We start from the raw sequence: 57,671 nt of genomic DNA, 5'->3' as shown, positions 1-57,671 counted from the left end.
GCGCGGCGAAACGGCGCCGCAGCTGCTGAGCGGCGCGACGGGGCCCGACCAGGTGTCGCCGCCGCGCAGCGACGAGCCGCTGGCCCCGGTCCTGGACGCCAAGAAGAGCGAATCGGTGGCCCAGATCGTGCCGCCGGCAGCGCAGCAACCGGCGCCGCCCGTCGTGGTGGCGCCGCCGCCGGTGGTCGACGTCGATACCCCGCCGGCCAATCCGCGCGCCCTGCAGTGGGGCCGCTGGGCGCCGCTGCTGGGCGAGCAGGCGACCGCCGGCCTCGTGGGCCCGGCCGGCGCCGAACGTATCCTGGGCGGTAATTTCGTGCTGTTCCGCACCGCGGGCGACGCCTACGTCGCGCCCGAGCGCGGCAGCGTGAGCTTCTCGCTGAAAGATGGGCAGGCCTACATCACCAACGACGACCCGGCCAAGGCGACGGTCGCGGGCGCGATGCAGAACGGCCAGCTGAACGTCGACTTCGGCGCGCGCAGCTTCACGACGACCTTCGACCTGGTCGGCGGCGACTCGACCTATAAACTGTACGCGCAGGGCGACGTCGCTTCGAATGGGCGCATCGGCAACAACCCGGGGCTGCGACCGGTTGCCAACAACATGAGCGTGGACGGCTTCCTCAGCAATGCCAACGGCGGCAGCGCCGGCTATATCTTCCATTCACGCCTGGACGATGCACGAACCGCTAACGGCGTCACCTATTGGACGCACTGACGCGCCTGAAATGCATATATATATAAATGGATGAGCAAACAAAAACCCCGGATTTCCGGGGTTTTTGTTTTGGAGCCAATGCCAATTCTCACGAATTGTTACCGATTGTAAGAAATGCGGGGCGGCAGCAGGCATGGTTCCATACATTGCATCGCCCGTCGATGCCGGGCGAGCGGGGCAAAACTCTCTCTTTGTCACTGGGGAATTATCTCGGTTGCATGTTTTATCACGGCTTGCGTTTATTGTTTGACTTGTTAATAATAATCGGCCAATTTGAATTGATGGCAGATACAAGTTAGTGACAAAAAATCTTGGGTTTTGTGATGCCCATCACATTAACGTCACTATTCGCTCTGTCATCATTCGGACCGTTGGATTGCAGGGACATCCGAATCTGCAAATAACCTCGATTGAATTTCTTTAGGAGCTTTAGATGGGTGTTTATACCGAAGCAGTACAGCAGCTGTACGTTGCTTACTTTAACCGTCCGGCCGATGTCGCTGGCCTGACCTACTGGGAAGGCGTTGTTGCGAATGCCAACGGCAGCACCGCTGCTGTGTCGGCTGCTTTCGCTGGTTCGGCTGAGTACAAAGCTGCTTACGCCAACATGGACGCTTACCACGTCGTCGCCCAGGTGTACCAGAACCTGTTCGGCCACGCGCCGGACCTGCCGGGTCTGAACTTCTGGGGCCAGGCTCTGCTCGCCGGCCAGATGACCGTCGACAACGTCGTGACCGAGATCGCCAAGGGCGCGCTGGACACCGACCTGACCGCCTACAACAACAAGGTTGCCGCTGCAACCGCGTTCACCGCAGCCCTGGACACCCCGGCTGAAGTGCTGGGTTACGACGGCGACGCCGCCAACGCAGCCGCCAAGACCTTCATCAGCAGCGTGACCGACGACGCTTCGCTGGCAGCCGCCATCGCGCCGGCCGCCCTGAACGCCACCGTGTCGGGCATCGTCGACGTCCACAACGTCGGCCAGACGTTCACCCTGACCATTGGCCAGGACATCATCGTCGGTACGGCTGGCAATGACACCATCAATGCCACGCACATCACGCCGTCCACGGGCGCGCTCAACGCGTCGAACCTGACTTCGCTCGACAGCATTGATGGCGGCGCAGGCAAAGACGTCCTGAACCTGGACCTGACGGGCGGCTACAACAGCATCGTCGGCGCAACTATCAAGAACGTCGAAATCATCAACGTGACTGGCGCTAGCTCGGCTGTCGATGCTTCGGTCTTCCAAGGCGCGACCAACGTCAATTTCGATGCCACCAGCACCCCGACCGTGACCGGTCTGGGCGCTGCAACGACCGTCGGCTTCACCGGCACTACCGGTGATATCAACGTCGGTGCATTGGGCGCAGCAGCAAGTATTGCTCTGACCAATGTCGCTGAAACGGCGGCTCTGAACGTCGGCGGCACGAATCTGAACTCGGTCACCGTGTCCGGTACCCGTGCCGACAGCGACAGCAGCGGTTCCGTGGCTGCCCAGGCTCTGAATGTCACCGTCGGCAAGGATGTCCAGTCGCTGACCCTGAACACCAACCAGAAGAGTGTCCTGACCGTCGCTCAGAGCGCTGGTTCGACGAAGGCCTTCACGACCATCAACGCATCGGCTTCGACCGGCGGCGTGACCATCGACGGCACCAGCAACACCAGCCTGGCCAACGTCACCACCGGCACCGGTAACGACATGATCACCCTTGCCGCACTGACCTCGGCAGCCACCAGCTCGGCCGCTGCAGTCAACGCGACCGTGACGGCTGGCGACGGCAACGACACGATCGTCGTCAACAGCACCGGCGACGGCATGACCACGGTCGACGCCGGCGCAGGCAACGACAAGATCACCGTGTCGGCCACCACCGGTCCGGTTACGGTCCTGGGCGGCGCCGGCAACGACACCGTTGTCGTCAACAAGGTCCTGGCAACCAGCGACGTCATCAACGGCGGCGACGGTACCGACACCATCTCGTTCGCTGGCGCAGGCGCTCGCACCGCCGACGACTACATCGTGTTCAACAAGCTGGTCACCAACTTCGAAACCATCAGCTTCTCGACCGCCGAAACCGGTCTGGACGCTTCGAAGCTGGCCGCTACCTACACCGGTATCGACCTGGCATCGGGCAGCATCATCACCGGCGTGGGCACCCAGGCAATCACCGCCCACGGTGATGTCGACCTGACCGCTGCTGGCTACGTCGCTACCAAGACTTACGCCGGCACCCTGGGCGTGACCGAGTCCGATACTGGCGCCGTCGTCGTCAAGGCCGACGTGCTGAACCTGGCTGTCAAGGCCGCCGCTGCTGGCGACGTGACCGCGACCCTGTCGGGCGACGTGCGCACTGCAAACGTCACGCTGACCAACACCGTGGACAGCGCAAGCAACACGACCGCTGACCGCGTGGCTCACTTCGTCCTCGACAACACGTCGACCGACACCGCGCTGGCTACCCTGACCCTGAGCGGTTCGGGCGATGCAAACGTGACCAACGCCGGCGGCAAGCTGGTGACCGTGGACGCGTCGGGCCTGAACGGCACGTCGGCTGTGGCTGCCAACAACGGCGCGGCTCTGAGCGGCCTGACCTACACGTCGTCGAACACCTCGGCCGAAACCATCAAGCTGGGTGCCGCTGTCGACACCATCACGCTGAACGCTTCGACCTACGGCTCGATGGACACCGTGACCGGCCTGAAGCTGGTCGCGAACAGCGCCGCCGATGCTCTGACCTCGGCTTCCGACCACCTCACCGTGGGCGCAATCGACGGCGCAGTGGCCAAGTTCACCACGACCCAGACCGACATCGATCTGGCACTGAAGGACGCAGCTGCTTCGAGCAAGGGCGACAACCTGGTGTTCCAACTGGGCGGCGACACCTACGTCTTCCACGACGCAGGCACCCCGGGCCAGATCGACGCGGCTGACACCGTCGTCAAGATCACCGGCGCCGTGGATCTGGACACCCTGATCCTGGCCCTGGGCCACAACGTCTAAGTCGTCATCGCTACCTGACGCCGCGGCGCCTCCTCCGGGAGAAACCGCGGCGGCTGGAAGCACAAGCCAGGTTCGTCCTGGCTTTTCATTTCGTACCGGTCGGCGCTTCGCCAAACGATGTTTCTGCAGTGCTGTCGAATGCGGGCCATGCCTGCTGAGTTTCAGCGCAAATGGAATGCGCATGGCGGCACGTCCGGTAGCGAGAGTAAAAGGCATGCCCACGGCATGCCTTTTTGTTTATGCGCCACGCCGGCAGGCGGCCGAACTGCCGGCCCGGACTGGCCTTTGCGCACCGTTCCTTGCGCGCCTGCCTCCACCTGATGACGTCCTGTCCGGTGCCGCGGTGAGTGCCCCCGATGTTGCTCGCCCACGTCGTTCAACGTGCGAGCAGCGCGTATTCATTAAAGTTTGGTTACGAAAATGTGATGTACGTCACATTATTCAGCAGTTTTGCGCGATAATGTGTCGCCCGCTCAGCTTAATTACTCTCAAGCATGAAGCGTGACCCTGGCGCGATCGCGCCGCATTCCCGGTGCTCCCAAACAAATGAAAAGCAAACTCTTTGACAAGAAAAACGAAATCGGACAGGTCCTGCTCATGTTCAAGAGCACGTTCTGGACGGTGGGGACGTTCAGCGCCATCAGCAACCTCCTGATGCTCGTGCCGTCCTTGTACATGCTGCAGGTCTACGACCGCGTGCTGCAGAGCCGCAACGAGATCACGCTGCTGATGCTGACCCTGCTGATGCTGGGCGCGTATCTGATCGTCGCCGGCCTGGAGTTGACCCGTTCCTTTGTCCTCGTGCGCGTCGGCGCCAAGCTCGACATGCAACTGAACAAGCGCGTCTATTCGGCAGCGTTCGAGCAGAACCTCAAGAGCGCCGGCGGCAACGCGGGCCAGGCCCTGACCGACCTGACCACGCTGCGCCAGTTCTTGACCGGCAATGCGCTGTTCGCGTTCTTCGATGCGCCGTGGTTTCCGATCTACCTGATCGTCATCTTCCTGTTCGAACCGGAACTGGGCCTGTTCGCGCTCGGCGGCACCATCGTGCTGATCATCCTGGCCGTCATCAACGACCGCGTCACGCGCCAGCCGCTGAAGGACGCCAACACCATGGCGATCGCGTCGTCGGCCCTGGCGACCAACAACCTGCGCAACGCCGAGGTGATCGAATCGATGGGCATGCTGCCCAACCTGATGCAGCGCTGGTACAAGATGCACGGCAAGTTCCTGCACCTGCAGGCGGAGGCCAGCGAGGCCGCCGGCAAGATTTCCGCCGTTACCAAGTTCGTGCAGCTGGCGCAGCAGTCGCTGGTGCTGGGCTTCGGCGCGCTGCTGGTGCTCGAGAACAAGATCACGGCCGGCATGATGATCGCCGCGTCGATCCTCGTCGGCCGCGCCCTGCAGCCGGTGCAGCAGCTGATCGGCGTGTGGAAGTCCTGGGGCAGCGTGCGCAGCGCCTACGAGCGCCTGACCACCTTGCTGGAAACGAATCCCGCACGCGAAGCGGGCATGCCGCTGCCGAAGCCGCAGGGCGCGCTGTCGGTCGAAGGCGTCACCGCCGCGCCGCCGGGCTCCCGGAATGCCGTCGTGCGCGGCCTGAGCTTCGCGATCGCGCCGGGCGACGTGCTGGGCGTGATCGGCCCGAGCGGCTCCGGCAAGTCGACGCTGGCGCGCCTGCTGGTCGGCGTGTGGCCGGCACTCGGCGGCAAGGTGCGCCTGGACGGCGCCGACATCTATGCCTGGAACAAGGGCGAGCTGGGGCCGCACATCGGCTACCTGCCGCAGGACATCGAACTGTTCGGCGGTACCGTCAGCGAAAACATCGCCCGCTTCGGCGACATGGATCCCGAGAAGGTCGTGCAGGCGGCCAAGCGCGCCGGCGTGCACGACATGATCCTGCACATGCCGGACGGCTACGACACCCGCCTGGGCGACGGCGGCGCCGGCCTGTCCGGCGGCCAGAAGCAGCGCCTGGGCCTGGCGCGCGCCATGTACGGCGACCCGGCCCTGATCGTGCTCGACGAACCGAATTCGAACCTCGACGACATCGGCGAACAAGCCCTCGTGGTGGCGGTCCAGGACCTGCGCCAGCGCGGCAAGACCATCGTCCTGATCACGCACCGCACCAGCATCATCGGCGCGACGAACAAGCTGCTGTTGCTGCGCGACGGCGCCGCACAGATGTTCGGCCCGACGAGCGACGTGCTGGCGGCGCTGCAGCAGCAGGCCCAGGCCGCGCAGCAGGCTGCACAGCAGGCCGCGGCGCGCCAGCAGGCTCCGGCACAACAACAGGCACAGGCCGCCGGCCAGGCGACCGCGGCCCAGGAAGGGAAGTAAATGAAACTCATTGAGAACAAGTCAAAAGCGGCGGAAGTCATCGCGCACGACGTGACGCCGCTCGAAGTGAATACCGATGCACGTCCGTACAGCCGGCTCGGCTGGCTGATCGTGCTGCTCGGCGTCGGCGGCTTCCTGTTGTGGGCGCTGACGGCGCCGCTCGACAAGGGCGTGCCGCTGTCCGGCACCGTGGCCAAGGAGTCGAACCGCAAGGCCGTGCAGTACCAGCAGGGCGGCACGATCCAGGAAATCCTCGTGAAGGATGGCGACGTCGTCAAGGCCGGCCAGACCGTCGTGCGCATGAATCCGGTCGTCGCGAAGTCGGCCTTCGAGATCACCGACAGCCAGTACCTGACCTCGCGCGCCACCGAGGCGCGCCTGGAAGCGGAGCGCGACGGCCGCAAGACGATCGCCTTCCCGCCCGACCTCGAACAGCGCAGGAGCGACCCGCGCGTGGCCGAGCTGATGACCCTGCAGAGCCAGCTGCTGGCGTCGCGCACCAGCTCCCTGCAGAGCGAGCTGTCCGGCATGGACGAGAGCATCGCCGGCCTGAAGGTGCAGATCAAGGGCCTGGAAGAGTCGCGCGACAGCAAGAAGGAGCAGATCAAGCTGCTGAAGGAGCAACTGGACGGCATGCGCGACCTCGCCAAGGAAGGCTATGTGGCGCGCAACCGCATGCTGGAACTGGAGCGCACCTATGCCCAGCTGCAGGGCGCGATCTCGGAAGACATCGGCAACATCGGGCGCGCGCGCAGCCAGGTGATCGAGCTCACGCTGCGCAAGTCGCAACGCACGCAGGACTACCAGAAGGAAGTGCGCACCCAGCTCGCCGATACCCAGAAGGAAGCCGAAGCCCTGGGCGCGCGCCTGGAAGCGCAGAAGTATGACCTGGCCAACGTCGAGGTCAAGGCGCCGGTGGCCGGCACCGTGGTCGGCCTGGCCGTGTTCACCAACGGCGGCGTCGTCAACCCGGGCTTCAAGATGATGGACATCGTGCCGTCCGGCGACCCGCTGATCATCGAAGGCCAGCTGCCGGTCAACCTGGTCGACAAGGTGCATGACGGCCTGAAGGTCGAGTTGATCTTTGCCGCCTTCAATACCAACCGCACGCCGCATATCGAGGGCGAGGTGGAAACCGTATCGGCCGACCGCAGCGTCGACGAACGCACCGGCACGCCGTACTACAAGGTGCGCGTGAAGGTGACGCCGGCCGGCCAGAAGATGATCGCGGCCCACAAGCTGAACATCATCCCCGGCATGCCGGTGGAACTGTTCGTCAACACTGGCGAGCGCACGATGATGAACTACCTGCTCAAGCCGGTGTTCGATCGCGCCAAGTCGTCGATGTCGGAGGACTGATCCGCGATGGCGAAAGTGTCGATGAAAAAGAAGGCGCTGGCGCTGGCCCTGCTGCTGGCCGGCGTCGGCGGCAACGCCGCGGCGATCAGCCTGCAGCAGGCCTACGAGGCCGCGCTGAAGAACGATCCGCAGTACCGGATGAATTTTTACGAGAACGAATCGGCCAAGGAAAACCGCATTCTCGGGCGCTCGAACCTGCTGCCGCAGGTGTCGGCCAGTTATTCGGCCAGCCGGAATATCGCGGACCTCGAAGTCATCTCGAGCAATCCGAAACTCGGGAACGAGTTGACGCATCCGCGCTACATCAGCCGCTCGTCGGCGGTGCAGGTGCGCCAGCCGATCCTCAACCTGGACGGCTGGATGCGCTACCGCCAGGGCAAGGTCCAGACCGAGCAGGGGGCCAAACAGTTCGAGTCCGACACCGCCCAGGTGATCCTGCGCGTGGTCGGCGCGTACTCGGACGCGTTGTTTGCCGAGGACCAGGTCGCGCTCTCGAAAGTGCAGCGCGACATGTATCTGGAGCAGATGAAGGTCAACCGGCGCCTGTTCGAAAAAGGCGAGGGCACCAAGACCGACATGCTGGAAACCCAGGCACGCCTGGACCTGGCCGAGGCCCAGCTGGTCGAGGCGCAGGATAATGCGACGGCGATGCGCGACACGCTGGCGGGCGTGATCGGCATGGACCCGGGCACGCTGGATCCGCTCGGCGCCGATTTCCACTTCCAGGACAGGGCGCCGAAGTCGTTCGAGGACTTGCGCGCGGCGGCACTCGCGCACAATCCGCAACTGGCGGCGGCACGCCTGGCCGTCGAGAACGCGCGCCTGGAAATCCAGCGCGACAAGGCCGGGCATGCGCCGCGCGTCGACCTGATCGCCGCCTACAGCAAGGATGACGCGGCATCCCTGACCACCTACAACCAGAACACGGTCAACCGCACGATCGGCGTGCAGGTGAACATCCCGATCTACCAGGGCGGGGCGATCAATGCGACGACGCGCCAGGCGGCGGCCAGCTGGAACCGTGCCCAGGCCGACTTCGACAACCGCACCAATCAGGTGATGGTGGAACTGCGCAAGGCGTACGACCTCGTCCAGAACAGCACCGCCAAGATCAACGCGCTGGAGAAGGCCGTCGCCTCCGGCCGGGAGCTCATGAAGGCCACCGAGCAAAGCATCAAGGGCGGCGTGCGCATCAACCTCGACCTGCTGAACGCGCAGCAGCAGCTGTACACGAGTCAGCGCGACCTGGCGCAGGCGCGCTATATGTACCTGCTCGGCCTGCTTCGCATGCGCGCGGCCGCCGGCACGCTGGACGCAGGCGCCGTACGCGAAGTTGCCGCTTACTTCCACTGAGCGTCCATCCGGCGGCGGCGCCACGCGCGGCGCCGCCGGCTCCTTTCCACACGACTTCTCCGCGATTATTTTCATCATGCAAATTGCACTTAGTTAACAATTTGCCTGATTGCAGTGAGTAACCACTTCTTTTAAGAAATAGTATCCATGCGGAATCCGCATGCGCACTGCTGGGTTGCTGGCGCCATTTATATTCTAGCTATTGTAGTATTTCCTCACATTTCGACATGGAGGTAATAATGGCAACCACGAACACAACGACCGTCGAGCAGTTGTATATTGCATATTTCAGCCGCCCGGCGGACCCCAACGGTCTGACCTATTGGGACAATGTGCTGGCGACCGATCCCAACGGGGTGCAGCAGATTTCCGCGGCCTTTGCCGGCTCGCAGGAGTACAGGGACACGTATGCCGGCCTGGACAACCAGGGCGTCGTGCAGGCCGTGTACCAGAACCTGTTCGGGCGTGTCGGCGAGCAGGCCGGCGTCGATTACTGGACGAATGCGCTGAACAACCACACGATCACCGTCGACAATGCCGTGACCGCCATCGCCGCGGGTGCCCAGAACAACGACAAGCTGGTCTACAACGGCCGCGTGGCCGTCGCCACGGCGTTCACCGAACACGTCGACCAGCCCGCCGAAATCGCGGCCTATTCGGGCACGGCGGCGAACCTCAAGGCCAAGGCCTTCATCGGCACGATCGTCGATTTGGCGAGCTCGGCCAATGCCATCAATCCTGGCGTGATCGACGCCCAGATCGCCGACATCGTGGGCACCCCGACCGGCACCGACGTACCGCACCACCTGGCCTGATCAACGTTGTGCCCGACGTTTCATATCGCATTCGCGATTGGGACAGGCGTGAACGGGGCTGGCGGGCGCGGCCGCTGCGGCGCCCACGGCCTCCTCGATGCAGCGCAGGAAGGAGATGACGATGGCCGAGCTGAGCACCCAGGTGCAGGACTTGTATGTCGCGTATTTCGGCCGCCCGGCCGATTATTTCGGACTGCAGTACTGGACAAAAATGGCGGCCACGCCCAGCGGGTTCGCCGGGATGGTCCAGGCGTTCGCCACCTCCGCGGAATACCAGGGCATGGTGAGCGGCATGGACAACCGCGCGCTCGTCGACACCGTGTACGAGCACCTGTTCGGCCGCGCGGCGGAGACGGCCGGCGTCGATTACTGGGCCGGCCTGCTGGACAGCAAGGTGATTTCCATCGCCGACGTCGTGACGTCGGTCGCGAGCGGCGCCCAGGGCCTCGACAACGTCGTCTTCCAGGACAAGGTCCAGACGGCGGAAATCTTTACGGACCACGTCGACCAGGCCAACGAGCGCCTGGCCTACACGGGCGCGAACGCGAACACGCTGGCCCACGATTACCTGGCCGCGATCAAGGACGAAGCCTCGGCGGCGTACGCCCTCGACCCGGCCAATATCGATGCGCTGATCGCGAAGATCAGCACCGTGATCTACACGGCAGGCATGGAAGAACCGGTGCACCTCGTCGGGGTGCAGCCGGGTTGACGACGGGGCGGCGGGCTCAGGCGCCCGCTTCGTTCGCCATCGTGCTGCCGCCCGTCTTGCCGCCCGCGCAGTGCGGGCACGATTGCCCGACCACATACTCCGGCGCCAGCTGCTGGCGTGGCGTCACGACGGCACGGCAAGCGAAGCATTGTACGGTTTCCGTCGGTTCCAGCTTGGGGTTGAGGGCGGTACGGTAGTCGAACACGAAGCAGTCGCCCGTGTAGTGGTCGCCGCCCACTTCCTCGAAATATTTCAGGATGCCGCCGTCGAGCTGGTAGACGCGGTCGTAGCCGATGTTCTGCATGTGGATCGCCGCTTTTTCGCAGCGGATGCCGCCGGTGCAAAAGGTCACGACGGTCTTGCCCCGGAGCTCGTCCTTGTGTTTCTCGACGACTTCCGGAAATTCGCTGAACTTGTCGATGCGGTAGTCGAGCGTGTTGTCGAACGTGCCGACGTCCACCTCGAACGCGTTGCGGGTTTCCATCATGACGACCGGGACGCCGTCGTCGTCATGGCCCTGGTCGAGCCAGCGCTTGAGCGTCTTCGGCGCCACGGATGGCGCGCGGCCCAGTTCCGGCTTGATCAGCGGCATGCGCATCGTGATGATTTCCTTCTTGATGCGGACCAGCATGCGGCGGTGCGATTGCTCGGCCGACACGCTTTCCTTCCACTCCAGGTCGGCCAGGCGGGCGTCGCTGCGCACCCAGGCGAGGTACTGGTCGATCGCCTCGCGCGGGCCGGACACGAACATGTTGATGCCTTCCGGCGTCAGCAGGACAGTACCCTTGAGGGCCAGTTCGGTGCACAGCGCCTGGTATTGCAGGCGCATCTCTTCGAGGTTGTCGAGGCTGACGAACTTGTAGGCGGCGATATTGACGTGCATGATCGTTAAAGCGGAGGAGCGTGAAATGAAGCCTTCTATTATATGCTAGAAAATGCGGGCAGCTGAGCCCAGCAGACGACGTCGCATTCGCGGCAATTGGCATTACAATGCTTTTCTTTCATGCAAGCCTTCCGGCCTTCCCATGCAATCGCTGAACCTGCAATACAACCCGCGCATCGACCAGTTGCGCTGGCTGGCCGCCACCATCGTTTTTTTATTTCATTTCCACCTGGAGTACCGCGTCCTGGGCGGGGCGCCGCTGGCGAGCAACTGGGCGGCCCTGATCACGGAAGGGCATACGGGCGTGGGGCTGTTCTTCACGCTGTCGGGTTTTTTGTTCATGCAGATCGCGCTGGCGCAAAAGACCATCGTCTACCGCGATTTCGTGCGCAACCGCGTGCTGCGCATTTTTCCCCTGTTCCTGACGATCTTCCTCGTCGCGACGTCGATCGGGCGCGATAATTTCCAGCCGCAGGACCTGCTGTACCTGTTCGCCACCAACCTCGGCCATGCGCCGACGTCGGGCACGGTGGTCACGGGCGCTGCCTGGACCATTTCCCTCGAATTCCTGTTCTACCTCGTCTTCCCGTTCCTGGCCCGCTTTGCGCTGGAGCGGGGCAAGCGCTACGTGCTCCAGCTGCTGGTGCTGATGGCGTTCTTCAAGCTCGCCGCCTATACCGTCAACGACAACAGCACGCTGATGTATTTCTGCACGTTCGTCGGCCGCTTCGACCAGTTCCTGATCGGCATGCTCGCTGCGATGTTGTACCAGCAATACCAGCCCACGCTGCAGCGCCACGCGCCGTGGCTGCTCGTGGCCGCGGCCGCGCTCGTCGTGTGGGACACCGCCACCATGCACCGCCTGGCGCCGTTCGGCGCGACGCCGAAATCGTCGTTCTGGATCTTCTGGTCGATGGCGGAGTCCGCCGGCTGGGCCTTCTTCATCGTCGCCTGGGTGGGATTCCGGCCGCGCCTGCCGGACGTCGTCGAGCGCGTGCTGTGCCACGGCGGCAAGGTCAGCTTTTCCTTCTATCTGCTGCACATGGGGCTGCTGCACCTGCTGGCCCAGCGCGTCGGCCTCGTGCACCCGACCGGCCGCGGCTGGCTCGACGCCGCCCTCATGGTGGCCGTCAGCTATGGCGCGACGTGGACGCTGGCGACCCTCAGCTACAACAGCATCGAGGAGCCGTTCCTGCGCATGCGCCGCCGCTACGGTGCCGACCGGCCGGTGCAGGCGGGCGTGGCCGTGCAATGATGGATTGATCACGCGGCCGCATCTTGTCAAGAGCGCCACCGTGCCTGGATGCAACCATCCCGTCCGGCCGTCCGAGGTAAAATGACAGGATGACTTCCCCGATCTTCACCCACCTCCGCGTCCATACCGAATACTCGATCGTCGACGGCCTCGTCCGCATCGACGACCTCGTGGCCGCCGCCGCCCGCGACCAGCAGCCGGCGGTGGGTGTCACCGACCTGGCCAACGCATTTTGCCTCGTGCGTTTTTACAAGGCGGCGCGCGGCAAGGGCATCAAGCCGATCGTCGGGGTCGACGCCTGGATCACGAACGACGAGAACCGCGAGAAGCCGTTCCGCCTGCTGATCCTGGCCAAGAACAAGACCGGCTACCTGCAGATCTGCGAATTGCTGTCCAAGGCGTGGCTCACCAACCAGTACAAGGGCCGGGCCGAGATCCGCGTCGAGTGGCTGGAAGCGCTGGCGACGAGCGTGTCCACGCTGGAGCCGGACGTGCCGCAGTCGAACGCCCTGATCGTGCTGTCGGGCGCGCAGTTCGGCGACATCGGCCACGCCATCGACAACGGCGACCTGGACAAGGCGGAAGCGTGCGCGCGGCGCTGGGCGCAGATCTTCCCGGGCCACTTCTACGTCGAGATCCAGCGCGCCGGCCAGCCGAACCAGGAACAGCAGGTACGTCACTCGGTGGCGCTGGCGAACCGGCTCGGGCTGCCCGTCGTCGCGACGCATCCGGTGCAGTTCATCAGCAAGGACGAATTCATCGCGCACGAGGCGCGCGTCTGTATCGCCGAGGGCGAGATGCTGGCCAACGCCAAGCGCGTGCGCCGCTTCAACGAAGGCATGTGCTTCAAGTCGCAGGCCGAGATGGCCGAGCTGTTCAAGGACTTGCCGGGCGCCCTGGCCAACTCGGTGGAGATCGCCAAGCGCTGCAACGTGACGCTCACGCTCGGCAAGCCGCAGCTGCCGAACTTCCCGACGCCGGGCATGACCATCGACGAATTCCTCATCGCCGAAACGAAGAAGGGCCTGGAAGAGCGCCTCGTCGAGCTGTACCCGAACGAGGAACAGCGCGAGAAAGAGCGGCCGCGCTACGAGGCGCGCCTCGAGTTCGAGAACAACACCATCATCAAGATGAAGTTCCCGGGCTACTTCCTCATCGTGGCGGAGTTCATCCAGTGGGGCAAGAACAACGGCGTGCCGATCGGCCCGGGCCGCGGTTCCGGCGCGGGTTCGCTGGTGGCGTACGCGCTCAAGATCACCGACCTCGATCCGCTCAAGTACAACCTGCTGTTCGAACGTTTCCTGAACCCGGAACGCGTCTCGATGCCCGACTTCGACATCGACTTCTGCCAGGAAAAGCGCGAACTGGTGATCCAGCACGTGAAGGACCTGTACGGCCGCGACGCCGTGTCGCAGATCGCCACGTTCGGTACGATGGCGGCGAAGGGCGCGATCCGCGACGTGGGCCGCGTGCTCGATTTCGGGTACAACTTCTGCGACGGCATCTCCAAGCTGATCCCGTTCAAGCCGGGCAAGCAGGTGTCGATCGCCGAGGCGATCGAGGAAGAACCGATGCTGAAGGAGCGCCTCGAGAACGAGGAAGAGGTGAAGCAGCTGATCGAGCTCGCGCAGCAGGTCGAAGGCATCACCCGCAACATCGGCATGCACGCGGGCGGCGTCTTGATCGCCCCCGGCAAGCTGACCGACTTCTGCCCGCTGTACACGCAGGGCGGCGACGCCGGCGTCGTGTCGCAGTACGACAAGGACGACGTCGAGGCGGCCGGCCTGGTGAAGTTCGACTTCCTGGGCCTGACCACGCTGACGATCCTCGACCGCGCCGTCAACTACATCCGCGGGCTCGACCCGGCCGACAAGGATTTCGACCTGGCCAGGCTGCCGCTGACGGACCGGCCGACCTATAAACTGCTGACGGATGCGAAGACCGTCGCCGTGTTCCAGCTCGAAAGCCGCGGCATGCAGGGCATGCTGAAAGATGCGCGTCCCGACCGCTTCGAGGACATCATCGCGCTCGTGGCGCTGTACCGTCCGGGCCCGATGGACCTGATCCCCGACTTCTGCAAGCGCAAGCACGGCGAAAAGTTCGACTACCCGGACCCGCGCACGGAGTCCATCCTGTCCGAGACCTACGGCATCATGGTCTACCAGGAGCAGGTGATGCAGATGGCGCAGATCGTCGGCGGCTACTCGCTGGGCGGCGCGGACATGCTGCGCCGTGCGATGGGCAAGAAGAAGGCCGAGGAAATGGCCGAGCACCGCGCGATCTTCCGCGCCGGCGCCGCGAAGGACGGCCTGTCGACCGAAAAGGCCGACGAGATCTTCGACCTGATGGAGAAGTTCGCGGGCTACGGCTTCAACAAGTCGCACGCGGCCGCGTACGCGCTGCTGTCGTATCACACGGCGTACCTCAAGGTCCACCACACCGCCGCGTTCATGGCAGCCAACATGTCGCTGGCGATGGAAGACACGGACAAGATCAAGATCCTCGTCGAGGACTCGATCGACATGTGCGGCCTGACGATCCTGCCGCCGGACGTCAACGAATCGCAGTTCCGCTTCACGCCGGAAGGCCCGCCGCCGTCCGTCACGGGCAAGCAGGTGAAAAACATCCGCTACGGCCTGGGCGGCGTGAAGGGCGCGGGCCAGGGTGCGATCGAGGCGATCATCGCGGCGCGCGAGGAAGGCGGCCGGTTCAAGGACCTGTTCGACTTCTGCAAGCGCGTCGACCGCAAGCAGATCAACCGCCGCACGATCGAATCGCTGATCCGCGCCGGCGCGATGGATTGCTTCGGCACCGACCGCGCCGTGCTGCTCGCGTCGGTCGCCTTCGCGATGGAAGCGGCGGGGCAGGCCGCCGCCGCCGCCAACCAGGTCAGCCTGTTCGGCGGCGACGATTCCGACCTCGTCGCGCCGCCGGAATACGTGAAGGCGACGCCCTGGACCGACCGCCAGAAGCTGGCCGAGGAAAAGACCGCGCTGGGCTACTACCTGTCGGGCCACATGTTCGACTCGTACGCGCAGGAAGTGCGCCGCTTCGCCAAGACCAAGCTGAAAGACCTGGAGCCGTCGCGCGATCCGCGCATGCTGTGCGGCGTGATCACGGGCGTGCGCACGCAGCTCACGCAGCGCGGCAAGATCCTGATCGTGTCGCTGGACGACAAGTCGGGCGTCGTCGAGGTCACGATCTACAGCGAGCTGTTCGAGGCCAACAAGAACATCTTCCGCGAGGACGAATTCCTGCTCGTCGTCGGCAAGGTGTCGGAAGACCGCTTCAACGGCGGCCTGCGCATCACGGCCGAAAAGGCGTTCGACATCGCGACGGCGCGCATCCAGTATGGCCACAAGCTGGAGATGGACGTGGCGTGCACCATCGCGCCGGCCAAGCTGGCCGAGATCCTGCAGCCGTACCGCCACGAGAACGGCCTGCCGGTCAGCCTGCGCGTGACGCCGCAGGGCATCCCGTGCATCCTGCAGCTGGGCGACGCGTGGCGCGTGGCGCCGTCGGACGAACTGAAATACGCGCTCGAGCTGCACCTCGGTGCGAAAGAGGTCGCGGTCGAATATTGATCGGCGGGGATGCGATTGGTGGGCACGGGGTGCCCACCCTACGCAATCGGACGGCCTTTGCCATTTTGGAAACCGGCAGCGTCAGCCGTTATTTGTAGGGTGGGCGGCCCCCGCCCACCATTGCGAACCGATCGCGCCGCCTGTTACTTCCTGAGGACGACGATCCCCGCCTGGTGCTTGGAGAACAGCACCGTGCACGCGCCCACGAGCGCGCGCATGCCGGGGATGCGCATCACCTTGCCGAGCAGGCCGCGCAGCTCGCGCCGGTACAGCGCGATGTACAGATACTGGGCGTGCGGGTGCACGGAAAAGCCCGTGAAGCCGGCCTTCTTCGCGCCGCGGATGATTTTCGCCGGATGCATGTCGCGTTCCGTGACGCCGAATTCCTGCATGACGGCGGCCGAGCGTTTTTCGTGGCCCCGTCCCGGCTCCGACGTGATGCAGATGCCGCCCGGCTTCAGGGCCCGGTATGCGCTCCTCAACGCGCCGACTTCGTCGACCGCATGGTGCAGGCAATCGAAGAACACGACCACGTCGAATTCGTTCTCGAACGCCAGCGACTCGTAGTCGCCCACGACGAAGTCGAGATGTTCCAGGCCGTTGTCGTGCTTGAGCCGGCGCGCCGCGTCGATGGCTTCCGGCACCAGGTCCTGCCCGATCACGTGGTAGCCCTTCTTCGCGAACAGCACGCTGGTCCAGCCGGTCCCGCAGCCCATGTCCAGCAGGCGGCCCCCGTCGGGCATCAGGCCCATCATGGCGCCGAGTTCCATCAGGTACATGCCGCACTGGCTGTCCGACCACGGTTTGTGCGCGGCGTGCCGCATGCCGTCCGCGCCGATGTTCTTGAAATAGTCGTACTCGCCTTGCGTCGCCATGTGCCCGTACCGAATTCAGCAAAAACGGTATTCTAATGGATGAACTCGTGCAGCAATGCGCACAAGACAAGACTATTTGTTGAGCGGGCGCCGGCCGGCGCCCGCTACGCCGCCGTGTTCGCGTGCTCGCGCAAGCCGATCGTTGCCTGCGTAACCTTGTTCGCGGCGCGTTCCAGGACGACTTGCCGGTTGCTCGTCTCCTGGTCGCGCCGGGCCTCGCGGTGCCACAGGTGGAACACTTCGGTGGCGAAGGCGCCGTCCTTGCGCATCACGCCGGCGTGGAACAGGCGCACGACGAGGTCGGAATCCTCGTGGCCCCAGCCCGTGAAACTCTCGTCGAAGCCGTTCACCCGTTCCAGGTCGCCGCGCCACACGGCCAGGTTGCAGCTCTTGATGCGGCGCCAGGAAAACTTGCGCGACGTGCGTCCCAGGTCGGGCCAGCGCAGCCCCAGCGGCTGCAGGGTCTTGTTCAGGTCGCCGCGCAGCCGCCAGCGCAGGCGTGTGAGCGGGGACGTGGCGGCGACATCGATCCCGTCGTCCAGCACCCGGCGTGTCAGCGTCTCGGACATCAGGATGCGGCTGCCCGACACGAGCCAGCCGGGCCGGGCCAGAGCGCGGTGGCGGGCGATGAAATCGCGCTGCGGGACGCAGTCGCCGTCCAGGAAGATGATGTAGTCACCGGTGGCGGCGAGAATGCCGCGATTGCGTGCCATGGCGGCGCGAAACCCCACGTCGGGTTGCCAGACGTGGCGTAGAAGCACCGGTGAAGCGGCTGCCAGCCGTTCGACGCAGGCACGCGTGTTGGCAGTCGAGCCATCATCAGCGATAATGATTTCGAAATTCTTGTCGTTCTGCATGAAACATGCCCGCACCACCGCCTCCAGCGCGTCTGGCCGGTTATAGGTGGTGATCACGACGGAGATTGTCAGAGCGTGACGCATAAGGTCCGTTGTACACTGCTGTATTCAGGGGCAAGAGTATCCCACAAGAACATCAATGAACAGTAATCCGACGAATACGAGGGAGCCGATGCGGGTCTGGATCGGCGCCCTGGCCTTCCTGTTACCCTTTTCGAGCCTCGTCACCTCGTTCGGCGTGAGTCTTGCAAGTTTCCTCTTCCTGGTCAGCGCCTTGATATTGTTCAAACCGTGCCGTGATGCGCTCGTGCGCCACTGGCCGGAGGTGCGCTGGGTCGTGCTAGCCTTTCTGCTGCATCTCCTGTTCGTGCTGGCCTGCGCGCTGCTGCGCGGCGAAAAGATGAGTGTGGTGGAAAAACCGGTGCGCATGCTCCTGTCCCTGACCGTGCTGGCCGCCGTGGTGGCGAGCCGCGCGCCGCGGCGCGCGCTGTGGTGGGGCGCGAGCGCGGGGGCGGTGGCGGCGCTGCCGTTCATCGCCTGGCAGCGCTTCGCCCTGCACATCGAGCGCCCGGGGGGCTTCATCAATTCGATCACGTTCGGCGATCTCGCCATGCTGCTGGCGCTGCTGGCGCTGGCCGGCGCGATCGATATGCGCGACCGCCCGCGCGATGCGCTGCTGGCCGGCGCCGGGGCGCTGGCGGGCTTCGCCGCGTCCGTGCTGACCGGCACCCGCGGCGGGTGGGCGGCGCTGGTGCTGGCGGCGCTCGTGCTGGGGCGCCATGCGGGCCGGATCGACAGCCGGCGCGGGCGTGCGCTGCTGGCGGCCGGCGTGGCCGTGCTGGCCGCGGCCTGGTTCATGCCGGCGCTGGGCGTGCAGGAACGCTTCGCCGAAGGCGTCCACGACGCCCGCACCTGGTACGAGGGCGGCACCGTGTGGACGAATGTGGGGACCCGGCTGGAATTGTGGAAGGGCGCCGTCATGCTGATCCGCGAACACCCGTTGTTCGGCATGGATTTCGATGCGTGCCGCGCACGCCTGGCCGAGTATGCACAGGCCGGCCGGCTCGATCCGATGGTGCTCGAGCTGCCGCACCTGCATAATGACGGGTTGCAGGCCCTGGCGACGGGCGGCGCGGTCGGCTTCGTCATCTGGGCCGCCACCCTGGCCGCGCCCCTGCGGTTTTTCCTGCGCCGCCTGGGGCGGGCGACGGAAGCGCGCGCACCGCAGTTCGCGGTCGCGCTGGGCGGGGCGCTGGTGGTGCTCGGCTATGTCGGTTTCGGGCTGACGGAAGTGATTTTCTGGTCTATGAAGGGCAGTCTGTTCTATGCGCTCATGGTGTTTCTGCTCATGGGCTTCTGCCTGAACGCGAAAGAAAAAATTGGATAACAGCGTCATCATCAAGCGCCTGTGGGCGATCCTGAAACCGTATCGCGGGCGCGCCTTCCTGTCGCTGCTCGCGATGGCGTTGACGGCCGCCACCCAGCCGTTGCTGGGCAAGGCCTTGCAGTTGCTGATGGACATGGGCTTCAAGAACAAGGTGCCGTTCAGCCTGTGGTGGATCCCCGGCGTGCTCGTGTCAATCTTCGTCCTGCGCGGCATCGGCACGTTCGCCACCGCCTACTACAACAACTGGGTGCTCTCGCGCGTGCTGAACGACTTGCGCGCCCAGGCCTTCGCACGGCTGCTGCGCCTGCCGGTCGCGCGCTTCCACGAAGAGTCGACGGGCAAGGTGATCAACACCGTCGTCGGCGACGTGCGCCAGGTCGTGGACATGATCCAGTCCGTGTTCATCTCGTTCGTGCGCGACGTGCTGGTCGTCATCGGCCTGCTCGGCTCGCTGCTGTGGCTGAACTGGAAGCTGACCCTCGTCGCGATCGTCGTCGTGCCGCTGACGGCCGTGATCGTGCGGACGACGAGCCGCCGCCTGCGCCACCTGAACCGCGAAAACCAGCGCGTGACGGCCGAGATGACCCAGGTCGTCGAGGAAGCGGCGCGCGGCCACCAGGTGATCCGCGTGTTCTCCGGTGAGCGCTACGAAAACCGCAGGTTCTTCCTGCGCAGCGAGGCGCTGCGCGGCTTTTCGCAACGCATGACGGTGGCGTTCGCCGCCACGACGCCCGTGACGCAGATCGCCACGTCGCTGGCGCTGTCGCTCGTCGTCGTGCTGGCGCTGCGGGCCGACATGACGGTCGGCGAATTCACCCAGTTCGTTACGCTGATGCTGATGCTCCTGACGCCGCTGAAGGCGCTGGCCGAGGTGAACGGCCCGATGCAGCGCGGGATCGCCGCGGCCGAGACCGTGTTCGAACTGATCGACGCGCCCGTCGAGCACGATCCGGGCACGCGCACCCTCGCGCGCGCGCAGGGCCACGTGCGCTTCGAGCACGTGACGTTCCGCTACCCAAACGCGCATGCGCCCGCGCTGGACGACGTGTCGCTGGACGTGAAGCCGGGCCAGACCGTCGCGCTGGTCGGCATGTCCGGCGGCGGCAAGTCGACGTTCGTGAACCTCGTCACGCGCTTCTACGAGCCGGAATCCGGCCGCGTCCTGCTGGACGGCATCCCGTACCAGGACATCGAATTGTCGTCGCTGCGCGCCCAGCTGGCGCTCGTGAGCCAGAACGTCGTGCTGTTCGACGACACGCTGCGCGCCAACGTCGCGTACGGCGCCGAGCACGTCGACGAGGCGCGCCTGCACGCGGCCATCCACGCCGCGCACCTGGGCGACGTCGTCGCGCGCCTGCCGGAAGGCGTCGACACGATGATCGGCGAGAACGGCATGCGCCTGTCGGGCGGGCAGCGCCAGCGCGTTGCCATCGCCCGCGCCATCTACAAGGATGCGCCGATCCTGATCCTGGACGAGGCCACGTCGGCGCTCGACAACGAATCGGAACGCGCCGTGCAGGCTGCCCTCGACACGCTGATGGCGGGCCGCACCACGTTCGTGATCGCGCACCGCCTGTCGACCATCGAGGGCGCCGACCTGATCGTCGTGATGGAACACGGCCGCATCGTCGAGCAGGGCACGCACGACCAGCTGCTGGCGCAGGGCGGCATGTACGCCAACCTGTACCGCCTGCAGTTCTCCGCCCTGGTGGAAGAAACATGACCGGGAAGAGCAACGAGCGGGCGCGGACCCTGGTCATCTCGCCGAACTGGATCGGCGACGCCGTGATGGCCCAGCCCCTGCTGCGCCTGCTCAAGCAGGCCCACCCGGAGCGCGCCATCGACGTGCTGGCGCCGCCGCAGGTGGTGCCCGTGTGGCGCCGCATCCAGGAAGCGGACGATATCCTGGTGACGCCGTTCCGCCATCGCGCCCTGCAGCTGGGCGAACGCTGGCGCTACGCGCGCCTGCTCAAGGAGCGCGGCTACAGCGACGCCTACGTGCTGCCCAACACGCTGAAATACGCGCTGATCCCGTGGCTGGCGCGCATTCCGCGCCGCGTGGGCTACAAGGGCGAGATGCGCTACGGGATGGTCAACGTCATGCACCACGACGAGAAGCCGCCGCGCTCGATGGTGCCGTTCTACGCGGCCCTCGCGCGCGAGCCCGAGCTGCCGCTGCCGGGCAAGCTGGCGCGCCCGTTCCTCGTCGTCGGCGGGGAAGAGACGGAGCAGGTCGGGAAACGCCTCGACGTCGATCTCACGCGCCCCATCGTCGCGTTCGCGCCGGGCGCGGAATTCGGCATCGCCAAGCGTTGGCCGCCCGCGCATTACGGCGCGCTGGCGGCCCGGGTCGTGGACGCCGTGCCGGGCGTGCAGGTCGTGCTGCTCGGCTCCCCGAACGACCGCGAGACGTGCGCCCAGGTGCAGCAGCATGCCGGCGCGGCCGGTTCGGCGGTGCTGAACCTGGCCGGCAAGACGTCGCTCGACGACGCCATCGCCCTGCTGGCGCAGGCCGGCGCCGTCGTCTCCAACGATTCCGGCCTGCTGCACATCGCGTCGGCGCTGAACCGTCCGGTGGTGGCCTTGTACGGTTCGACCGATCCGGACTACGCGCCGCCGCTGTCGGAAGTGGCGCGCACGGTGTCGCTGCGCCTCGAATGCTCGCCGTGCCGCAAGCGCGAGTGCCCGCTCGGGCATCACGATTGCATGAACAAGATGGGTGTGGAGCGGGTGTGGAGCGAGTTGGTGCCGATCCTGGTGCCGGTCCGCGACAACCGTAGGGTGGGCACTTCCGTGCCCACGCGGTGATACGCGACATTGAATAATTCGCGTCCGCGCCGGCGGACGTTGAACGCGTGGGCACGGGGTGCCTACGCCGACCGCGCCCACCCTACCGGGCTCGTAACCCTTCGCACACGTCGTCAGCGAGCCGGCTCACGAGCTCATGCCGCTTGCGTGCCTCCGAGCGCTTCTTCGACGGGATGCTCTCCAGGTCCGGCGCCGCCACCGGCGCGCAGTCGAGTTCCCAGTCGCCGTCGGGCCGCTTGCGCGCACCAAGTTCGTCCCACAGCTGGTCGTAGTCCGCCAGCACGCGGCCGTGGCGGATTGCCTTGTAGATCACGCGGTTGCGGTTCGAGACCATCACCATGCGCTCGCACCCGTAGGCGTGGCCCAGCTGGCGCACGACGATCGCCATCAGTTGCTTGGGCCGGATGCCGTGCAGTTCGCGCGTGGCCGTGCGGATCGCCTCGCGCGCATCGATCGTCTTGCCGCCCTGGATGCAGCCGATGCTGACAGCCGGGCGGCCGTCGCGCGGCGCCACCGTGAACGCCACCGTGTACAGGACGCTGTCGGCCTGGGTCAGCTGCAGCACCAGTTCGCCCTCGCGGTCGAACATGTTCACGGTGCGCAGCTGGATCTGGTAGGGCAGGCCGCTCCTGCCCGCGGCCTCGGCCAGCACGACGGGACCGAGGCTGGCGCGCGCCAGCGTCTGGCCCAGGCCGCGCCGGAACATGAAGTCGTAATGCGCGCGGATCGCTTCCAGGCGCGCGTCGGCGTCCAGCACGTGGCTGATGTAGGGGCGGTAGACCTTGTACAGGAAGCGCGGGCAGTTGCGCACGTATTCCGAGAACGCCGGGTGCGCGTTGAGCAGGTGCAGCCACTGCGGCGTCTGGCGCGGATGCAGGATGGCGCGCAGCCGGATCTTCGCGAATTCGCGCACTTTCCTGAAGCCCGCCAGGTGCGGCGGCACGGCCGAGCGCAGCGTGACGGACGGCGCGGCGGATGCGAGCAGGCGCTCGGTCCAGCCATGGTCTTCACGATAGAGTTTCATGCCGGCCGTCCGGCCGGGGCAGCACAGGGAACCGCGGGTAGCGGCTGGCGAGGGAAGTCGGACATGTCAGTCGCACCAGGTTGCGTAGAGTAACGCTAAGTAACGTAGTGTAACTAAATAAATTCCCCCGGTAAATACAGCGACAGCCGATTTAATGAAACGGTAATACGGCCGCCCGCGGGCGCGGGCGGCCGTGGCCGGGCCGGCGATCAGCTGGCGTAGTGCGCCGATTCGACGTTGTGCGCCCGTTCGTCCACCCGCTCGCGCTCGCGCAGGTAGCGCGCCAGCGCATCGTCGAACGATGGCAGCAGCAGGCCGCGCTCGCTGCTCATGGCGCCGTTGCGCGGGCGTGCGGCGCGCAGGCCGAGTTCGCCGGTCGTGCGTTCTTCCAACCGGCCGTCGGCGACGCCGGCCGCCGCGCAGGCCCGCCGCGCCAGGTCGGCCCAGCTCATCGCGGCACCGTTGGTCAGGTGCCAGATGCCGGATTCGCGGTCGATCAGCAGGTCGAGGCAGGCGTTGACGAGGTCCGGGACATAGGTCGGCGCCGTGACCTGGTCGGACGCCGCCGCGAACGGCCGGCCCGCGTCGAGCGCGTCGAGGGCGTGCGTCACGAAGTTGTGCTCGTCCCACGGACCGAAGAAGGCGCTCGTGCGGATGACGAGGGCCTGCGGGTCGGAGTCGAGCACGCGCCGTTCCGCGTCCGCCTTGCTGCAGCCGTACACGCCCAGCGGCGCGACGGGATCGGATTCCACGTACGGCCGGTCCTGCGTCCCGTCGAACACGAGGTCGCTGGAAAAGGTCATGAAGCGCAGCGCGTGGCGGATGGCGGCCAGGGCGAGCACGGTCGGGCCGTGGGCGTTCTCGCGCATGCAGCGCTCGATGTCGTCCTCGGCATCGTCCACGCGCACATAGCCGCCGGCATTGATGATGGCCCACGGCTTGAAGCGCACGATCGCCGCCTCGACGGAGGCCGGATCGGCGATGTCCATTTCCTGGCGCGTGAGTACGTGGAAGGCGAGGTTGCGCCGTTCGCAGATGCGGGCGAAGGCGCGGCCCAGGGTGCCCGTCGCGCCCGTGATCAGGATCGGCTGCGGGAAGGTCGAGCGGAACGCGCTGCGCTCGGCGATGTCGGCCACGGCCGTGCTGGTCGCCACGGGCCTGGCCAGGAAGCGGCCTGGCCGACGCCACCAGCCCTGGCCCTGCAGCACCGGATGCGACAGCGGCCGGCCGCTCGCCAGTTCGCGCATCAGGCTGGCGACTGCGGTCGGACGCGGCTGCGGTCCGCGCACGTCGAACGGACCCGGTTCGTAGTAGCCGCGGCATTCGGTGACGAGGCAGTTCCAGTCGAACGAGCCGAGCAGGGCCCACACGGTGACGGCGCGGATGTCGGCGCCGCCCTGCTGGACTTTCCGGGCCGCGTTCCAGATCTCGACGAGCCAGCGCAACTGATCTTCGCGGTTGGCGTCGATGTGGGCCTCGGTGACGGCGACGGGCAGGCCGTAGCGGTCCCACGTTTCCTGCAGCAGCGGGCCGATGCCAGGCGTCGGCGTGGCCAGCACGCGCGGGCATTCGATGTCGGCGTGCGGGATGCCGCGGTAATTGCTGCGATGGCTTTCCGGATAGCGTTCGGCCCGGTGGTCGAGCCAGCGCTCGCTCGTGATGTAGTAGTTGACGCCGATGATGTCCGGCGGGCAGGCATTGTCCTTGAACCAGAGGAGCTCGTCCGCCTCCGCGCCGTTTTCCAGCAGATAGTCCCACAGCGCATGACCGGGGTCGATCTTCCCGCACAACATGTCCCATGCCAGCCAGCGGCGTTCGTTGAAGAAATTCGCGACCTCCGCCATTTCCGGCGTGCCGTAGGTGCGCGACAAGTCGTCCGTCTGCACCAGCTTCGCGGCCGGATTCACGGCGCGGATCGCGCGCATCGACAGGACCACGGCGCGGCACTGGTTGATGAGGGCGCGGATGAACTGGTCCTCGCTGTCGCCGTGCGGATACCATACGCCGTTGAGGCCGGAGAACCGGGCCGTGGTGCAGGGCTCGTTCACGGGCGTCCAGTACTCGACCCAGGGATAGCGGCGCGCCACGGCGCCGGCATAGTCGGCCAGTTTCTCGGCGAAGTCCGGGGACACGAGGCTCGTATGGCGCGGGCCGCTGCCGTGGTGGACGAGGCCGACGATGGGCGTCACGCCCAGTTGCTGCAGCACGGGCAGGCGCTCGTCCGGCCACGACCAGTCCGCCGCTTCGATGCCATCGGGGGCGATCCGTTCCCACAGGACGGGGTAGCGGATGGCGCGGATGCCGAGCGACGCGAAGCGCTCCAGGTCCTGGAGCCGTTCGGCATGTCCATTGCGTTCCATTTGGGAGAAGTACTGATCGCGTACGCGGTTGACGGTGCATTCGAGGCCGCCCCAGAGCTGGAGCGGCGAGCTTGCTGGCTGGATATGACTGTTAAGATTCATGTGCGTGTCCTGCTGTTGATCCAAGGTCTAAGCCTAGTCGGCGAGCCCGGCTTCTTGTGTGGGATGGCGAACATATAGGCTCGATTTAGGACAAGTCCTACGTTCTCGCGGTCTCTGCCAAAGCGCCGGCCGGGTTTGTCTTGACAGGTGCTGCGCGCGCCGACACGATGCGGCCAGGAGGAACGAACATGTACATGGTGTACTGGACGATCGAGGAAGACGGAAACCGGGCCCCGCACGCGCAGGCGTTCGACACCACCGCGATGGTGGCCGCGATGCGCTTCATGGAAGACCTGCGGCGGCGCCAGCGCGAAGGCGAGGGCGTGCGCTTCGTGACGATGTGTTCCGAGCATCCGGACGTCGTCGGGCATCCCGGCGTGGACGTGACGGGGCCGGGCTACGATTGGAAGAAAAGGCGCAGATGACGACGGCGCAGATGACGACGGCGCAGATGACGACGGCGCAGATGACAGCGGCGCGGATGACAACGGCGCGGATGACAACGGCGCGGATGACAGCGGCGCGGATGACAACGGCGCAGATAACAACGTCGCGGATGACAGCGGCGCGGATGACAACGGCGCAGATAACAACGGCGCAGATAACAACGGCGCAGATGACAACGTCGTCCCCGCGCAGGCGGGGATCTAAGTTTTACGCATGTCGACTGCGCCGGAATACTTGGACCCCCGCCTGCGCGGGGGCGACGGTTCAGCGTGCGGTGGCGCTTGTCACATCGCTGCGGCTCGTTGCTTCAGCACGTGCTTGAGCACCTTCCCGTTCGCCGCGGCCGGCAGGGCATCCATCATGACGATGCGCGCCGGCCGCTTGTACGGCGCCAGCCGTTCCGCCGCCCACGCGCGCAGCTCGGCTTCATCTGGCGGACGGCGCGGATCGGGGTGGACGAAGGCGATGACTTCCTCGTTGCCGTCGGCCACGGTGCGGCCCACGACGGCCGACTGCGTCACGCCCGGATGCGCGTTCAGCACCGTCTCCACTTCCAGCGGGAACACGTTGAAGCCCGACCGGATGATCAATTCCTTCGTGCGGCCGACGATGAACAGGGCGCCATCCGCGTCGCGCCGCGCCATGTCGCCCGTGTTCAGCCAGCCGCCGGGACGCAGCGCCGCATTCGTCGCCGCCGGGTCGCGGTAGTAACCCCGCATCAGGTTCGGCCCGCGCACCCATAATTCGCCCGCGTCGCCATCGGCCACGGCGCGCCCGTCCTTGTCGACGACGCGCGCCTCGACGCCCGGGATCGGCTGGCCGACGGACGTGTCGGCGCGCGGCGCGTCCAGGCGCGTCTGGCTGACCGTGGGCGCGGCTTCGGACAGGCCGTAGCCGTTGTGCAGCGGCACGCCCAGCAGCCGCTCGACGGATGCCTTCAATGCCGGATCGAGCGGCGAGCCGCCCGCGTACGCGAAGCGCAGGCGCGACGGCAGCCGCGCGTCGGCGCCGACCAGTTCCAGCAGCCGCGCGTACATCGCGGGCACGCCCTGCACGATGGACAGGCCGTCGTCGCGGATCGCGGCCAGCATGCCCTCGGGCGTGAAGCGGGGCGCCAGGTGCAGGCAGGCGCCCGCGCTGAGCGTGCCCAGCATCACGGACGTGAGGCCGTAGACATGCGAGATGGGCAGCACGCCCCAGGCGCGGTCGGCCGGCACGAGGCCGCGCAGGCGGCTGGAAACGGCGGCCACGAACAGCAGGCTGCGGTGGCTCAGCATCACGCCTTTCGGCTGGCCCGTGGTGCCCGTCGTGTAGACGAGCGCCGCGACGTCGCCCTCGTCCGCCGGCGCGCAGTCGTCGTCCGGCGGGCCGATCATGATGCCGTCGTCGAACGCGGCGCGCGCGCGCGCGGCGTGCGCCTCGGCTTCAGGCGACACGGCCGCCGTGTAGAGCGCGATGCGCGCCCCGCTGTGCGTGCGGATCGCGTCCAGTTCGGGCGCGGTCAGGCGCGGGTTGACGTTGACGATCCACGCATCGACGCTCGCGGCGGCGAAGATCAGCGCGACCTGGTCCGCGCAGTTCTCGCTCGCCAGCAGCACGCGGTCGCCGGGCCGCACGCCGTGTGCCCGCAATTGGGCGGCGCGGCGGTCGACGAGGGCGGCGAGGTCGCGGTAGGTCAGCGTGCGGCCGGCGTCGACGAGGGCCGGCGCATCCGGCGTGCGTGAGGCGGCGCTGCGCACGATCGCGTCGATGCGCGCGGGCAGCGCGGCGAGCAGGGCGGGGATGTCGATCATGGCCGCGATGATAACCGGGCCGGCGCGGTCCCGCCAGCCACTGTAAATATTGGGCGCCGCGCACACTCGTGATACGCTCGCGATGCAGTAAAAGTTTCCATAAGTATACGCTCTGAACAACGATAATCACGGAGGGGACATGGCTTTACTGGATATGCTGGACAAAGAACACACCGTGGCGCAGCCCGGATTCAATCGCTGGCTCGTGCCGCCCGCCGCGCTCGCGATCCACCTGTGCATCGGCATGGCGTACGGGTTCTCGGTGTTCTGGCTGCCGCTGTCGAAGGCGGTCGGCATCAAGGAATCGCTCGCCTGCCCGGCCGGCATGGGCTTCCTGGCCGAGATCACGGCGACGAACTGCGACTGGAAGATCTCGATGCTGGGCTGGATGTTTACGCTGTTCTTCGTGTTCCTGGGCCTGTCGACCGCGCTGTTCGGCGGCTGGCTCGAACACGCGGGACCGCGCAAGGCCGGCGTCGTCTCGGCCCTGTGCTGGTGCGGCGGCCTCGTGATCTCCGCGCTGGGCATCCACGCCCACCAGATCTGGCTGATGTGGCTCGGCTCGGGCGTCATCGGCGGCATCGGCCTCGGTCTCGGCTACATCTCGCCCGTCTCCACGCTCATCAAATGGTTCCCCGACCGGCGCGGCATGGCCACCGGCATGGCCATCATGGGCTTCGGCGGCGGCGCGATGATCGGCGCGCCGCTGGCCGACCGCCTCATGAAGCACTTCGCCACCGCCACGTCGGTCGGCGTGTGGGAGACGTTCCTCGCGCTGGCCGCGATCTATTTCGTGTTCATGATGGGCGGCGCGCTGTCGTACCGCGTGCCGGCCACGGGCTGGGCGCCGGAAGGCTGGACCCCGCCGGCCGCCAAGGGTGCCAACGCGATGATCACCCACCGCCACGTGCACGTGAACCACGTCGGGTCGGTGCCGCAGTTCTGGCTCGTGTGGCTGGTGCTGTTCCTGAACGTCTCGGCCGGCATCGGCATCCTGGCGATGGCGTCGCCGCTGCTGCAGGAAGTGTTCGGCGGCCGCCTGATCGGCGTGACGGCGGCCTTCAACGACCTGAACGCGGGGCAGAAGGCCCAGATCGCGACGATCGCGGCCGGCTTCACGGGCCTGCTGTCGCTGTTCAACATCGGCGGCCGCTTCGCCTGGGCCTCGTGCTCGGACTACATCGGCCGCAAGGCCACGTACTTCGTGTTCCTCGTGCTCGGCTTCGTGCTGTATGCGGCGATTCCGGCGCTGGCGCACGGCGGCCACCTGGCCCTGTTCGTCGTGTTCTTCTGCGTCATCCTGTCGATGTACGGCGGCGGCTTCTCGACCGTGCCGGCCTACCTGGCCGACCTGTTCGGCACGCAGATGGTGGGCGCGATCCACGGCCGCCTGCTGACCGCCTGGTCCGCGGCGGGCGTCGTCGGCACCAGCCTGATCAACTACATCCGCGAGTACCAGATCGCCCATGGCGTGCCGAAGGCGCAGGCGTATGATACGGTGATGTACGTGCTGGCCGGCCTGCTGGTGCTGGGCTTCCTGTGCAACCTGATGGTGCGCCCGGTGGCTGCGCGCCACTTCATGAGCGAGCAGGAACTGGCCGACGAACGGCGCCTGGCGCACGAGCGCGACGGCGCGGCCGGGCGTGCGCCGGCAAGCGCACCGGGCGTGGCCGGCATGGCCGGCGGCGCGGCCGTGGCGGTGCCGGTGGCGGCGGGCAATCCGCTGGTCGCGGCGCTGGCCTGGGCGGTGGTCGGCGTGCCGTTGCTGATCGGCGTGTGGATCACGCTGCAGAAGGCCATCGTGCTGTTCCAGTGATGTGAATGCATGCGCTGGTTGAACGCGTGGGCACGGGGTGCCCACCCTACCGGCAACGCGTCGTCTTGCGGCGATCCGTTGCGCCGCCGGTGTCGCAACGCGTCGTTTTGCAGCGATTGTCGCGCCGCCGGTTCCGCAACGCGTCGTTTTGCGGCGGCCGTTGCGCTGCCGGTAGGGTGGGCGGCCCCCGCCCACGCGGTCAACGAACGGCTGCACATCGATCATCCAACGTAAGACAGGATCGACCATGAACCACCCCGTCATCCCCATCGCCACGCAAGGCCCGAGCCGCCAGCGCAAGCGCGAGGCACCCAAAGGCCGGCGCATCGACCCGCAGGCCCTCGCCGACGTGCAGGCCGCGCTGGGCGATGCGCCGCGCCGGCGCGACCTGCTGATCGAGCACCTGCACAAGGTCCAGGACCGCTACGGCGCCCTGTCCGCGCCCCGCCTGGCGGCCCTCGCGCACGAGCTGAAACTGGCGCAGTCCGAGGTCTACGAGGTGGCCACCTTCTACCACCACTTCGACGTGCTGCGCGATGGCGACGATGCGCCGCCGGCGTTGACGGTGCGCGTGTGCGCCGGCCTGTCTTGCGAACTGGCCGGCGCGCGCGACCTGCTGGCGCGCCTGCCGGCCATCCTCGGCACGCAGGTCCGCGTGCTGGCCGCGGCCTGCATCGGCCGCTGCGACGGCGCGCCCGCGGCGCTCGTGGGCCAGCGTCCCGTCACCGGGGCGAGCGTCGACACGGTGCGGGCCGCCGCCGCCGGCCCCGCCACCGACGTGCACACGGGCCACGCCGATTACGACGTCTACCGCGCCGCGGGCGGCTACCGCCTGCTGCGCGCCTGCATGGAGGGGCACCTCGACCCCGAGTCCACGATCGTGACCCTGATGGCGTCCGGCCTGCGCGGCCTGGGCGGGGCGGGCTTTCCGGCCGGGCGCAAGTGGCGCATCGTGAGGAACGAACCGGGACCGCGCCTCATGGCGGTCAACATCGACGAAGGCGAACCGGGTACGTTCAAGGACCGCCATTACCTCGAACGCGATCCGCACCGCTTCCTCGAAGGCGCACTGGTCGCCGCGTGGGCCGTCGGCATCGACACCATCTACCTGTACCTGCGCGACGAATACCATGGCCTGCGCGCCATGCTGGCGCAGGAGCTGGACCGGCTGCGCGCCGATCCGCCCGTGCCGGACCTGCCGGAGATCGTGCTGCGCCGCGGCGCCGGCGCCTACATCTGCGGCGAGGAGTCGGCGATGATCGAATCGATCGAGGGCAAGCGCGGCATGCCGCGCCTGCGTCCGCCGTACCTGGCGCAGGTGGGCCTGTTCGGGCGGCCCACGCTGGAACACAACCTGGAAACGCTGCACTGGGTGCGCGACATCCTCGAACGCGGCGCCGAGTGGTTCACGAACCAGGGCCGCCACGGCCGGCGCGGGCTGCGTTCGTTTTCCGTGTCGGGCCGCGTGCGCGAGCCGGGCGTGAAACTGGCGCCGGCCGGCATCACGATGCGGGAACTCCTCGACGAATACTGCGGCGGCATGCAGGACGGCCACGCGTTCTATGCCTACCTGCCGGGCGGCGCGTCCGGCGGCATCCTGCCCGCCAGCATGGCCGACATCCCGCTCGACTTCGACACGCTGCAGCGCCACGGCTGTTTCATCGGCTCGGCCGCGGTCGTCGTGCTGTCCGACCGGGATTCCGCCCGCGCGGCCGCGCTGAACACCTTGCGCTTCTTCCGCGACGAATCGTGCGGCCAGTGCACGCCGTGCCGCGCCGGCACGGCGAAAGCCGTCGCGCTGATGGAGCGGGACGTGTGGGACACGGCGCTGCTGGCCGAACTGTCGCAGGTGATGCGCGACGCGTCGATCTGCGGCCTCGGCCAGGCCGCGCCGAACCCGTTCGATTGCGTCGTCAAGTATTTTCCGCACGAGCTGGAGGGATCATGAACGCGAATGTGCCCGGCGTGACGTTCGAGATCGACGGCCGCGAAGTCGCGGCCCGGCCTTTCGAGACCCTGTTCGATGCCGCCGCCCGCGCCGGCGTCGACCTGCCGCACCTGTGCCACAAGGACGGGCTGGAGCCGGCCGGTAACTGCCGCGCGTGCGTCGTGGAGATCGACGGCGAACGCACGCTGGCGCCGTCGTGCTGCCGCCAGCCGGCGCCCGGCATGAAGGTGCGCACGGACAGCGCGCGTGCCGTCGCCGCGCGCAAGATGGTGCTGGAACTGCTGCTGTCCGACCTGCCCGAGACGGCGTACACGCGCGACGACGAGGTCGCGCAGTGGGCGGACAGACTCGGCGTCGGCACGCCGCGTTTCCCCGCCACGCGCGCGGTGCCGCCGGCGGACGCCAGCCACGCGGCCATCGAAGTGAATCTCGACGCCTGCATCCAGTGCACGCGCTGCGTGCGCGCCTGCCGCGACGAACAGGTCAACGACGTGATCGGCCTTGCCGGCCGCGGCGAGAACGCGCGCATCGTGTTCGACCAGGGCGACCCGATGGGCGCCTCGACGTGCGTGGCCTGCGGCGAATGCGTGCAGGCCTGCCCGACGGGCGCGCTGGCGCCGGCGCGCGGTGCCGCCCTGGCCGTGCCCGACAAGCAGGTCGATTCCGTCTGCCCGTATTGCGGCGTGGGCTGCCAGCTGACGTACCACGTGAAGGACAACCGCATCGTCCGCGTCGACGGCCGCGACGGCCCCGCGAACCACGGCCGCCTGTGCGTGAAGGGCCGCTACGGCTACGACTACGCGCACCATCCGCAGCGCCTCACAAAGCCGCTGATCCGGCGTGCAGGCATGCCGAAACGCGGCGACTTCACGATGGACCCGAGCCGCGTGCTCGACGTGTTCCGCGAAGCGACGTGGGAAGAAGCGCTGGCGGCGGCGGGCGGCGGCCTCGCGCGCATCCGCGACGCGCACGGGGGCCGCGCGCTGGCCGGCTTCGGCTCGGCCAAGGGCAGCAACGAGGAAGCGTACCTGTTCCAGAAGCTCGTGCGCACGGGCTTCGGCAGCAACAACGTCGACCACTGCACGCGGCTGTGCCACGCGTCGTCCGTCGCCGCGCTGCTGGAAGGGATCGGCTCCGGCGCCGTGTCGAATCCGGTGATGGATGTGACGCGGGCCGAAGTCGTGATCGTCATCGGCGCCAACCCGACCGTCAACCACCCTGTTGCCGCCACGTGGATGAAGAACGCCGTGCGCACGGGCGTGAAACTCATCGTGATGGACCCGCGCCGCTCCGACCTCGCGCGCCACGCGCACCGCTTCCTGCAGTTCAAGCCGGACACGGACGTCGCGCTGCTCAACGCGATGATGCACACGATCGTCGAAGAAGGCCTGGTCGACCCGGCCTTCATCGCCGACCGCACGAGCGGCTACGACGCGCTGGCGGCGAACGTGGCCAACTACAGCCCGGAAGCGATGGCGCCCATCTGCGGCATCGCCGCCGAGACGATCCGCTACGTGGCGCGGCTGTACGCGGCATCGACAGGCTCGATGATCCTGTGGGGCATGGGGGTGTCGCAGCACGTGCACGGCACCGACAATGCGCGCTGCCTGATCGCGCTGGCGCTGATGACGGGCCAGATCGGCCGTCCCGGCACGGGCCTGCATCCGCTGCGCGGGCAGAACAACGTGCAGGGCGCGTCGGACGCCGGCCTCATTCCGATGATGTATCCGGATTACCGGCGCGTCGACGATGTTCAAGCGCAGGCGAAGTTCGAAGCCGCGTGGGGCAAGGCGCTGGACGCCCGGCCCGGCCTGACGGTCGTCGAGATCATGGACGACATCCTGGCCGGCGGCGAGGACAGAATCCGCGGCATGTACATCATGGGCGAGAACCCGGCCATGTCCGACCCGGATGCGAACCACGCGCGCGCAGCCCTGGCCGCGCTGGAACACCTCGTCGTGCAGGACATCTTTCTTACCGAGACGGCGTACCTGGCCGACGTGATCCTGCCGGCGTCCGCGTTCGCCGAAAAGACGGGCAGCTTCACGAACACGGACCGCGTGGTGCAGCTGGGGCGCCAGGCGCTCGACCCGCCCGGCGCCGCGCGCCAGGACCTGTGGATCATCCAGCAGGTGGCGCGCCGCCTCGGCCTGCCGTGGGACTACGCCGGGCCGGCGGCCGTGTTCGACGAGATGCGGCGACTCATGCCCAGCATCGCCGGCATCACGTGGGACCGGCTGGAGCGCGACGGTGCCGTCACGTATCCGTGCCGCGCGGAGGGCGACCCGGGCGAGCCGGTCGTCTTCACGCAGGATTTCCCGCGCGAGGACGGCCGCGCGCGCTTCGTCCCGGCCGACATCATCCCGGCCGACGAGCGCCCCGACACCGAGTACCCCGTCGTGCTGATCACGGGCCGCCAGCTCGAGCACTGGCACACGGGCAGCATGACGCGCCGCGCCGGCGTGCTCGATGCGCTCGAGCCGGACCCGGTCGCGCTCGTGCATCCGCTCGACCTGGAGGCGCTCGGGGGCCGGCCGGGCGACGTGATCACGATCGCGTCGCGCCGCGGCGAAGTCGCGCTGTACGCCCGGGCCGACGACGGCACGCCGCGCGGCGCCGTGTTCGTCCCGTTCTGCTACTACGAGGCGGCGATCAACCGGCTGACGAATGCCGCGCTGGACCCGTTCGGCAAGATCCCGGAATTCAAATACTGCGCCGTGCGCGTGCGCCTGGGCGGGCAGGTCGCGCACCAGGGTTCCTACGGTGGCGGCCAGATTCTGGACCCCATGGCACAATTGCAGGCATGACATCTTCATATCGTCCGCAGCTTTCCCGGGCCAGCGCCGGCCTCACGCATCCGGTCACGGCCATCGATGAGCACGGGCGCCGCACGACCCTGCACATTCCGGCCGAGCGGCCGTTGACGGTGTATGTCGACAAGCGCGAGCTCGTCACCTTGATGACGCTGGGCGCGGCGCCCGAGGCGCTCACGCTGGGCTACCTGCGCAACCAGCGCCTCGTGCGGTCGCTGGACGACATCGTGTCCGTGCAGGTCGACTGGTCGGTGGATGCCGTGGCCGTCGTCACGCGCGCCGGCATCCAGGACGTCGAGGCGCGCACGGCGAAGAAGGTCGTCACGACGGGCTGCGGCCAGGGCTCCGTGTTCGGCGGGCTGATGGACGAGGTCGACCGCATCGTGCTGCCGCCGGACGCGCGCCTGCGCCAGTCGGTCGTGCACCGCATCGTCGAGACGGTGCGCACCCAGCAATCCGTGTACAAGCAGGCCGGCTCCGTGCACGGCTGCGCGCTGTTCACGGGCGAGGGCGAACTGCTGTGGTTCATCGAGGACGTCGGCCGTCACAACGCCGTCGACGCCATCGCGGGCCTGATGTGGCTCGAAGGTGTCGACGGCGCCGACAAGGTGTTCTACACGACGGGCCGGCTGACGTCCGAAATGGTGATCAAGGGCGCGCAGATGGGCATCCCGTTCCTGCTGTCGCGCTCCGGCACGACGCAGATGGGCCATGCGGTGGCGGCGCAGGTCGGCATGTCGCTGCTGGCGCGCTGCAGCGGTCATCATTTCCTGTTGCTGTCCGGGGAAGAGCGCCTCGTGTTCGAACCGGAGTGGCTGGCCGCGCTGGAGGCGGCCCGCACCTTGCGCACGGCCTGACGTCTGCCCATGAACGACATCGAGGATGCCGTCCTGCGCGCCTTTGCGCTGCTGTTCACGGGCGACGCGGACCTGTGGCGCATCGTCTGGGTGTCGCTCAAGACGAGCCTCGTCGGCCTGCTGCTGGCCGCGCCGCCGGCCATCCTGATCGGCTACGTCGTCGCGATGCGGCGCTTTACCGGACGGCGCATCGTCATCTGGCTGGCGCAGGCGGCGCTGTCGCTGCCGACCGTCCTGATCGGCCTCGTGCTGTACCTGCTGCTGTCGCGCCACGGGCCGCTGGGCGGCCTGCAATGGCTGTTCTCGCAGCCCGGCATCGTGTTCGGCCAGTGCGTCGTCGCGCTGCCCGTGCTGCTCGCGTTCACGCTGGCCGCCGTGCAGGGACTCGATCCGCGCTACGCCGAGACGGCGATCGCGCTGGGCGCCTCGCCGCTGCAGGTGATGGTGCGCGTGCTGCACGAGGCGCGCTTCGGCGTGATGGCGGCCGTGCTGTCCGGCTTCGGCCGGGTGATTTCGGAAGTCGGGTGCGCGCTGATGGTGGGCGGGAACATCGAAGGCGAGACGCGCACGATCACGACCGCGATCGCGCTGGAGACGAGCAAGGGCGAGTTCGCGCAGGGGATCGCGCTCGGCATCGTGCTGGTCTCGATCGCGCTGCTGATGAACGGCGCGCTGATGCTGCTGCAGGGCGACGCCCACACGGTGCGGGAGCGCGCATGAGCATCGGCATCCACGCGCAGATCGCGGCGGCCGTCCACGAGAACGCCAACGCGCCGCAGCGCGACGAGCGCCGCAAGGCCCTGCTGGGTGTGCGCGGCCTGCGCAAGCGCCACGGCGACCGGCTGCTGTTCGACATCGACGTGCTCGAGATCGCGACGCACAGCGCCTACGTGCTGACGGGGATGAACGGCGCCGGCAAGAGCACGCTGCTGCGCGTGCTGGGCGGCCTGGAACGGGCCGAGATCGACAGCCTGCGCTTCGCCGGCGAGGACGTGCTGCGCGTGCACCCGTACCCGCGCGCGCTGCGTCGGGCCATCGTCTACGTGCACCAGCATCCGATCCTGTTTTCGACGAGCGTCGCCGCCAACATCGGCTACGGCCTCGTCCTGCGCGGCGAACCTGCCGCCGCCGTGCGGCCCGTCGTCGACGAGGCGATGGCCTGGGCCGGCGTGGCGCACCTGCGCGATACCGACCCGACCAAGCTGTCGGGCGGCGAAAAACAGCGCGTGGCGCTGGCCCGTGCGAAGGTGCTGCAACCGCGCCTGCTGCTGCTGGACGAGCCGACATCGAACCTGGACGGCGCCGCGCGCGAACAGGTGATCGCCCTGATCCCGACGATGGTCGAAGCCGGCAGCAGCATCGTCATCGCCTGCCACGACCGCGACCTGATCAACCTGCACGGCGTGCAGCGGCTGAAGCTGCGCGACGGGCACCTCGAATACCGTTGATACGAAGGAGACTCCATGCCACGCCGTTCCATCCTGGGCCTCATCGCCTGCATGACCGCCTGCCTGACCGTCGCGCCGTGCGCGCACGCGCAGTCCGACCACGTCCTGCGCCTGTCCACCACCACGAGCACCGAGAACTCGGGCCTGCTGGGCTATCTGCTGCCGGCCTTCGAAGCGAAGACGGGCATGAAGGTCAACGTGATCTCGGTCGGCACCGGCAAGGCGCTGGAGCTGGGCAAGAACGGCGACGTCGACGTCACGCTCGTCCACGCCCGCAAGCTGGAAGACAAATTCGTGGCGGAGGGGTGGGGCATCGACCGCCACGACGTGATGTACAACGACTTCATCGTCGCGGGGCCGACCGCCGATCCGGCCGGCGTGAGGGGCAGCCATGACGTGATCGCCGCGTTCAGGAAGATCGCGGCCGCGAACGTGAAGTTCATTTCGCGCGGCGACAATTCCGGCACGGACGTGATGGAGAAGGCCTACTGGCGGCAGGCCGGCACCAGGCCGGTGGGCGCCAACTACGTGTCGGCCGGCCTGGGCATGGGCGAGGTGCTGAACATGGCGGCTGAGTTGAAAGCCTACACGCTGACGGACCGCGCGACGTATGGCGCGTACAAGGCCAAGACCGGCCTGGCCATCCTCGTCGAGGGCGACAAGCGGATGTTCAATCCGTACGGGATCATCGCCGTCAATCCGGCGAAGCACAAGGGCATCAATTACAAGGGCGCGACGGCGTTGATCGAGTGGATCACGTCGCCGGAGGGGCAGGCGAAAATCGCGTCGTTCAAGCCGGAAGGGGAGCAGTTGTTTTTCCCGTCGGCGAAGTGAACTTGGGTCCCCGCCTGCGCGGGGACGACGTGCTTGCGTTACCGGCACCGTTTGCACGTCGCCCCTGCGAAGGCAGGGGTCCAAGTTCGTCGAGCCGCAAAAAGCAAAGGGCCGCAACCGCGGCCCCCGTTGACTCAACCAGCTTGACGCTACGCCAGCGCGTGCATCACCGCATCCACCGGAATCGCCTTGACCCAGTCGCGCCGCTGATCCGCCGTGACGACGGTGCTGTTGGCCTTGTCCACCGGCGCCCATTCCGGCGTCTTCTGGCGCATCAGCGCGACCACCGGCACGCCGACGGCGTTCGCCAGGTGCATGACGGCCGTTTCCACCGACACGATCAGGTCGCACTGCGCCAGCATCGCCGGCAGCTGGAAGAAGTTTTCGTTGGCGCTGAACAGCTCCGTGCGGTCCAGCTGGCGGCGCACCAGCATGGCTTTCACGTTGTCGACTTCCTGCGGCACCGCGTTGACGATGAAGCAGGCGTCGCGCCATTCCGGCTGCGCGCGCATCGTCTCGATCAGCTCGGCCACGCGCTCGACGGGCCAGCAGCGCTTGCGCGTCTTGGCGAACGGGTTGATGAACACGAGCTTGCCCCGGCGGCCGTCGAAGCCCCATTCGTGCAGGCGCACCTTGGCGCCCTCGACGAACTGGTCGGGGATGTGCACGAACGGAATGCGCTCGGCCGGCGGGATGTCGACGGCGGCCAGCTGGCGGAACCATTCGGCATGCACGTCGCTGATGTGCGGGGCGCTCGTGCGGTCGGCCACGTCCGGATCGAGGCTGGCGTCCAGCTTGCGGAAGCTGAACCAGTGATGCATGCCCAGGAGGCCGAGCGGCTTCTTGAGGCCGAACACGAAACCGTCCGGGCTGATCTCGCGCGCGAGGTCGGCATAGAAATGGGGACGCAAGGTGCCCAGCGAGACGACGATCGGGTAGTGCTCCTGCTGCGCGTCGCGGATGGAGGCCCGGAACAGCTCGGGCGAGTAGTTCTGGTTGTAGACCTTCTCGATGAAGTCGCAGGCGTCGAGCCAGTCGTACAGGACGTTCTTCTTGAGGTGCGGCCACTGCGAGGCGTCGCTCGTGCGCCGGACCTCGTCCACCCACAGGTGCATTTTCAGGTGCGGGTAGGCGCGCGCGAATGCCTGGAAGCAGTTCTGCAAATACGTGTAATCGCCCAACGCCAGGTGGGCGATGAACAGGATCTTGTCCGATTTCTTCAGCAGATCGGAAGGAATGAGGGGTACGTTCATTGTCTCTTACGGGTCGCCTGCCAGTTATTGTCCGACGCCGCCAGCGGTGTATCAGGGTCTGCGATCAGCAGCGCTAACCGGTCGGCTGGCTGCGTACCCGAAGCGTGGTAGGGATGCGCACGACCGCCAACTCTCGAAATCTTCAACAAATTGTCTCGAATTGTAGTCCAAACTGGGACACTGCGTTGCCCCCGGTTATATATTTAGACGCATTGTCCTATGTGAGCAACAGCTATTGAACACGATGACAAGTCCCTGCTGGGCAAGCGGCGAAACTGGCGTATTAAATTAACATCGAGGTGCCACATCAGGATGACGTCGTAACATTTTTCAATTATCCAGCAGCATTTAATGCCGTCGAAATCAGGAGTAATCGATTTTATCGTTATCGGTACATCGACGTCCCATCATTCGAGCCGCACCGTCTTCATGAACGCGTACCGGGCCGCGACGCCTCCCGCGTCCGGGCGCATGAAAACCACAACGATCTTGCTTTTTCTCACAGATAATTTTGTTCGTGCGTAAAATGGCTCAAGGGTCTCCACCGTCTCCAAACATCTGTCTCGATGCCAGCCGTAACGCGTTTCGTCCTGTGCCTGCCGGACCTTGACCTGTCGTTCTACTGGACCCGCTTCCGTGTCCAGGCGCGCGTACGCGTGACGGAGGCGGGGTTCCGGCTCGAGGACGTGCCAGTCCGCTCGACCACCCACCAGTGCGACGTGCTGGCCGCGCTGGAGCTGGGCGCCGGCGACGTGCTCGTACTGCGTCCGCTGGAACGCGACCTGCCCGCCCTGGTGCCCCATGTCGAACGCCTGCACGCGGCAGGCGCACGGGTGCTGCTGCTGGGTGACCTGGCCGGGGTGCCGCCCCGGGTGGTCCACGCGCAGGTCCGGGCCGACCACGGGGAGGGACTGGCCCGCGCGACCTCGCTGCTGGCCAGGGGACGCCCCGTGCGCGCCCTGCTGCTGGGCGAAACGCCGCACGCGCGCGTGGATGCCGCCGCGCTGCGCGCCCGCGCACCCGAGGTCACGCACTTGACGATCGCCGTCCCCTGCACCAGCAGCGCGCCGGACGCCATGCGCGTGCACGCCCAGGCGCAGGCGGCCGCGCTGCTCGCGGAAGGCCGGCTGGGCGACGGCGACGTGGTGCTGGCAGTGGAGGACGTACTGGCGCTGGGCGTGCTGGACGCCCTGGCGGCTGCGGGACCACGGGCGCCCAGGCTGGCAGTGGCCGGTTTCGGTGCCGCGCCGGACAGCCTGCGCGCCCTGCGCGAGGGCCGGCTCGCCCTGTCATTGTTTTTCGATCCGGGCGTCTGGCTCGACGCGCTGCTGGCCACGCTGGACGCCGCCCCCGGCGGCAGGATGCTCCTCCACGCCGGGATGGTCGACGCCGGCAATGTCGACGCTTTCCAGATCGCGCACGCCACCTGGCTGGTCGCCACGCTGGAAGAAACCGTCAACCAGGCGCGCGCGGCCCGCCAGGCGGCCGCCTTCCTCGACGCCGTGGTCGAAAACATGCCGGCCATGCTGTTCGTGAAGCGCTTGCCGGGCCTGCGCTTCGAATTCGTGAACCGCGAGCGCGCGCGCTGGCTGGGCATACCGCGCGAACGGATCCTGGGCCGCACCGTCCACGACGTCGATCCGCCCGAGGCGGCCGACCTGGACACGCTGAGCGACCACGAGACGCTGGCGTCCGGCACGATCGTCGACCAGCCCGTGACCGCCGTCCGGCGCGCCGGCGGCGACATGCGCTACGTCCTGACCCGCAAGATCCCGCTGCTCGACCCGAACGGCCAGCCGTCGCACATGATCGGCATCGCGCTCGACGTGACCGAGCGCGAACTGGCCGAGCAGGCGCTGGCGCGGCGCCAGCAGGAACTGGAAGCGGCGCACCAGGCGCTCAAGGAAAACCAGGACAAACTCCTGATCGCCGAGAAGATGGCGGCCCTTGGCCGCCTGACCGCCGGCATCGCACACGAGATGAACACACCGCTGGCGACCATCCGGGCCGCACTGGGAGAGCTGGACGCGCTCGTCACCGAATACGCGGAGTCGGCGGGCGACGCCGAAGTCACGGAGGAAGACCATCGCCAGATCGTCGCCGAGATGCGCCAGTGCGCCACCCAGGCCACGCTTTCGGCCCAGCGCGCCGCTGCGTTCGTCCGTAGCATCAAGCACCACACGCGCGACCAGGGCAACGAGGAGCGTGTGCGTTTCGCCGTCGTGCCGGCGCTCGAAGAAAGCATCCTGCTGCTCGACCACCAGTTCAAGCGCCAACGCTGCACCGTGCGCCTGGATGCGCCCGTCCCCTCGCTGGAGGTGACGGGCACGCCCGCCGGGCTGGGCCAGATGGTCACCAACCTGCTGACCAACGCCGTTGACGCAGGCGCCCAGTCGATCATCGTCCGCGCGGCCGAGTCAAGGGCCGGCATCGAACTCGCCGTACTGGACGACGGCGCCGGCATCGCGCCGGCCGACCTGCGCCGCATCTTCGAGCCGATGTTTACCACGAAGCCGTTCGGCCAGGGCACGGGTCTGGGCCTGGCGATCGTGCACGACATCGTCGTCGCGCAATTCGGCGGCAGTATCGACGTCGCCAGCACGCTCGGCGTCGGTACCCGCATCACCCTGCATTTCCCCCATCCCGGAAAGGATCCGTGACCATGGTCCGCAAAACCCGCCACGCCACCCGCACCGATTGGGTCATCCTCCTCACCGATGACGACCAGACCTACCTCGACGCCATCCGCAAGCTGCTCGAACGTGAAGGCCACCGTGTGCTGACCGCCCGCGACGGCGAGGAGGCCTTGGCGTTGCTGGCCAGCGTCCACGTCGACCTGCTGCTGCTCGATTTCTACATGCACGGCATGACCGGCGAGGAAGTGGTGGGCGAACTGCGCAAGACGAACCCGATGCTGCAAGTGATCCTGCAGACCGGCTACGCGTCCGAGCAGCCGCCGCGCGCGCTCCTCAGGCGCCTCGACATCCAGGGCTACCACGATAAGAGCGAGGGGCCCGACAAGCTGCTGATGTGGGTGGACGTGGGACTGAAAGCGGCCCATTCGGCCCGGCTGCTGCACAAGAGCCGCGTGGGCCTGCGCTACATCCTCGACGCGACGCCCGGGCTGCACCGGCTGCAGCCGCTGGAAAACCTGCTGCAGGACATCATCTTCCAGGTCACCGGCCTGTTCGGCGTCGCTAATTCATGCGTCGCCAGCCGGGAGCACCACACCGACGATCCCGGCGTCGCGCCGTCCTGCTTCCTCGCCGTGTTCGAGGACGATGCCGGTCCCACCGTGTACGCGGCGACCGGCCGTTACGCGGGGGCCGGCGGGTTGAACGAGCAGGAGCTCGATGGCCTCCTGGCGCGGGCGCTGGACCAAGCCACGCGAAGCCGCCGCCCACAGGTCGGCACCGACGCCACCGTCGTGCCCCTGTGCGTGGCCGATCAGGCGATCGGCGTGATCTACCTCGACAAGCCGATCGTCGACAACCAGGACCTGGAACTGGTGTCCGTGTTCGCCAACCAGGCCGCGGTGGCAATCCGCAACGCGCAATTGTTCAAAATGGCCACCGTCGACCCGCTCACGGGCGTGCACTTGCGCCGCTTCGTGGAACAGTGGACGATCGTCGAGATCCGCAAGGCTTGCCGCCACGGCGGCCCGCTGACGCTCCTGATGGTGGATATGGACGGCCTGAAGCGCATCAACGACGACAGCGGCCACCTGGCCGGCGACCAGGCGCTGGTCGCCATGGGCCGCCTGCTGCGCGCCATCGTGCGCGAAGGCGACATGGCGGGCCGCTACGGCGGTGACGAGTTCATCGTCGTCCTGCCGAATACGGGCGAGATTGGTGCAGCCCAAGTCGCCGCACGCCTGCTCGACCTGCTGCAGGACACGGGCATCGAGTGGCAGGGCCGAAGCCTGCCGGTGCGCGGCAGCGTCGGCATGGCGACCCTGCTGCCAGTGCCGGAAACCTTGCGCAGCGCGTCCGCGCCGCCGCGCCAGTACTTCGAGCGGGTCTACGACGAGCTGCTGGCAGCAGCCGACCGCGCCCTGTACGAGGCCAAGCGCGGCGGCCGCGGACGGCTGCACGCGGCGGGCGAGTGCCCCTGGCTGGATTTAAGTCATTGATTGAAAGCTTGTTCTCTTACATCAGGATGACGTCGTACTGCTCCTGATGATAGCCCCGCTCGACCTGCAGCGAGATCTTCTTGCCGATGAAGTCGCCGAGCATGGCCAGGTGCTGCGATTCCTCCTCGAGGAACATGTCGACCACTTCCTGCGAGGCGACGATGCGGAACTCGCGCGGGTTGAACTGCTTGGCCTCGCGCAGCAGTTCGCGCAGGATTTCGTAGCAGATCGTCCGGCTCGTTTTTACCTGCCCCTTGCCGGCGCAGGCGGGGCAGGGCTCGCACAGGATGTGGGCCAGCGATTCGCGCGTGCGCTTGCGCGTCATCTCGACCAGGCCCAGTGCCGAGAACCCGCTCACGGACACCTTGGTGCGGTCGCGCGACAGCGTTTTCTTGAGCTCCGCCAGCACGGCGTTGCGGTGCTCGTTGTTCTCCATGTCGATGAAGTCGAGGATGATGATGCCGCCCAGGTTGCGCAGCCGCAGCTGGCGCGCGATGGCATGCGCCGCTTCCAGGTTCGTCTTGAAGATCGTGTCGGCGAAATTGCGCCCGCCGACGAAGCCGCCCGTGTTGACGTCGATCGTCGTCATGGCCTCGGTCTGGTCGACGATCAGGTAGCCGCCCGACTTGAGGTCGACGCGCCGGCCCAGCGCGCGCAGGATCTCTTCCTCGACGCCGTACAGGTCGAACAGCGGGCGCTCGCCCGTGTAGTGCTGCAGGCGCGACAAGACGCTTGGCGTGTACACCTGGGCGAATTCGACGAGTTTCAGGTAGTTCTCGCGCGAGTCGACAAGGATCGCGGCCGTCTCGTCGTGGACGAAGTCGCGCAGCACGCGCTGGGCCAGGCTCAGGTCCTGGTACAAGAGGCTCGTCGCGGGACGCGTGCGCGCGCCTTTCGTGATCGCGCCCCACGTCTTGCGCAGGTAGTCGATGTCGGCGGCGAGGTCGGCGTCGGACGCATCCTCGGCCTGCGTGCGCACGATGTAGCCGCCGTTCTCGTCCGGCGGCAGCAGGCCCGCGAGGCGCGCGCGCAGGGCTTCGCGCTCGGATTCCTTCTCGATCTTCTGCGAGATGCCGATGTGCTTGTCCTGCGGGAGATAGACGAGCATGCGGCCGGCGATCGAGATCTGCGTGGACAGGCGCGCGCCCTTGGTGCCGATCGGGTCCTTGATCACCTGCACGGTCAGCACCTGGCCGTCGAACAGGATCTTTTCGATGGGGGTCGGCGCGCTGTTGCTGCTGCTGGCGGCATTGCTGCCGTCGTGCGGCTTGGCTTCCCAGATGTCGGCCACGTGCAGGAACGCGGCGCGTTCCAGGCCGATGTCGATGAAGGCCGACTGCATCCCCGGCAGCACGCGCACGACCTTGCCGAGATAGACATTGCCCGCCAGGCCACGGGTGAGCGTGCGCTCGATGTGCAGCTCCTGAACGGCACCCTGTACCACCAGCGCGACCCGTGTTTCTTGCGGGTTGATATTGATCAGGATGTCTTCAGTCATGTGACCAGGTTTTAATTGTTGTCCAGGATCACATCATACACGCAGGGTGGGCACTCCGTGCCCACGCGTTACGCCAATGAGCCGCATATGTCGCGCGTGGGCGGAGGGCCGCCCACCCTACAAAATGCAGACGCCCGCTTTCTGCAATAACTGCGCCGTCTCGAACACCGGCAACCCCATGATGCCGGAATGGCTGCCCTCGATATGCTCGATGAACAGGGCGGCGAGGCCCTGGATGCCGTAGCCGCCGGCCTTGTCGTAGGGCTCGGGCGTGGCGCAGTACGCCTGGATCGCGGCCGGGGTGAGCTTCGCGAAACGCACGTCCGACACCTGCGTCACCTGCTCGAACACGTCCGTGTAGTGCAGCGCGACGGACGTCAGCACCTGGTGCGTGCGGCCCGACAGGCGTTCGAGCATGGCGACGGCTTCCTTGTGGCTGGCCGGCTTGCCGAGGATCTCGCCGTCGATGGTGACGGTCGTGTCGGCCGACAGCACGGGGCGCAGCGGCATGCGGCGCAGGTGCAGCACGTTCCACGCGAACGCGCCTTTTTCGCGCGCCACCCGCGCCACGTAGTCGAGCGCGGGCTCGTCCGCGAACGTGTCTTCGCTGACGTCGATGCCGCGGGCCGGGTCGGAGCGGAGGCTGAGGATGTCGAAGTCGATGCCGACCTGGCGCAGCAGTTCGCGCCGGCGCGGGCTCTTCGAGGCGAGGTAGATTTTCTTGTCGAGCGGTTTCATCGGGTCACACTCGATGGTAGGGATGGTTCTGGGTAATCGTCCAGGCACGATATAACTGTTCCGCGAGCATCACGCGCACGATACCGTGCGGCAGTGTCATGCTGGAGATGCGGATCAGGCCATCGGCCCGCGCCTTGAGTTCCGGATCGAGGCCGTCGGCCCCGCCGATCAGGAAGACGCAATCGCGCCCGTCCTGCTGCCAGGCCTCCAGTTGCTGCGACAGGCCGACACTGGTGAGATCCTTGCCGCGTTCGTCGAGGGCGACAATGCGCGCACCCTTGGGCAGCACGGCCTCGATGCGCTCGCGCTCGAGCGCCATCGCGGTGGCCGCCGTCTTGCTGCCGGAACGTTCCACCGGCTTGATTTCCTTGAGCACGATGCGCAGCTCGGGCGGCATGCGTTTGACGTATTCCGCGAAGCCGGTCTCGATCCAGGCCGGCATCTTGTGGCCGACGGCGGCGATGATCAACTGCATCGCAGCTTATTCGTCAGCTTTTTTGATGCGGCGGATGACTTTCTTGGCCGGTGCGGCGCCCTCGGCCGCGGCCTTGGTGGCGCGCTTCGGTGCGGCGGCAGCCTTGGCGGCCTTGGCGGCCTTCGCGTCCGCGGCGGCGGTCTTGGACACGGCAACCTTCACGGTGGCGCCGGTCGGGATCTTCTTGGCGGCCGGTTTCTTGGCGGCCGGCTTGGCGTCGGCCGATTTCTTGGCCGCCGGCTTGCGCTCGCGCACCGGTTTCGCGTCTTCCTGTTCCTGGTTGGCGGCGAGGTGCTTCGACTTCGCTTTCGGCGCGGCCGCGTCCAGGCCTTCCGTCGTCGACTTGCGCTTGGCGGCGCCCAGCTTCACCGGCTTGTCGCCCCAGATTTCTTCCAGGCGGTAGTACTGGCGGATGGCCGGCTGCATGATGTGCACGATCATGTCGCCCAGGTCGACGAGGACCCATTCGCCCGTGTCTTCGCCTTCCATGCCGATCACGTCGCCGCCTGCGTCCTTGACCTTGTCGCGCACCGAGGCGGCCAGCGCCTTGGTCTGGCGATTCGACGTGCCCGACACGACCGCGATGCGGTCGAACAGGCTGGTCAGGTGCGTCGTGTCGAACAGGACGATTTCCTGGCCCTTGACGTCTTCGAGGGCGTCGACGACGAGCGTTTGCAGTTTCTTGATATCCATTAGCTTTTGTATAAGTTATGTTGTTGAATATAGTCTAGCACTTGCGGCGCAACCAGCGCGCTTATGTCAGTACGGGGTTGCGCGTGCAGCGCAGCGCGCACCTGGGTGGCCGAGATGTCGACGGCCAGCGTGTGCGCCAGGCAGACTTTGCCCGCCGGGCTCGCGCGCACATCGTTGAACGACGCGCGCCGGTGCGCCAGTTCCGCCGCCACGGCGGGCGGCAGCGCGGCATCGTCGAGCCCGTAGCCGGGGCGGGCGGCGACGCCAAAATTCGCCAGCGCGAACAGGTCCTGCCAGTCGCGCCAGGTGTCCAGTTTTTGCAGCTGGTCCGCGCCCATCACGAACACGATGGAGACGCTTGGACCCAGTTCCGCGCGCACTTCGCGCAGCGTTTCGACCGTGTACGTCGCTCCGTGGCGGGCGATTTCGCGGGTATCGATCGTCACCGGCGCGCTGCTGCCCGCGAACGCCAGTTCGAGCATCGCCACGCGCTCGGCGTCGCCCGCTTCCAGGCCGGTCTTTTTTTGCCACGGCTGGCCGGCCGGCAGCACGCGCAGCTCGTCCGGACGGAGCAGGCGCGCGAACAGTTCGGCCAGCGCGACGTGGCCGTGATGCGGCGGATCGAAACTACCTCCCAGCAGTGCTACACAGGAATTCGCACACGTCGTCACGAAGCCAGCCAGTCCCGGTGGGGAAGGAAGTCCGAATACAGTTGCGCTTCCGGGCTGCCCGGTTCGGGATGCCAGTCGTAGCGCCATTTGACGATCGGCGGCATCGACATCAGGATCGCCTCCGTGCGCCCGCCCGACTGCAGGCCGAACAGCGTGCCGCGGTCCCAGACGAGGTTGAATTCGACGTAGCGCCCGCGCCGGTAGGCCTGGAAATCGCGTTCGCGTTCGCCGTAGGGCTGGTCCTTGCGGCGCTGCAGGATCGGCAGGTAGGCGTCGAGGAAGCCGTTGCCGACGCCCTGCACCATGGCGTACGACGTGTCGAATCCGAGTTCGTTGAAATCGTCGAAGAAGACGCCGCCGACGCCGCGCGCTTCCTTGCGGTGCTTCACGTAGAAATAGTCGTCGCACCAGCGCTTGAAGCGCGGATGCAGGTCGTCGCCGAACGGCGCCAGCGCGTCGTGGCAGACCTGGTGGAAGTGGCGCGCATCGGCCTCAAAGCCGTAACAGGGCGTGAGATCCATGCCGCCGCCGAACCACCAGACGGGGTCCTTGCCTTCGGCCGTCGCTTCGAAAAACCGCACGTTCATATGCACGGTGGGTGCATACGGATTGCGCGGATGGATCACGAGCGACACGCCCATCGCTTCCCACGCGCGGCCCGCGAGTTCCGGCCGCGCGGCCATCGCCGACGGCGGCAGGCTCGTGCCGCGCACGTGCGAGAAATTCACGCCGCCCCGTTCGATCACATTGCCTTCCTCGATGAGGCGCGAGATGCCGCCGCCGCCTTCGGGCCGTTCCCACGTATCGCGCAAGAAGGGCTTGCCGTCGACGCCTTCCAGCGCTTGCACGATGCGCGCCTGCAGGTCGAGCAGCCAGGCCTTGACGGCGGCGGGATTCGGGGTGGACATGTGGGAATGGGTGAGAAAAAAATGAACGGGGGATTGTACACTGATGCGGGGGATCGTGGCAGCAACTGCCGGCAGTGTTAGTTTCTTCTCGGAAACCTCTACCACATTGCCCGGCGACGGCCCTGGGCGTCACTATAAATTCTGCCTCAATCTCTTCAACTTTCTGCACATTTCAAGCTTTTATAGCCGGAAGTGCAAGAAATGCATACCTTTTGTCAATACTCTAGGTCTCAAGAAAACGATTTCATATCCAGCGTGGCCGTCGTCGACGCGCGCTGGAAAGAAGACATACGATAAAACCGGAGACCGCCTTGAAGCAAACATCCACCCCTCGGCCACGACCGTAGCGCGCCCGCGCCATGGCGGGTATGCCGCCATTTTTCTTCCTTCCGATTAAACGCACCAGCGTACGGGCAGGCCGAGTTCGGCCGTGCCGGTGAGTTGGTGCATTGCAACAAACGCGCGCCGGGCCGGCCGGGGCGCGTCGATCCGGCGGCTCGTCCGCCTTACCGGCAACCACGATTCATCAATTTTCTTGGAGTCCAAGCATGAAGAAGCAATCCCTTGCGCTTGCCTGCGCCCTGGCCGGGTTGGTGGCAGCGTGCGGCGGCGGCAGCAGCCCGTCGTCGCAGTCGCCCTCCCTTGCCGCCATGGTCGGCAGCGCGTCCGGCGGCGGCGCCGATGTCGCGACGACGGGTAACCGGTGGCAGAGCGTCAAGTACGGCGGCAGCGGCTACGTGACAGGCCTGATCTTCCACCCGACCAGCCCGAACGTCCTGTATGCGCGTACCGACATGGGCGGCACCTATCGCTGGGATGCGGCGACCTCGTCCTGGACCTCCATCACGGACGGCTTCGGCATCCGCGAAGAATTCTTCAACGGCGCCGAAAGCGTCGCCCTGGACCCGAACGACGACAAGCGCGTCTACCTGGTCACGGGCATGTACGATTGGTCCGGCACCAATGCCCGCCTGTACATTTCCACGGACCGCGGCGACAACTGGACGCATGTTGATTTGCCGTTCCGCGCCGGTTCCAACGATCCGGGCCGTGCCATCGGCGAGCGGCTGATGGTCGATCCGAACAAACCGTCGGTCCTGTACTACGGTTCGCGCACGTCCGGCCTGTGGAAGAGCACGGATTACGGCCAGACCTGGAACCAGGTGACGTCCCTGACGTCGTTCCAGTACCCCGGCGACCAGATCGGCAGCTTGCCAGGACGCACCTTGGGCGGCATCGAGGGTGTGCTGTTCGACACGTCGACCACGGGCACGGGCACGGCCACGCAGACCATCTACACGTCCGTGGGGCCGGATTACGCCAATGCGGCCGGCCTGAATTACAACCTGTACAAGTCCACCGACGGCGGCGCGACCTGGGCGGGCGTGACGACCCCGGTGACCGGCTTCTACATCCCGCACATGGTCCGCGCCAAGGACGGCATTGTCTACGTCGCGTTCACCAAGGAAATGGGCCCGGGCGCCGGCGGTCCGTGCAGGTTGTACAAGTTCGACGGCACCAACTGGACACTGCTGAAGAGCTACGATACGGAGCAATGGGTGAACTTCGGCATGGGCGGTCTGTCCGTGTCCGGTTCCGGCCCGACGACGCGCATTGCACTGGGCGTTTCGAACTCCTGGGGCAACTGGCAGGGCCAGCCGGTCGTGCAGGTGTCCGACGACGCCGGCCAGACGTGGCGCGAGATCGCGTCGATGACCCCGCATACGCCGTCCGACGTGGACTTCTCGGGCTGGGTCGACGACGTCGAGATCGATCCGAGCAACCCCGACCACATCCTGCACGTGTTCGGCGGCGGGATCTGGGACACGAAGAGCGCGTCGGCAGCCACGCCCAACTGGAACCTGGACGTGACCGGCCTCGAGGAAACCGCGACGATCAGCTTGACGACGCCCCCCAAGGGCGCCAGCTACGCGCTGCTGAGAAGCTCCGGCGACATCGGCACGCACGTGCAGACCGAGCTCCTGAAGAAACCGACGCGTGGCCCGGTCGGCTGGTTCGGCAACGGCCACGCCACCGACATGGCCTGGTCGAATCCAGCCTATATCGCGGCAGTCGGCAGTGGCGGCTGGGTCCAGAACAACCCCCGCGGCGCGTACTCGACCGACTCCGGCGTGACCTGGACGGCGTTCGCCAGCAAGCATCCGGATGCGATGGCGAACCAGAGCAACGAGGAAACGATCGCCGTCACCAAGCCGGGCAACATCATCTGGGCACCGTCGGGAGCAGTGCCGGCCTACACGACCGACAACGGCGCGACCTGGACGTACACGAACCTGCCGGCGCTGCCTTCCGTGGGCGTCAACCGCGCCTACCGGATCGTCGCCGACCGCAAGAACCCGAACAAGGTCTATGCCTACAACTCGGGCGGCGCCTGGTGGAACCAGTGGTCGGACACGGCCCACTTCTGGTATTCGACGGACGGCGGCCACACGTTCAGCGAGAGCACGACGTTCGTGAGCGCGGGCGCGCTGGTGGCGGACTTCGGCCACACGTCGGTCGCGGTCAATCCGAACGCGGAAGGCGATGTCTGGCTGGCTGACGGCTTCAGCGTCCTGCACTCGACGGACTCGGGCGTGACCTGGACCAAGGTAAACGCCACGGCGCCGGACTGGGGTGCCAATCCGACGTGGATGTATCCGGAAGTGTACGGTGCGACTTCCATCGCACTCGGCAAGGCGCCCGCCGGCGCGACGTACTCGTCCTCCATCTACATCGTCGGTGTGATCAATAACGTGTGGGGTGTGTACCGCTCCGACAATGGTGCCGCGACCTGGCGCCGGATCAACGACGACAAGCACCAGTACGCCGGCATCAGCAACCTGGCGGCCGACCAGACGGTGCCCGGACGCGTGTACGCCGCCGGCGCTGGCCGCGGTGTCGTGTTCAGCTATTGATGGCCATGCCGGCGCCTGCACGGGCGCCGGCTGCATCGATCAAGATTATTTTCGGAGATTGACATGAAATTCAAAACCATCCTCGCCGCCGTCGCCCTGGTGGCGGCAGGCAGCGCCAGCGCGACCGTCCTGAACTTCGACGGCCTGACCGAGATGATGTACGGCGACGGCTTCGCGCTGGCCGACAGCATGACCTATAGCGGCCTGAATCTGACCTATGTGGAATCGGGCTTCCAGGTGACCCTGAACGCGCCCAATGCGGACGCCGGCGCGGCGCACATCGGCGACGGCACGTACGAGCCGCAGACCTATAACTGGCACGACGGCATGGAAAACGGCGCGGGCTCGTTCGTGACCCTGAGCCGCGTGGGCGGCGGCAAGTTCGACCTGAAAGGCTTCGATTACTACACGGACGCGAGCGACGTGTCGGCCGACGGCACCTGGGTCGGCTCGATCCAGGACGCTGGCACGTGGACCACGGCGCTGACCGGCATCACGGCACTGCGCCTGAGCTCCGGCGCCTTCAACCAGATCGACAACGTCGACGTCGAAGCGGCCGCCAGCGCGGTACCGCTGCCGGGCACGCTGGCGCTGATGCTGGGCGGCCTGGCGGCCGGCGGGCTGGCGCGCCGTCGTCGCGGTTGAATCGTTGCCGTCATAAACCGTCGTTCCCGCGAAGGCGGGAACCCAAGCCTGGCTTCCGAAGTCGATCTTCTTGCGACTTCTCAGCAGCCTATCGAGTCCTCGGCCCGACCATGCCATTTTCGGAACCGAGGACTCGAATATGGACAAGTCGAGCTACGTCTACATCCTGGCTAGCAAGCCATACGGTACGTTATACGTCGGCGTTACCTCCGATCTGATCAAACGTGTCTGGCAACATCGCGAAGGATTCGTAAGCGGGTTCACAAAAGACGCCGGTACGAAACGCCTCGTCTGGTACGAGGTGCATGCCGACATCACGCAGGCCATCACACGTGAAAAGCGGATCAAGAAATGGCGGCGGGACTGGAAGGTTAATCTCATCCAGAGTATGAACGCCGATTGGCGTGATCTCTACGATGAAATTTGTCGGTAGGTGCGTAACTTGGGTCCCCGCCTGCGCGGGGACGACGTTTGAACTTGGGTCCCCGCCTGCGCGGGGACGACGCTTGAACTTGGGTCCCGCCTGCGCGGGGACGACGTTTGAACTCGGGGTTCCGCTTGCGCGGGGACGACGTGCTTGTTGTGTTGGCCTAAAAACCGTCGTCCCTGCGCAGGCAGGGACCCAATTTCCTTACCGAAGTCGTACCCGAAGCGGCCAAAGAGAAAGCGGGACACCGCTCTCGCCGTATCCCGCTTCGAAGCAACCAAAAGCAGCGCTTACGCCTGCTTGATCCCGCGCCAGCCGATGTCGCGCCGGTACTGTGCGCCGTTGAAGTGGATCTTCTCGACCGTCTCGTAGGCCTGCTTCTGCGCCATCTTGACGCTGTCGCCCAGGCCGACGACGCACAGCACGCGGCCGCCCGACGTCTGCAGCGTGCCGCCGACCAGTTGCGTGCCGGCGTGGAAGGTGACGCATTCCGGCGTTTCCGCGGGGATGCCGTCGATGATGTCGCCCTTGGCCGGAGCGTCCGGATAGCCGGCCGCCGCCATCACGACGCCCACCGCGGTGCGGCGGTCCCACTCCAGTTCGACCTTGTCCAGCGTGCTGTTGCAGGCATGTTCCAGCACCGTCACGAAGTCGCTCTTCAGGCGCGTCATGATGGGCTGCGTTTCCGGATCGCCCATGCGGCAGTTGAATTCGATGACCTTGGGAACGCCGGCCGCATCGATCATCAGGCCCGCGTACAGGAAGCCGCTGTACGGGATGCCGTCCTTGGCCATGCCCTGGATGGTCGGGTTGATGATCTCGCGCATCACGCGCGCGTGGATCGACGGCGTGACGACGGGCGCCGGGGAGTACGCGCCCATGCCGCCCGTGTTCGGACCCTGGTCGTGGTCCTTGAGGCGCTTGTGGTCTTGCGACGTGGCCAGGGCGACGACGTTCTTGCCGTCGCACATGACGATGAAGCTCGCCTCTTCGCCGGCCAGGAACTCCTCGATCACGATGCGCGCGCCGGCGTCGCCGAAGCGGTTGCCCGACAACATGTCGTCGGCAGCCTGGTGCGCTTCGTCGAGGGTCATGGCGACGACGACGCCCTTGCCGGCGGCCAGGCCGTCGGCCTTGATGACGATGGGCGCGCCCTGGGCGTCGATGTAGGCGTGGGCCTGCTGGACGTCGGTGAAGGTCTGGTACTGCGCCGTCGGGATGCCGTGGCGGTGCATGAAGGCCTTGGCGAAGTCCTTCGAGCTTTCCAGCTGGGCCGCTTCGCGGGTCGGGCCGAAGACTTTCAGGCCGCGCGCGCGGAACAGGTTGACGATGCCGGCCGCCAGCGGCTGTTCCGGCCCGACGAGCGTCAGGTTGACGTTTTCCGCGACGACGAAGTCGGCCAGCGCGGCCGGATCGGTGATGTCGATGTTGACCAGGCGCGCATCGCGCGCGGTGCCGCCGTTGCCCGGTGCGACATAGACCATCTGGACACGTTCGGATTGGGCCAGTTTCCAGGCCAGGGCATGTTCACGGCCGCCAGAGCCGACTACCAGGATTTTCATGGATTGCTTTCGCCAGGCGATGCCTGTGCTTGTACTTGAATGAGGCTTATGAATGAGGCTTATTCTTCAATGACCGCGTTCGTATAGACTTCCTGCACGTCGTCCAGGTTTTCCAGGGCGTCGAGCAGCTTCTGCATCTTGAGCGCGTCTTCGCCGGTGAACACCGTCTCGGTGTCCGGTTTCATGATGACTTCGGCGGAATCGGCCTTGAAGCCGGCTGCTTCCAGCGCTTCCTTGACGCCGGCAAAGCCGTTCGGATCGCACAGCACTTCGAAGCCGCCTTCGTCGTCCGGGATCACGTCGTCGGCGCCCGCTTCCAGCGCGGCTTCCATCAGCTTGTCTTCCTCGACGCCGGGGGCGAACAGGAACTGGCCCACGTGCTTGAACATGAACGAGACGGAACCCTCGGTGCCCATATTGCCGCCGAACTTGCTGAACGCGTGGCGGACTTCGGCCACGGTGCGCACGCGGTTGTCGGTCATGCAGTCGACGATGATGGCGGCGCCGCCGATGCCATAGCCCTCGTAGCGGATTTCTTCGTAGTTGACGCCTTCCAGGCCGCCCGAGCCGCGCTGCACGGCGCGGTTGACGTTATCCTTCGGCATGTTCGCGTCGGCCGCCTTCTCGACGGCGAGGCGCAGGCGCGGATTGGTCGTAACGTCGCCGCCACCCATGCGGGCGGCAACGGTGATTTCCTTGATCAGTCGGGTCCAGATCTTGCCGCGCTTCGCATCCGTCGCGGCTTTCTTATGCTTGATGTTGGCCCATTTGCTGTGTCCAGCCATGTCGAGTCTTCCTTAGGCAGAGGACCTCGCTGGATTGCAATGATCGAGGCCCCGGGTATGATAATCCTCGACATTTTAGCATAGGCACCCCGTCTAAAAACTGTCAGGGAAACAACAATGCGGTGCCCAGCCCGACCAGCCCGAGCCCCGTCGCGCACGCCACCACGTGGCCGCCGGGCAGCAGTTTTTCGGCGAGGATCAGCGCGATCAGGCCGGCGATCACGGGCAGGTTCAGCACGCCGGCCGGCAGCACGAGCGCCAGCAGCAGCCAGCAGCAGCCCGTGCAGTAGCGGGCATCCGTGACCCCCATGCGGAACGCGCCCCACGTGCCGCGGCGCCAGTGCGTGAGGACGAACGCCAGCGGCGCGCGGCAGTTGTCCAGGCAGACGTGCTTGGCGGGCGTCCACTGGTAGACGCCGGCCGCGACGAGGGCCAGGGCGCCGACGGTCGGGTGCGCGATGCCCATCGTCTCGTCGAGCGCGCCGGCGTCGTGCAGCTGCCAGTCGGCCAACGTGGCGGCGAGGGCGCAACAGGTCCAGGCGAACAGGTAGCCCAGCATGAACAGGAAGGTGGAGGGATAGACCCAGCGCTCGCGCACGAGCCGCTTGACGCGTGCGTACAGCAGCACGGACGGCGCCGCGGCCGGCAGCATCATCGCGGCGATGACGACGATCCATAACGCCAGCAGGCGCGCGAGGTCGGCCGTGTGGTACGGGGTGGCCAGGATGTGGCCGCCGGTGCCCGCACCCGGCGGCGACAGGCGGCCGGCCCGGAAGATCAGGAACAGCAGACAGGCCCAGCACAGCGCCGCGAGCAGCGCCAGCAGGGCGAGGACGACGGTGCGGTCGGCACCGGGGCGGCCGACGCCGCTGGCGCGGCTCATCGCTTGCCGGCTCCGGCCGGTTGCGCGGTCGCGCGGACAAGGCAGGGTGGATGGGTGCAATGGTGTGCCATGGACATCCTCCGGTCGGCGGTTGAGCGATGATGGCAGTTGGACCGTGCCCCACCGGCCGGGTTCGGAGGCGTCCTCAGCCGACGATGCGGATTCCCCGTACAATCGTCGGATGAGTAAATCTGCTGTTGACATTTCCGTTGCGTCGCACCCACGCCCGGCCGTGCTGGGCGGCCTGGCGATCGCCATCGGCGGCGCCGTCCTGTTTTCCACGAAGGCGATCGTCGCCAAACTGCTGTACCGCTACCACATCGATGCCGTTACATTGATCGCGTTCAGGATGCTGTTCTCGTTTCCGGTGTTCGCGGCCGTCGCCGTGTGGAAGATGCGGACCGAGCCGCCGCTCGCCGTGCGCGACCGCTGGCGTCTCGTCGGGCTGGGGCTGGTCGGCTACTACCTGTCGAGCTACCTTGATTTCCTCGGCCTGCAATACATCTCGGTGGGCCTGGAGCGCCTGATCCTGTTCCTCACGCCGACCTTCGTCCTCCTGATCACGGCGCTGGGCCTCAAGCGCCGCATCGCCCGTGCGCAATGGGTCGCGCTCGGCCTGTCGTACTGCGGCATCGTGCTCGTGTTCGCGCACGACCTGCAAGGCGGCGCGGGCAATACCGTGACGGGATCGCTGTTCGTGCTGGGCTCGGCGGTCTGCTACGCGACCTATCTGCTGGGCACCGGCGAGATGGTGCGCCGCATCGGCTCGCTGCGCCTGGTGGCATACGCGATGTGCGTCTCGAGCGTGGCCTGCATCGCCCAGTTCTTCGTGCTGCGCCCCGCGAGCCTGCTCGTGCAGCCGCTGCCGGTTTACGGGCTCTCGCTCGTGAATGGGATATTCTGTACCATCTTCCCTGTCTTCATGACGATGGCCGCGGTCCAGCGCATCGGCGCGACGACGGCATCCCAGGCCGGCATGATCGGCCCCGTGTCGACGCTGTTCCTGGGCTGGGCCATGCTGGGGGAGGCGATCACGACCGTGCAACTGGCCGGAACGGGCCTGGTGCTGGCCGGGATCTATCTGCTGTCGCTGAAAAAACAATCCTGACAAACCGAAACGGAACGGAACATGAAACCTCGCATCGCCCTGATCGCCCACGACAAGAAAAAAGACGACATGATCGCGCTCGCCGCCGAGTACGTCGACTTCCTGCGCGGCTGCACGCTGTCGGCGACCGGCACCACGGGCGGACGCCTGATCAATGAACTGGGCCTGGACGTGACGCGCATGCATTCCGGTCCGGTCGGCGGCGACCTGCAGATCGGCGCCCACCTGGTGAACGGCGAGATCGACTGCGTGATCTTCCTGCGCGACCCGATGACCCCGCAGCCGCACGAGCCGGACATCAACGCGCTCGTGCGCGCCTGCGACGTGCACAACATCCCGTGCGCGACCAATGTCGCGAGCGCCCACCTCGTGCTGTCGCAGCTGCAGGCGACGCCGAACTGATATCGACGGGAGACCGGCCATGACGACGGCAAAAGCGATCCGCTTCGCACGCACGGGCGGGCCCGAGGTACTGGAGTACGTCGACGTCGAAGTCGGCGATCCCGGCCCGGGCGAGGCGCGCGTGCGCAACCACGCGATCGGCGTGAACTTCATCGACACGTATTTCCGCACGGGCCTGTACCCGCTCGACCTGCCTGGCGGCCTCGGCCAGGAAGCGGCCGGCGTCGTCGAGGCGGTGGGCGAGGGCGTCACGCACGTCAGGCCGGGCGACCGCGTGGCCTATGCGGCGCGCCCGAACGGCGCCTACAGCCAGCTGCGCGTGATGCCGGCCGACGTCCTCGTGCACCTGCCGGACGACATCTCGTTCGAGACGGGCGCCGCGATGCTGCTGCAGGGCCTGACCGTGCAATACCTCCTCAAGCAGACCTATGCCGTGCAGGCGGGCGAGACGGTCCTGTTCCATGCCGCGGCCGGCGGCGTCGGACTGATCGCGTGTCAATGGGCGCGCGCGCTGGGCGTGAACCTCATCGGCACGGCGGGGTCCAACGAGAAAACGGCGCTGGCAAAGCAGCATGGCGCCGCCCACGTCATCAATTACAACACCGAGGACGTCGTGCAGCGCGTACTTGAGATCACGAATGGGGCCAGGGTGCCGGTCGTCTACGATTCCGTCGGCAAGGACATGTTCACGCGCTCGCTGGACTGCCTGCGGCCGCGCGGGCTGATGGTCAGCTTCGGCAATTCGTCGGGGCCGGTGCCGCCGTTCGCGCTGAACGAACTGGCGTCGCGCGGCTCGCTGTACATCACGCGGCCCACGCTGCAATCGTATGCGGCCACGCGGGCGCAGCGGGAGTCGATGGCGGCCGACCTGTTCCAGATGGTGTCGAGCGGGCAGGTGAGCATCGAGATCCACCAGCGCTTCCCGCTCGCCGACGCGGCCCGGGCCCACGTCGCCCTCGAAGGACGCCGCACGACGGGCAAAACGATCCTGCTGCCATGAGAGAATTTAGCGACGACAATGAACCACCGATCGACCCGCAGCCGGCGACGGCGCCGCGGTTCGGGCGGTTGCTGGTGGTGCTGATGCTGGCCGTGTTGCTGATCGTGGGGATCACGTTCCTGTCGGAAGCGTACCTCGGTTGAACGATGGTGGACACGGGGTGTCCACCCACCCTACGCCTGAA

At 66.7% G+C, this 57,671-nt stretch carries 46 protein-coding genes (1 of these 46 running past the window's edge); 30 read left to right on the top strand and 16 right to left on the bottom strand.

The window, feature by feature from the left end; genetic code table 11:
- From ASC93_RS26485 to ASC93_RS26455, 8 genes are all read left to right on the top strand, one after another.
- On the top strand, positions 1-718 hold the 3' portion of the coding sequence (locus ASC93_RS26485; RefSeq protein WP_056449898.1) for a FecR domain-containing protein. The gene continues 572 nt to the left of window position 1, outside the view; 718 of the gene's 1,290 nt are visible here — the last part of the coding sequence; its start codon lies beyond the left edge, outside the window; its stop codon occupies positions 716-718.
- 26 nt (positions 719-744) lie between these two features.
- Positions 745-1,017 (top strand): hypothetical protein, encoded by a 273-nt coding sequence (locus ASC93_RS31165; protein WP_157202131.1) that lies wholly within the window; start codon positions 745-747, stop codon positions 1,015-1,017.
- Between the two features lie 134 nt (positions 1,018-1,151).
- Positions 1,152-3,722: a DUF4214 domain-containing protein gene (locus ASC93_RS26480; protein ID WP_082548363.1), complete on the top strand. Its 2,571-nt coding sequence runs from the start codon at positions 1,152-1,154 to the stop codon at positions 3,720-3,722.
- A 546-nt stretch (positions 3,723-4,268) separates the two neighbouring features.
- Positions 4,269-6,062: a type I secretion system permease/ATPase gene (locus ASC93_RS26475; RefSeq protein WP_056449837.1), complete on the top strand. Its 1,794-nt coding sequence runs from the start codon at positions 4,269-4,271 to the stop codon at positions 6,060-6,062.
- A complete protein-coding gene (locus ASC93_RS26470; protein ID WP_056449835.1) occupies positions 6,063-7,421 on the top strand; it encodes an HlyD family type I secretion periplasmic adaptor subunit in 1,359 nt (452 codons plus the stop codon). It begins immediately after the preceding gene.
- Positions 7,422-7,427: 6 nt separating this feature from the next.
- Positions 7,428-8,774: a TolC family outer membrane protein gene (locus ASC93_RS26465; RefSeq protein ID WP_056449833.1), complete on the top strand. Its 1,347-nt coding sequence runs from the start codon at positions 7,428-7,430 to the stop codon at positions 8,772-8,774.
- A 227-nt stretch (positions 8,775-9,001) separates the two neighbouring features.
- On the top strand, positions 9,002-9,589 hold the full coding sequence (locus ASC93_RS26460) for a DUF4214 domain-containing protein (protein ID WP_082548362.1): 588 nt from the start codon (positions 9,002-9,004) through the stop codon (positions 9,587-9,589).
- 121 nt (positions 9,590-9,710) lie between these two features.
- The gene (locus ASC93_RS26455) at positions 9,711-10,301 is read left to right on the top strand and encodes a DUF4214 domain-containing protein (RefSeq protein WP_162251949.1); all 591 of its coding nucleotides are present in this window, start codon (positions 9,711-9,713) and stop codon (positions 10,299-10,301) included.
- Positions 10,302-10,317: 16 nt separating this feature from the next.
- Here the strand turns inward: ASC93_RS26455 and ASC93_RS26450 are convergent, their stop codons facing one another.
- Entirely contained in the window at positions 10,318-11,184 is an 867-nt protein-coding gene (locus ASC93_RS26450; RefSeq protein ID WP_056449827.1) for a sulfurtransferase, read from the bottom strand.
- A gap of 142 nt (positions 11,185-11,326) precedes the next feature.
- Between ASC93_RS26450 and ASC93_RS26445 the strand changes: the two genes are divergently transcribed.
- A complete protein-coding gene (locus ASC93_RS26445) occupies positions 11,327-12,439 on the top strand; it encodes an acyltransferase (protein WP_056449825.1) in 1,113 nt (370 codons plus the stop codon).
- 89 nt (positions 12,440-12,528) lie between these two features.
- On the top strand, positions 12,529-16,023 hold the full coding sequence (gene dnaE, locus ASC93_RS26440; RefSeq protein ID WP_056449823.1) for a DNA polymerase III subunit alpha: 3,495 nt from the start codon (positions 12,529-12,531) through the stop codon (positions 16,021-16,023).
- A 143-nt stretch (positions 16,024-16,166) separates the two neighbouring features.
- Here dnaE and ASC93_RS26435 read toward each other — a convergent pair whose 3' ends face one another.
- Entirely contained in the window at positions 16,167-16,898 is a 732-nt protein-coding gene (locus tag ASC93_RS26435; protein WP_056449821.1) for a class I SAM-dependent methyltransferase, read from the bottom strand.
- A 104-nt stretch (positions 16,899-17,002) separates the two neighbouring features.
- A complete protein-coding gene (locus tag ASC93_RS26430) occupies positions 17,003-17,839 on the bottom strand; it encodes a glycosyltransferase family 2 protein (protein ID WP_056449819.1) in 837 nt (278 codons plus the stop codon).
- Positions 17,840-17,894: 55 nt separating this feature from the next.
- Between ASC93_RS26430 and ASC93_RS26425 the strand changes: the two genes are divergently transcribed.
- From ASC93_RS26425 to waaF, 3 genes are read left to right on the top strand one after another with little or no spacing between them, the layout of a single operon-like run.
- Positions 17,895-19,142 (top strand): O-antigen ligase, encoded by a 1,248-nt coding sequence (locus ASC93_RS26425; RefSeq protein WP_056449817.1) that lies wholly within the window; start codon positions 17,895-17,897, stop codon positions 19,140-19,142.
- A complete protein-coding gene (msbA, locus tag ASC93_RS26420; RefSeq protein WP_056449815.1) occupies positions 19,135-20,865 on the top strand; it encodes a lipid A export permease/ATP-binding protein MsbA in 1,731 nt (576 codons plus the stop codon). The genes ASC93_RS26425 and msbA overlap by 8 nt, the downstream gene beginning before the upstream one ends.
- Positions 20,862-21,950 (top strand): lipopolysaccharide heptosyltransferase II, encoded by a 1,089-nt coding sequence (gene waaF / locus ASC93_RS26415; protein WP_056449814.1) that lies wholly within the window; start codon positions 20,862-20,864, stop codon positions 21,948-21,950. Before msbA ends, waaF begins: the two co-directional genes overlap by 4 nt.
- 82 nt (positions 21,951-22,032) lie before the next feature.
- On the opposite strand, the gene ASC93_RS26410 is transcribed toward waaF, so the two are convergent.
- Both ASC93_RS26410 and ASC93_RS26405 read right to left on the bottom strand, forming a co-directional pair.
- Entirely contained in the window at positions 22,033-22,974 is a 942-nt protein-coding gene (locus ASC93_RS26410; protein WP_056449812.1) for a DUF535 family protein, read from the bottom strand.
- 209 nt (positions 22,975-23,183) lie between these two features.
- Positions 23,184-25,436, bottom strand: a complete 2,253-nt coding sequence (locus ASC93_RS26405) for a family 1 glycosylhydrolase (protein WP_056449810.1) — start codon at positions 25,434-25,436, stop codon at positions 23,184-23,186.
- A gap of 188 nt (positions 25,437-25,624) precedes the next feature.
- On the opposite strand from ASC93_RS26405, the gene ASC93_RS26400 reads away from it, so the two are divergent.
- The gene (locus ASC93_RS26400; RefSeq protein ID WP_056449808.1) at positions 25,625-25,861 is read left to right on the top strand and encodes a hypothetical protein; all 237 of its coding nucleotides are present in this window, start codon (positions 25,625-25,627) and stop codon (positions 25,859-25,861) included.
- A 306-nt stretch (positions 25,862-26,167) separates the two neighbouring features.
- Here the strand turns inward: ASC93_RS26400 and ASC93_RS26395 are convergent, their stop codons facing one another.
- Complete coding sequence (locus ASC93_RS26395) at positions 26,168-27,676, bottom strand: class I adenylate-forming enzyme family protein (protein WP_056449896.1); 1,509 nt, start codon at positions 27,674-27,676, stop codon at positions 26,168-26,170.
- 139 nt (positions 27,677-27,815) lie between these two features.
- On the opposite strand from ASC93_RS26395, the gene ASC93_RS26390 reads away from it, so the two are divergent.
- The 7 genes from ASC93_RS26390 (at position 27,816) to ASC93_RS26360 (ending at position 37,392) form a co-directional block, all read left to right on the top strand.
- The gene (locus tag ASC93_RS26390) at positions 27,816-29,492 is read left to right on the top strand and encodes an OFA family MFS transporter (RefSeq protein WP_056449806.1); all 1,677 of its coding nucleotides are present in this window, start codon (positions 27,816-27,818) and stop codon (positions 29,490-29,492) included.
- A 247-nt stretch (positions 29,493-29,739) separates the two neighbouring features.
- Positions 29,740-31,440 (top strand): NADH-ubiquinone oxidoreductase-F iron-sulfur binding region domain-containing protein, encoded by a 1,701-nt coding sequence (locus ASC93_RS26385; RefSeq protein WP_056449804.1) that lies wholly within the window; start codon positions 29,740-29,742, stop codon positions 31,438-31,440.
- On the top strand, positions 31,437-34,247 hold the full coding sequence (gene fdhF / locus ASC93_RS26380; RefSeq protein WP_056449802.1) for a formate dehydrogenase subunit alpha: 2,811 nt from the start codon (positions 31,437-31,439) through the stop codon (positions 34,245-34,247). The genes ASC93_RS26385 and fdhF overlap by 4 nt, the downstream gene beginning before the upstream one ends.
- Entirely contained in the window at positions 34,244-35,110 is an 867-nt protein-coding gene (locus ASC93_RS26375) for a formate dehydrogenase accessory sulfurtransferase FdhD (protein ID WP_056449800.1), read from the top strand. The genes fdhF and ASC93_RS26375 overlap by 4 nt, the downstream gene beginning before the upstream one ends.
- A 9-nt stretch (positions 35,111-35,119) precedes the next feature.
- Complete coding sequence (locus tag ASC93_RS26370; RefSeq protein WP_056449798.1) at positions 35,120-35,830, top strand: ABC transporter permease; 711 nt, start codon at positions 35,120-35,122, stop codon at positions 35,828-35,830.
- Positions 35,827-36,558 (top strand): energy-coupling factor ABC transporter ATP-binding protein, encoded by a 732-nt coding sequence (locus ASC93_RS26365; RefSeq protein WP_082548358.1) that lies wholly within the window; start codon positions 35,827-35,829, stop codon positions 36,556-36,558. The genes ASC93_RS26370 and ASC93_RS26365 overlap by 4 nt, the downstream gene beginning before the upstream one ends.
- A gap of 51 nt (positions 36,559-36,609) precedes the next feature.
- Positions 36,610-37,392 carry a substrate-binding domain-containing protein gene (locus tag ASC93_RS26360; RefSeq protein WP_229412883.1) on the top strand — a complete coding sequence of 261 codons (783 nt, stop codon included), beginning with the start codon at positions 36,610-36,612 and terminating at the stop codon, positions 37,390-37,392.
- 149 nt (positions 37,393-37,541) lie between these two features.
- Here the strand turns inward: ASC93_RS26360 and ASC93_RS26355 are convergent, their stop codons facing one another.
- Positions 37,542-38,645: a glycosyltransferase family 9 protein gene (locus ASC93_RS26355; protein ID WP_056449794.1), complete on the bottom strand. Its 1,104-nt coding sequence runs from the start codon at positions 38,643-38,645 to the stop codon at positions 37,542-37,544.
- Between the two features lie 566 nt (positions 38,646-39,211).
- Here ASC93_RS26355 and ASC93_RS26350 point away from each other — a divergent pair.
- Positions 39,212-41,305: an ATP-binding protein gene (locus ASC93_RS26350; RefSeq protein ID WP_056449792.1), complete on the top strand. Its 2,094-nt coding sequence runs from the start codon at positions 39,212-39,214 to the stop codon at positions 41,303-41,305.
- 2 nt (positions 41,306-41,307) lie between these two features.
- Entirely contained in the window at positions 41,308-42,777 is a 1,470-nt protein-coding gene (locus ASC93_RS26345) for a diguanylate cyclase (RefSeq protein WP_056449790.1), read from the top strand.
- Positions 42,778-42,793: 16 nt separating this feature from the next.
- Here the strand turns inward: ASC93_RS26345 and rng are convergent, their stop codons facing one another.
- The 6 genes from rng to hemF form a co-directional block, all read right to left on the bottom strand.
- Positions 42,794-44,275 carry a ribonuclease G gene (gene rng / locus ASC93_RS26340; RefSeq protein WP_056449788.1) on the bottom strand — a complete coding sequence of 494 codons (1,482 nt, stop codon included), beginning with the start codon at positions 44,273-44,275 and terminating at the stop codon, positions 42,794-42,796.
- A gap of 117 nt (positions 44,276-44,392) precedes the next feature.
- Positions 44,393-45,013 (bottom strand): nucleoside triphosphate pyrophosphatase, encoded by a 621-nt coding sequence (locus ASC93_RS26335; RefSeq protein ID WP_056449786.1) that lies wholly within the window; start codon positions 45,011-45,013, stop codon positions 44,393-44,395.
- Positions 45,014-45,017: 4 nt separating this feature from the next.
- Positions 45,018-45,488 carry a 23S rRNA (pseudouridine(1915)-N(3))-methyltransferase RlmH gene (rlmH, locus tag ASC93_RS26330; protein ID WP_056449784.1) on the bottom strand — a complete coding sequence of 157 codons (471 nt, stop codon included), beginning with the start codon at positions 45,486-45,488 and terminating at the stop codon, positions 45,018-45,020.
- A gap of 6 nt (positions 45,489-45,494) precedes the next feature.
- Positions 45,495-46,181: a ribosome silencing factor gene (gene rsfS / locus ASC93_RS26325; RefSeq protein ID WP_056449782.1), complete on the bottom strand. Its 687-nt coding sequence runs from the start codon at positions 46,179-46,181 to the stop codon at positions 45,495-45,497.
- Positions 46,181-46,852, bottom strand: a complete 672-nt coding sequence (locus tag ASC93_RS26320; RefSeq protein WP_056449780.1) for a nicotinate-nucleotide adenylyltransferase — start codon at positions 46,850-46,852, stop codon at positions 46,181-46,183. The genes rsfS and ASC93_RS26320 overlap by 1 nt, the downstream gene beginning before the upstream one ends.
- A complete protein-coding gene (gene hemF / locus ASC93_RS26315) occupies positions 46,849-47,760 on the bottom strand; it encodes an oxygen-dependent coproporphyrinogen oxidase (protein WP_056449778.1) in 912 nt (303 codons plus the stop codon). The genes ASC93_RS26320 and hemF overlap by 4 nt, the downstream gene beginning before the upstream one ends.
- Before the next feature lie 548 nt (positions 47,761-48,308).
- Between hemF and ASC93_RS26310 the strand changes: the two genes are divergently transcribed.
- The 3 genes from ASC93_RS26310 (at position 48,309) to ASC93_RS26300 (ending at position 51,753) form a co-directional block, all read left to right on the top strand.
- The gene (locus ASC93_RS26310; protein ID WP_056449776.1) at positions 48,309-50,675 is read left to right on the top strand and encodes a sialidase family protein; all 2,367 of its coding nucleotides are present in this window, start codon (positions 48,309-48,311) and stop codon (positions 50,673-50,675) included.
- 63 nt (positions 50,676-50,738) lie between these two features.
- A complete protein-coding gene (locus ASC93_RS26305; protein WP_056449774.1) occupies positions 50,739-51,320 on the top strand; it encodes a hypothetical protein in 582 nt (193 codons plus the stop codon).
- A gap of 139 nt (positions 51,321-51,459) precedes the next feature.
- The gene (locus tag ASC93_RS26300; protein WP_056449772.1) at positions 51,460-51,753 is read left to right on the top strand and encodes a GIY-YIG nuclease family protein; all 294 of its coding nucleotides are present in this window, start codon (positions 51,460-51,462) and stop codon (positions 51,751-51,753) included.
- Between the two features lie 284 nt (positions 51,754-52,037).
- Here the strand turns inward: ASC93_RS26300 and purD are convergent, their stop codons facing one another.
- The 3 genes from purD to ASC93_RS26285 form a co-directional block, all read right to left on the bottom strand.
- Complete coding sequence (gene purD, locus ASC93_RS26295; RefSeq protein WP_056449770.1) at positions 52,038-53,309, bottom strand: phosphoribosylamine--glycine ligase; 1,272 nt, start codon at positions 53,307-53,309, stop codon at positions 52,038-52,040.
- Between the two features lie 59 nt (positions 53,310-53,368).
- Positions 53,369-54,094, bottom strand: coding sequence for a YebC/PmpR family DNA-binding transcriptional regulator (locus ASC93_RS26290; RefSeq protein ID WP_056449768.1), 726 nt, complete (start codon positions 54,092-54,094; stop codon positions 53,369-53,371).
- Between the two features lie 103 nt (positions 54,095-54,197).
- Positions 54,198-54,977 carry a DUF2182 domain-containing protein gene (locus tag ASC93_RS26285; RefSeq protein WP_056449766.1) on the bottom strand — a complete coding sequence of 260 codons (780 nt, stop codon included), beginning with the start codon at positions 54,975-54,977 and terminating at the stop codon, positions 54,198-54,200.
- Between the two features lie 181 nt (positions 54,978-55,158).
- Between ASC93_RS26285 and ASC93_RS26280 the strand changes: the two genes are divergently transcribed.
- From ASC93_RS26280 to ASC93_RS31800, 4 genes are read left to right on the top strand one after another with little or no spacing between them, the layout of a single operon-like run.
- Positions 55,159-56,085 (top strand): DMT family transporter, encoded by a 927-nt coding sequence (locus tag ASC93_RS26280; RefSeq protein WP_056449764.1) that lies wholly within the window; start codon positions 55,159-55,161, stop codon positions 56,083-56,085.
- 21 nt (positions 56,086-56,106) lie between these two features.
- Positions 56,107-56,487 (top strand): methylglyoxal synthase, encoded by a 381-nt coding sequence (locus ASC93_RS26275; protein WP_056449761.1) that lies wholly within the window; start codon positions 56,107-56,109, stop codon positions 56,485-56,487.
- Positions 56,488-56,506: 19 nt separating this feature from the next.
- Positions 56,507-57,487, top strand: a complete 981-nt coding sequence (locus tag ASC93_RS26270) for a quinone oxidoreductase (RefSeq protein ID WP_056449759.1) — start codon at positions 56,507-56,509, stop codon at positions 57,485-57,487.
- Entirely contained in the window at positions 57,484-57,630 is a 147-nt protein-coding gene (locus ASC93_RS31800) for a hypothetical protein (RefSeq protein WP_200958406.1), read from the top strand. Before ASC93_RS26270 ends, ASC93_RS31800 begins: the two co-directional genes overlap by 4 nt.
- Positions 57,631-57,671: the final 41 nt, after the last annotated feature.

Source organism: Massilia sp. Root335 (genome assembly GCF_001425685.1).
Lineage (GTDB): Bacteria > Pseudomonadota > Gammaproteobacteria > Burkholderiales > Burkholderiaceae_D > Telluria > Telluria luteola.
This window is presented reverse-complemented; position numbering and strand designations above follow the sequence as displayed.

Excerpts from the sequence above, each read along its gene's own strand:
- ASC93_RS26400 (WP_056449808.1), top strand. The coding sequence starts at position 25,625 with ATGTACATGGTGTACTGGACGATCGAGGAAGACGGAAACCGGGCCCCG.
- ASC93_RS26455 (WP_162251949.1), top strand. The coding sequence starts at position 9,711 with ATGGCCGAGCTGAGCACCCAGGTGCAGGACTTGTATGTCGCGTATTTC.
- ASC93_RS26335 (WP_056449786.1), bottom strand. The coding sequence starts at position 45,013 with ATGAAACCGCTCGACAAGAAAATCTACCTCGCCTCGAAGAGCCCGCGC.
- waaF (WP_056449814.1), top strand. The coding sequence starts at position 20,862 with ATGACCGGGAAGAGCAACGAGCGGGCGCGGACCCTGGTCATCTCGCCG.
- ASC93_RS26385 (WP_056449804.1), top strand. The coding sequence starts at position 29,740 with ATGAACCACCCCGTCATCCCCATCGCCACGCAAGGCCCGAGCCGCCAG.
- fdhF (WP_056449802.1), top strand. The coding sequence starts at position 31,437 with ATGAACGCGAATGTGCCCGGCGTGACGTTCGAGATCGACGGCCGCGAA.
- ASC93_RS26470 (WP_056449835.1), top strand. The coding sequence starts at position 6,063 with ATGAAACTCATTGAGAACAAGTCAAAAGCGGCGGAAGTCATCGCGCAC.
- ASC93_RS26345 (WP_056449790.1), top strand. The coding sequence starts at position 41,308 with ATGGTCCGCAAAACCCGCCACGCCACCCGCACCGATTGGGTCATCCTC.
- ASC93_RS26480 (WP_082548363.1), top strand. The coding sequence starts at position 1,152 with ATGGGTGTTTATACCGAAGCAGTACAGCAGCTGTACGTTGCTTACTTT.
- ASC93_RS31165 (WP_157202131.1), top strand. The coding sequence starts at position 745 with ATGGATGAGCAAACAAAAACCCCGGATTTCCGGGGTTTTTGTTTTGGA.
- ASC93_RS26460 (WP_082548362.1), top strand. The coding sequence starts at position 9,002 with ATGGAGGTAATAATGGCAACCACGAACACAACGACCGTCGAGCAGTTG.
- dnaE (WP_056449823.1), top strand. The coding sequence starts at position 12,529 with ATGACTTCCCCGATCTTCACCCACCTCCGCGTCCATACCGAATACTCG.
- hemF (WP_056449778.1), bottom strand. The coding sequence starts at position 47,760 with ATGTCCACCCCGAATCCCGCCGCCGTCAAGGCCTGGCTGCTCGACCTG.
- ASC93_RS26425 (WP_056449817.1), top strand. The coding sequence starts at position 17,895 with ATGAACAGTAATCCGACGAATACGAGGGAGCCGATGCGGGTCTGGATC.
- ASC93_RS26410 (WP_056449812.1), bottom strand. The coding sequence starts at position 22,974 with ATGAAACTCTATCGTGAAGACCATGGCTGGACCGAGCGCCTGCTCGCA.
- ASC93_RS26270 (WP_056449759.1), top strand. The coding sequence starts at position 56,507 with ATGACGACGGCAAAAGCGATCCGCTTCGCACGCACGGGCGGGCCCGAG.
- ASC93_RS26285 (WP_056449766.1), bottom strand. The coding sequence starts at position 54,977 with ATGAGCCGCGCCAGCGGCGTCGGCCGCCCCGGTGCCGACCGCACCGTC.
- ASC93_RS26370 (WP_056449798.1), top strand. The coding sequence starts at position 35,120 with ATGAACGACATCGAGGATGCCGTCCTGCGCGCCTTTGCGCTGCTGTTC.
- ASC93_RS26305 (WP_056449774.1), top strand. The coding sequence starts at position 50,739 with ATGAAATTCAAAACCATCCTCGCCGCCGTCGCCCTGGTGGCGGCAGGC.
- rng (WP_056449788.1), bottom strand. The coding sequence starts at position 44,275 with ATGACTGAAGACATCCTGATCAATATCAACCCGCAAGAAACACGGGTC.
- ASC93_RS26365 (WP_082548358.1), top strand. The coding sequence starts at position 35,827 with ATGAGCATCGGCATCCACGCGCAGATCGCGGCGGCCGTCCACGAGAAC.
- ASC93_RS26395 (WP_056449896.1), bottom strand. The coding sequence starts at position 27,676 with ATGATCGACATCCCCGCCCTGCTCGCCGCGCTGCCCGCGCGCATCGAC.
- purD (WP_056449770.1), bottom strand. The coding sequence starts at position 53,309 with ATGAAAATCCTGGTAGTCGGCTCTGGCGGCCGTGAACATGCCCTGGCC.
- ASC93_RS26475 (WP_056449837.1), top strand. The coding sequence starts at position 4,269 with ATGAAAAGCAAACTCTTTGACAAGAAAAACGAAATCGGACAGGTCCTG.
- ASC93_RS26375 (WP_056449800.1), top strand. The coding sequence starts at position 34,244 with ATGACATCTTCATATCGTCCGCAGCTTTCCCGGGCCAGCGCCGGCCTC.
- ASC93_RS26405 (WP_056449810.1), bottom strand. The coding sequence starts at position 25,436 with ATGAATCTTAACAGTCATATCCAGCCAGCAAGCTCGCCGCTCCAGCTC.
- ASC93_RS26390 (WP_056449806.1), top strand. The coding sequence starts at position 27,816 with ATGGCTTTACTGGATATGCTGGACAAAGAACACACCGTGGCGCAGCCC.
- ASC93_RS26300 (WP_056449772.1), top strand. The coding sequence starts at position 51,460 with ATGGACAAGTCGAGCTACGTCTACATCCTGGCTAGCAAGCCATACGGT.
- ASC93_RS26435 (WP_056449821.1), bottom strand. The coding sequence starts at position 16,898 with ATGGCGACGCAAGGCGAGTACGACTATTTCAAGAACATCGGCGCGGAC.
- ASC93_RS26280 (WP_056449764.1), top strand. The coding sequence starts at position 55,159 with ATGAGTAAATCTGCTGTTGACATTTCCGTTGCGTCGCACCCACGCCCG.
- ASC93_RS26275 (WP_056449761.1), top strand. The coding sequence starts at position 56,107 with ATGAAACCTCGCATCGCCCTGATCGCCCACGACAAGAAAAAAGACGAC.
- ASC93_RS26450 (WP_056449827.1), bottom strand. The coding sequence starts at position 11,184 with ATGCACGTCAATATCGCCGCCTACAAGTTCGTCAGCCTCGACAACCTC.
- ASC93_RS26355 (WP_056449794.1), bottom strand. The coding sequence starts at position 38,645 with ATGAACGTACCCCTCATTCCTTCCGATCTGCTGAAGAAATCGGACAAG.
- ASC93_RS26310 (WP_056449776.1), top strand. The coding sequence starts at position 48,309 with ATGAAGAAGCAATCCCTTGCGCTTGCCTGCGCCCTGGCCGGGTTGGTG.
- ASC93_RS31800 (WP_200958406.1), top strand. The coding sequence starts at position 57,484 with ATGAGAGAATTTAGCGACGACAATGAACCACCGATCGACCCGCAGCCG.
- ASC93_RS26290 (WP_056449768.1), bottom strand. The coding sequence starts at position 54,094 with ATGGCTGGACACAGCAAATGGGCCAACATCAAGCATAAGAAAGCCGCG.
- ASC93_RS26360 (WP_229412883.1), top strand. The coding sequence starts at position 36,610 with ATGACCGCCTGCCTGACCGTCGCGCCGTGCGCGCACGCGCAGTCCGAC.
- ASC93_RS26445 (WP_056449825.1), top strand. The coding sequence starts at position 11,327 with ATGCAATCGCTGAACCTGCAATACAACCCGCGCATCGACCAGTTGCGC.
- rsfS (WP_056449782.1), bottom strand. The coding sequence starts at position 46,181 with ATGGATATCAAGAAACTGCAAACGCTCGTCGTCGACGCCCTCGAAGAC.
- ASC93_RS26465 (WP_056449833.1), top strand. The coding sequence starts at position 7,428 with ATGGCGAAAGTGTCGATGAAAAAGAAGGCGCTGGCGCTGGCCCTGCTG.
- ASC93_RS26430 (WP_056449819.1), bottom strand. The coding sequence starts at position 17,839 with ATGCGTCACGCTCTGACAATCTCCGTCGTGATCACCACCTATAACCGG.
- rlmH (WP_056449784.1), bottom strand. The coding sequence starts at position 45,488 with ATGCAGTTGATCATCGCCGCCGTCGGCCACAAGATGCCGGCCTGGATC.
- ASC93_RS26350 (WP_056449792.1), top strand. The coding sequence starts at position 39,212 with ATGCCAGCCGTAACGCGTTTCGTCCTGTGCCTGCCGGACCTTGACCTG.